This window comes from Brachybacterium rhamnosum, from assembly GCF_039526185.1.
GTDB lineage: Bacteria > Actinomycetota > Actinomycetes > Actinomycetales > Dermabacteraceae > Brachybacterium > Brachybacterium rhamnosum.
On record NZ_BAAAIS010000003.1, the window covers coordinates 621,471 to 678,045 of the forward strand.

The 56,575-nt window shown below is 72.9% G+C and carries 49 protein-coding genes (2 of these 49 only partly in view); 11 read left to right on the forward strand and 38 right to left on the reverse strand.

Going from position 1 to position 56,575, the window contains the following annotated elements; translation table 11 throughout:
• The 4 genes in view from gatB to ABD080_RS12965 are tightly spaced (at most 46 nt apart) and all read right to left on the reverse strand, a layout consistent with a single transcriptional unit that may run on beyond the window.
• Positions 1–1,165, reverse strand: the 5' portion of a protein-coding gene (gatB, locus tag ABD080_RS12950; protein ID WP_137770517.1) for an Asp-tRNA(Asn)/Glu-tRNA(Gln) amidotransferase subunit GatB. The gene continues 350 nt to the left of window position 1, outside the view; 1,165 of the gene's 1,515 nt are visible here — the first part of the coding sequence; its start codon is at positions 1,163–1,165; its stop codon lies off the left edge, out of view.
• Positions 1,162–2,676, reverse strand: a complete 1,515-nt coding sequence (gatA, locus tag ABD080_RS12955; RefSeq protein ID WP_343905430.1) for an Asp-tRNA(Asn)/Glu-tRNA(Gln) amidotransferase subunit GatA — start codon at positions 2,674–2,676, stop codon at positions 1,162–1,164. The genes gatB and gatA overlap by 4 nt, the downstream gene beginning before the upstream one ends.
• Positions 2,677–2,678: 2 nt before the next feature.
• Complete coding sequence (gene gatC, locus ABD080_RS12960; protein WP_137770515.1) at positions 2,679–2,975, reverse strand: Asp-tRNA(Asn)/Glu-tRNA(Gln) amidotransferase subunit GatC; 297 nt, start codon at positions 2,973–2,975, stop codon at positions 2,679–2,681.
• A 46-nt stretch (positions 2,976–3,021) separates the two neighbouring features.
• Positions 3,022–3,849, reverse strand: coding sequence for a GNAT family N-acetyltransferase (locus ABD080_RS12965; protein ID WP_343905433.1), 828 nt, complete (start codon positions 3,847–3,849; stop codon positions 3,022–3,024).
• A 91-nt stretch (positions 3,850–3,940) separates the two neighbouring features.
• On the opposite strand from ABD080_RS12965, the gene ABD080_RS12970 reads away from it, so the two are divergent.
• Positions 3,941–4,195, forward strand: a complete 255-nt coding sequence (locus tag ABD080_RS12970) for a hypothetical protein (protein ID WP_137770513.1) — start codon at positions 3,941–3,943, stop codon at positions 4,193–4,195.
• A gap of 125 nt (positions 4,196–4,320) precedes the next feature.
• Positions 4,321–6,537: a RecQ family ATP-dependent DNA helicase gene (locus ABD080_RS12975; protein WP_343905436.1), complete on the forward strand. Its 2,217-nt coding sequence runs from the start codon at positions 4,321–4,323 to the stop codon at positions 6,535–6,537.
• Between the two features lie 13 nt (positions 6,538–6,550).
• Here the strand turns inward: ABD080_RS12975 and ABD080_RS12980 are convergent, their stop codons facing one another.
• The 3 genes from ABD080_RS12980 to ABD080_RS12990 all read right to left on the reverse strand — a co-directional run bounded on the left by ABD080_RS12980 (position 6,551) and on the right by ABD080_RS12990 (position 11,392).
• Positions 6,551–7,723, reverse strand: coding sequence for a hypothetical protein (locus ABD080_RS12980; RefSeq protein ID WP_343905438.1), 1,173 nt, complete (start codon positions 7,721–7,723; stop codon positions 6,551–6,553).
• A 121-nt stretch (positions 7,724–7,844) separates the two neighbouring features.
• On the reverse strand, positions 7,845–8,795 hold the full coding sequence (locus ABD080_RS12985; protein ID WP_343905440.1) for a dihydrodipicolinate synthase family protein: 951 nt from the start codon (positions 8,793–8,795) through the stop codon (positions 7,845–7,847).
• Positions 8,792–11,392, reverse strand: a complete 2,601-nt coding sequence (locus ABD080_RS12990) for an NAD-dependent DNA ligase LigA (RefSeq protein ID WP_377827315.1) — start codon at positions 11,390–11,392, stop codon at positions 8,792–8,794. Before ABD080_RS12990 ends, ABD080_RS12985 begins: the two co-directional genes overlap by 4 nt.
• Positions 11,393–11,469: 77 nt before the next feature.
• Between ABD080_RS12990 and ABD080_RS12995 the strand changes: the two genes are divergently transcribed.
• Complete coding sequence (locus ABD080_RS12995) at positions 11,470–12,333, forward strand: hypothetical protein (protein ID WP_343905442.1); 864 nt, start codon at positions 11,470–11,472, stop codon at positions 12,331–12,333.
• Between the two features lie 28 nt (positions 12,334–12,361).
• Here the strand turns inward: ABD080_RS12995 and ABD080_RS13000 are convergent, their stop codons facing one another.
• The 9 genes from ABD080_RS13000 to ABD080_RS13040 all read right to left on the reverse strand — a co-directional run bounded on the left by ABD080_RS13000 (position 12,362) and on the right by ABD080_RS13040 (position 21,461).
• Positions 12,362–13,495 (reverse strand): hypothetical protein, encoded by a 1,134-nt coding sequence (locus ABD080_RS13000; RefSeq protein WP_343905444.1) that lies wholly within the window; start codon positions 13,493–13,495, stop codon positions 12,362–12,364.
• Complete coding sequence (gene mnmA, locus ABD080_RS13005) at positions 13,492–14,583, reverse strand: tRNA 2-thiouridine(34) synthase MnmA (RefSeq protein WP_264451563.1); 1,092 nt, start codon at positions 14,581–14,583, stop codon at positions 13,492–13,494. Before mnmA ends, ABD080_RS13000 begins: the two co-directional genes overlap by 4 nt.
• 93 nt (positions 14,584–14,676) lie before the next feature.
• Positions 14,677–15,903, reverse strand: a complete 1,227-nt coding sequence (locus ABD080_RS13010) for a cysteine desulfurase family protein (protein ID WP_343905446.1) — start codon at positions 15,901–15,903, stop codon at positions 14,677–14,679.
• Complete coding sequence (locus ABD080_RS13015) at positions 15,897–16,877, reverse strand: hypothetical protein (RefSeq protein WP_240811080.1); 981 nt, start codon at positions 16,875–16,877, stop codon at positions 15,897–15,899. Before ABD080_RS13015 ends, ABD080_RS13010 begins: the two co-directional genes overlap by 7 nt.
• A complete protein-coding gene (locus tag ABD080_RS13020; RefSeq protein ID WP_343905449.1) occupies positions 16,874–17,878 on the reverse strand; it encodes a vWA domain-containing protein in 1,005 nt (334 codons plus the stop codon). Before ABD080_RS13020 ends, ABD080_RS13015 begins: the two co-directional genes overlap by 4 nt.
• Complete coding sequence (locus tag ABD080_RS13025; RefSeq protein ID WP_343905451.1) at positions 17,875–18,897, reverse strand: vWA domain-containing protein; 1,023 nt, start codon at positions 18,895–18,897, stop codon at positions 17,875–17,877. Before ABD080_RS13025 ends, ABD080_RS13020 begins: the two co-directional genes overlap by 4 nt.
• Positions 18,888–19,400 (reverse strand): hypothetical protein, encoded by a 513-nt coding sequence (locus ABD080_RS13030; RefSeq protein ID WP_343905453.1) that lies wholly within the window; start codon positions 19,398–19,400, stop codon positions 18,888–18,890. The genes ABD080_RS13025 and ABD080_RS13030 overlap by 10 nt, the downstream gene beginning before the upstream one ends.
• Positions 19,387–20,283 (reverse strand): DUF58 domain-containing protein, encoded by an 897-nt coding sequence (locus ABD080_RS13035; RefSeq protein WP_137770503.1) that lies wholly within the window; start codon positions 20,281–20,283, stop codon positions 19,387–19,389. The genes ABD080_RS13030 and ABD080_RS13035 overlap by 14 nt, the downstream gene beginning before the upstream one ends.
• A gap of 35 nt (positions 20,284–20,318) precedes the next feature.
• Positions 20,319–21,461 carry an AAA family ATPase gene (locus ABD080_RS13040; RefSeq protein WP_137770502.1) on the reverse strand — a complete coding sequence of 381 codons (1,143 nt, stop codon included), beginning with the start codon at positions 21,459–21,461 and terminating at the stop codon, positions 20,319–20,321.
• Between the two features lie 231 nt (positions 21,462–21,692).
• Here ABD080_RS13040 and glgX point away from each other — a divergent pair, with 231 nt between their 5' ends.
• The 3 genes from glgX to glgB all read left to right on the forward strand — a co-directional run bounded on the left by glgX (position 21,693) and on the right by glgB (position 28,381).
• Positions 21,693–23,915, forward strand: coding sequence for a glycogen debranching protein GlgX (gene glgX / locus ABD080_RS13045; RefSeq protein WP_343905455.1), 2,223 nt, complete (start codon positions 21,693–21,695; stop codon positions 23,913–23,915).
• A 187-nt stretch (positions 23,916–24,102) separates the two neighbouring features.
• On the forward strand, positions 24,103–26,139 hold the full coding sequence (locus ABD080_RS13050; protein WP_343906103.1) for an alpha-1,4-glucan--maltose-1-phosphate maltosyltransferase: 2,037 nt from the start codon (positions 24,103–24,105) through the stop codon (positions 26,137–26,139).
• Positions 26,129–28,381: a 1,4-alpha-glucan branching protein GlgB gene (gene glgB, locus ABD080_RS13055; RefSeq protein WP_343905457.1), complete on the forward strand. Its 2,253-nt coding sequence runs from the start codon at positions 26,129–26,131 to the stop codon at positions 28,379–28,381. Before ABD080_RS13050 ends, glgB begins: the two co-directional genes overlap by 11 nt.
• Before the next feature lie 100 nt (positions 28,382–28,481).
• Here the strand turns inward: glgB and ABD080_RS13060 are convergent, their stop codons facing one another.
• The 3 genes from ABD080_RS13060 to ABD080_RS13070 all read right to left on the reverse strand — a co-directional run bounded on the left by ABD080_RS13060 (position 28,482) and on the right by ABD080_RS13070 (position 31,524).
• Positions 28,482–29,384 (reverse strand): co-chaperone YbbN, encoded by a 903-nt coding sequence (locus ABD080_RS13060; protein ID WP_137770500.1) that lies wholly within the window; start codon positions 29,382–29,384, stop codon positions 28,482–28,484.
• Positions 29,385–29,569: 185 nt separating this feature from the next.
• Positions 29,570–30,622 carry a DUF8094 domain-containing protein gene (locus ABD080_RS13065; protein WP_343905459.1) on the reverse strand — a complete coding sequence of 351 codons (1,053 nt, stop codon included), beginning with the start codon at positions 30,620–30,622 and terminating at the stop codon, positions 29,570–29,572.
• Positions 30,619–31,524: a hypothetical protein gene (locus tag ABD080_RS13070; RefSeq protein WP_343905461.1), complete on the reverse strand. Its 906-nt coding sequence runs from the start codon at positions 31,522–31,524 to the stop codon at positions 30,619–30,621. The genes ABD080_RS13065 and ABD080_RS13070 overlap by 4 nt, the downstream gene beginning before the upstream one ends.
• Before the next feature lie 137 nt (positions 31,525–31,661).
• Between ABD080_RS13070 and nucS the strand changes: the two genes are divergently transcribed.
• Positions 31,662–32,369, forward strand: coding sequence for an endonuclease NucS (gene nucS / locus ABD080_RS13075; RefSeq protein ID WP_343905463.1), 708 nt, complete (start codon positions 31,662–31,664; stop codon positions 32,367–32,369).
• A 79-nt stretch (positions 32,370–32,448) separates the two neighbouring features.
• Complete coding sequence (locus ABD080_RS13080) at positions 32,449–33,681, forward strand: N-acetylglucosamine-6-phosphate deacetylase (protein WP_137770497.1); 1,233 nt, start codon at positions 32,449–32,451, stop codon at positions 33,679–33,681.
• Positions 33,682–33,708: 27 nt separating this feature from the next.
• On the opposite strand, the gene ABD080_RS13085 is transcribed toward ABD080_RS13080, so the two are convergent.
• From ABD080_RS13085 to ABD080_RS13165, 17 genes are all read right to left on the reverse strand, one after another.
• Positions 33,709–34,176 (reverse strand): DUF2550 family protein, encoded by a 468-nt coding sequence (locus ABD080_RS13085; RefSeq protein ID WP_137770496.1) that lies wholly within the window; start codon positions 34,174–34,176, stop codon positions 33,709–33,711.
• A gap of 16 nt (positions 34,177–34,192) precedes the next feature.
• Positions 34,193–34,468 carry a F0F1 ATP synthase subunit epsilon gene (locus ABD080_RS13090; RefSeq protein WP_137770495.1) on the reverse strand — a complete coding sequence of 92 codons (276 nt, stop codon included), beginning with the start codon at positions 34,466–34,468 and terminating at the stop codon, positions 34,193–34,195.
• Complete coding sequence (gene atpD, locus ABD080_RS13095) at positions 34,465–35,937, reverse strand: F0F1 ATP synthase subunit beta (protein WP_168198074.1); 1,473 nt, start codon at positions 35,935–35,937, stop codon at positions 34,465–34,467. The genes ABD080_RS13090 and atpD overlap by 4 nt, the downstream gene beginning before the upstream one ends.
• A 51-nt stretch (positions 35,938–35,988) precedes the next feature.
• On the reverse strand, positions 35,989–36,909 hold the full coding sequence (locus ABD080_RS13100; RefSeq protein ID WP_343905468.1) for a F0F1 ATP synthase subunit gamma: 921 nt from the start codon (positions 36,907–36,909) through the stop codon (positions 35,989–35,991).
• Positions 36,910–36,981: 72 nt separating this feature from the next.
• Entirely contained in the window at positions 36,982–38,607 is a 1,626-nt protein-coding gene (atpA, locus tag ABD080_RS13105; RefSeq protein ID WP_137770492.1) for a F0F1 ATP synthase subunit alpha, read from the reverse strand.
• A 75-nt stretch (positions 38,608–38,682) separates the two neighbouring features.
• Positions 38,683–39,498, reverse strand: a complete 816-nt coding sequence (locus ABD080_RS13110) for a F0F1 ATP synthase subunit delta (protein WP_343905470.1) — start codon at positions 39,496–39,498, stop codon at positions 38,683–38,685.
• A 9-nt stretch (positions 39,499–39,507) separates the two neighbouring features.
• Positions 39,508–40,047 (reverse strand): F0F1 ATP synthase subunit B, encoded by a 540-nt coding sequence (locus ABD080_RS13115; protein ID WP_137770490.1) that lies wholly within the window; start codon positions 40,045–40,047, stop codon positions 39,508–39,510.
• Between the two features lie 10 nt (positions 40,048–40,057).
• Positions 40,058–40,285, reverse strand: a complete 228-nt coding sequence (gene atpE, locus ABD080_RS13120; RefSeq protein ID WP_137770489.1) for an ATP synthase F0 subunit C — start codon at positions 40,283–40,285, stop codon at positions 40,058–40,060.
• 71 nt (positions 40,286–40,356) lie between these two features.
• Positions 40,357–41,040 (reverse strand): F0F1 ATP synthase subunit A, encoded by a 684-nt coding sequence (atpB, locus tag ABD080_RS13125; protein WP_240811075.1) that lies wholly within the window; start codon positions 41,038–41,040, stop codon positions 40,357–40,359.
• A 452-nt stretch (positions 41,041–41,492) separates the two neighbouring features.
• Positions 41,493–41,978, reverse strand: coding sequence for a Cg1360 family ATP-synthase-associated protein (locus ABD080_RS13130; protein WP_343905473.1), 486 nt, complete (start codon positions 41,976–41,978; stop codon positions 41,493–41,495).
• A complete protein-coding gene (locus tag ABD080_RS13135) occupies positions 41,965–43,131 on the reverse strand; it encodes a glycosyltransferase family 4 protein (protein WP_343905475.1) in 1,167 nt (388 codons plus the stop codon). The genes ABD080_RS13130 and ABD080_RS13135 overlap by 14 nt, the downstream gene beginning before the upstream one ends.
• A complete protein-coding gene (locus ABD080_RS13140; RefSeq protein ID WP_343905477.1) occupies positions 43,128–44,153 on the reverse strand; it encodes an L-threonylcarbamoyladenylate synthase in 1,026 nt (341 codons plus the stop codon). Before ABD080_RS13140 ends, ABD080_RS13135 begins: the two co-directional genes overlap by 4 nt.
• A gap of 12 nt (positions 44,154–44,165) precedes the next feature.
• Positions 44,166–45,086: a peptide chain release factor N(5)-glutamine methyltransferase gene (gene prmC / locus ABD080_RS13145; protein WP_343905479.1), complete on the reverse strand. Its 921-nt coding sequence runs from the start codon at positions 45,084–45,086 to the stop codon at positions 44,166–44,168.
• Positions 45,083–46,201, reverse strand: coding sequence for a peptide chain release factor 1 (gene prfA / locus ABD080_RS13150; protein WP_343905481.1), 1,119 nt, complete (start codon positions 46,199–46,201; stop codon positions 45,083–45,085). Before prfA ends, prmC begins: the two co-directional genes overlap by 4 nt.
• 237 nt (positions 46,202–46,438) lie before the next feature.
• Entirely contained in the window at positions 46,439–46,651 is a 213-nt protein-coding gene (gene rpmE, locus ABD080_RS13155) for a 50S ribosomal protein L31 (RefSeq protein WP_137770482.1), read from the reverse strand.
• 162 nt (positions 46,652–46,813) lie between these two features.
• Positions 46,814–47,800, reverse strand: a complete 987-nt coding sequence (locus ABD080_RS13160) for a LacI family DNA-binding transcriptional regulator (protein ID WP_343905483.1) — start codon at positions 47,798–47,800, stop codon at positions 46,814–46,816.
• Positions 47,801–47,813: 13 nt separating this feature from the next.
• On the reverse strand, positions 47,814–49,814 hold the full coding sequence (locus ABD080_RS13165) for an aldo/keto reductase (RefSeq protein ID WP_343905485.1): 2,001 nt from the start codon (positions 49,812–49,814) through the stop codon (positions 47,814–47,816).
• 256 nt (positions 49,815–50,070) lie between these two features.
• Between ABD080_RS13165 and ABD080_RS13170 the strand changes: the two genes are divergently transcribed.
• From ABD080_RS13170 to ABD080_RS13180, 3 genes are read left to right on the forward strand one after another with little or no spacing between them, the layout of a single operon-like run.
• Positions 50,071–51,357 carry an ABC transporter substrate-binding protein gene (locus ABD080_RS13170; protein ID WP_343905487.1) on the forward strand — a complete coding sequence of 429 codons (1,287 nt, stop codon included), beginning with the start codon at positions 50,071–50,073 and terminating at the stop codon, positions 51,355–51,357.
• A complete protein-coding gene (locus ABD080_RS13175) occupies positions 51,354–52,349 on the forward strand; it encodes a carbohydrate ABC transporter permease (RefSeq protein WP_343905489.1) in 996 nt (331 codons plus the stop codon). Before ABD080_RS13170 ends, ABD080_RS13175 begins: the two co-directional genes overlap by 4 nt.
• Positions 52,346–53,251 carry a carbohydrate ABC transporter permease gene (locus ABD080_RS13180; RefSeq protein WP_343905491.1) on the forward strand — a complete coding sequence of 302 codons (906 nt, stop codon included), beginning with the start codon at positions 52,346–52,348 and terminating at the stop codon, positions 53,249–53,251. Before ABD080_RS13175 ends, ABD080_RS13180 begins: the two co-directional genes overlap by 4 nt.
• Before the next feature lie 103 nt (positions 53,252–53,354).
• On the opposite strand, the gene rho is transcribed toward ABD080_RS13180, so the two are convergent.
• Positions 53,355–55,430, reverse strand: coding sequence for a transcription termination factor Rho (rho, locus tag ABD080_RS13185; RefSeq protein WP_343905493.1), 2,076 nt, complete (start codon positions 55,428–55,430; stop codon positions 53,355–53,357).
• 344 nt (positions 55,431–55,774) lie between these two features.
• A protein-coding gene (gene thrB, locus ABD080_RS13190) for a homoserine kinase (RefSeq protein WP_137770475.1) crosses the window boundary here: on the reverse strand, positions 55,775–56,575 show its 3' portion. Its footprint extends 126 nt past the window's final position; 801 of the gene's 927 nt are visible here — the last part of the coding sequence; its start codon lies beyond the right edge, outside the window — the gene reads right to left on this strand; its stop codon occupies positions 55,775–55,777.

Here is a 56,575-nt window from a genome sequence, read left to right on the forward strand (position 1 = left end):
CCTCGAGCTCGACCTCCTGCTCGCGGGCCACCCGGGCCAGCTCGCCCATCCACCACTTGCGGGCGGACTGCGCGGAGGCGCCCGCGGCGACGGTCTGCTCGATGAGGTCGAGCGCGCCGGCGTTCTGCACGTCCCGCATCTCGAGGTCGCTGAAGCCCCACTCGCCGAGCAGGCGGCGACGGCGCGCGGCCGGCAGCTCCGGCAGCGCGTTGCGGATCTCCTCGACCCACTCGCGGCTCGGCGCGACGGGGACGAGGTCCGGCTCCGGGAAGTAGCGGTAGTCCTCGGCGTCGGACTTCACGCGGCCCGAGGAGGTCGAGCCGGTGTCCTCGTGGAAGTGCCGGGTCTCCTGGATGACCGTGCCGCCCGCGTCGAGGATGCCCGCCTGGCGGGAGATCTCGAAGTGCACGGTGCGGTCGATCGCCCGGAACGAGTTGACGTTCTTGGTCTCGGTGCGGGTGCCGAGCGGGGACTCGGGCGTGGGCCGCAGGGAGACGTTGACGTCCGCACGCACGTTGCCGCGCTCCATGCGGGCCTCGGAGACGTCGAGGGTCCGGAAGATGTCCCGCAGGGTGCGCACGTAGGCGGCGGCGACCTCGGGGGCCCGCTTGCCGGTGCCCTCGATGGGACGCGTGACGATCTCGACGAGCGGCACGCCGGCACGGTTGTAGTCGACGAGGGAGTGCGTGGCGCCCTGGATGCGACCGGTCGCGCCGCCCACGTGGGTGTTCTTGCCGGCGTCCTCCTCCATGTGCGCGCGCTCGATCTCGACGCGCACGATCTCCCCGTCCTCCAGCTCGACGTCGACCCAGCCGTCGAAGGCGATGGGCTCGTCGTACTGCGAGGTCTGGAAGTTCTTCGTGAGGTCCGGGTAGAAGTACTGCTTCCGGGCGAAGCGGCAGGTCTCCGCGATCGAGCAGTTCAGCGCGAGGCCGATCCGGATCGCGTACTCGACGGCCGTGCCGTTGACGACCGGCAGCGAGCCGGGCAGCCCGAGGGAGACCGGGGTGATCGCCGTGTTGGGCTCCGCGGCGAAGATGTTCGGCGCACCGTCGAACATCTTGGTGGCGGTGCCGAGCTCCACGTGGACCTCGATGCCGAGCACCGGGTCGTAGCGGTCCGTCGCGTCGTCGTAGTCGACCAGCTCGGTCGTGGTGGTGGTCATCGGTCCGCACCTCCGGCGAGATCGGGGGCCCGGTCCAGCAGCGGACCGCCCCAGGAGTCCTCGAGCAGCGCCTCGAGAGCGCCGCCCACCTGGTAGAGACGCTCGTCCCCGCGGGCGGGGGCGAGGAACTGGATGCCGGCGGGCAGGCCGTCCTCGGCGAGGCCGCTGGGCAGCGAGATGCCGGGGACGCCCGCGAGGTTCGCCGGGATCGTGGCGATGTCGTTGGCGTACATCGCCAGCGGGTCGTCGACCTTCTCGCCGAGGCGGAAGGCGACCGTGGGCGCGGTGGGCGAGGCGAGCACGTCGACCTTCTCGAAGGCGGACGCGAAGTCCCGCTGCACGAGCGTGCGGACCTTCTGGGCGCTGCCGTAGTAGGCGTCGTAGTAGCCCGCGGAGAGCGCGTAGGTGCCCAGCAGGATGCGTCGCTTGACCTCGTCGCCGAAGCCCTGGCCGCGGGTCGCCTTCATGACGGACTCGGCCGTCGGGCTCTCCTCCGGGACCACCCGCAGGCCGAAGCGCATGCCGTCGAACTTCGCGAGGTTCGAAGACGCCTCCGACGGCATGATCAGGTAATAAGCGCCGAGCGTGTAGCCGAAGTTCGGGCAGGAGACGCGCACGATCTCCGCGCCGGCCTGCTCGAGCAGGCTGAGCGACTCGGTGAAGCGGGCGCTGACCTCGGGGGCGAAGGCCTCGCCCTCGAGCTGCTCGATCACGCCGATCCGCAGGCCCTTGACGTCCTTGCGGCCGGCCGCGGCGGCGTAGGCGCCGACGGGGTCGGTGAGCGAGGTCGAGTCGCGGGCGTCGTGCCCGGCGATGAGCTCGTGCAGCAGCGCTGCGTCGGCCACCGTGCGGGTGACGGGGCCGGCCTGGTCCAGGGAGCTCGCCATGGCGATGAGGCCGTAGCGGGAGACGGAGCCGTAGGTGGGCTTGACGCCCACGGTGCCGGTGACGGAGGCGGGCTGGCGGATCGAGCCGCCCGTGTCCGTGCCGATCGCGAGCGGGGCCTCGAAGGCGCCCACCGCCGCGGCGCTGCCGCCGCCCGAGCCTCCCGGGATCCGCTCGCGGTCCCACGGGTTGCGGGTCAGGCCGAAGGCGCTGTTCTCCGTGGAGGAGCCCATGGCGAACTCGTCCATGTTGGTCTTGCCGAGGATCGGCAGGCCGGCGGCGCGGAGCTTCTCGACGAGGGTCGCGTCGTACGGCGGGACCCAGCCCTCGAGGATCTTCGAGGCGGCCGTGGTGGGGATGCCCTCGGTGACGACGACGTCCTTGACGGCGACGGGCACGCCCGCGAGCGGGTGCAGCTCCTCCCCCGCGGCACGGCGGGTGTCGACGTCACGGGCGGTGGTCAGGGCCTCGTCGCGGCTCACGTGGAGGAAGGCGTGCAGGTCGCCGTCCACGGCGTCGATGCGGTCCAGGTGGGCGGCGGTGAGCTCGGCGGAGGAGATCTCCCCGGCGGCGAGCGCGGCGGCCTGCGAGGCCGCGGAGGTGCGCAGGATGTCGGTGCTGGTCATGGTCACTCCTCCCCCAGGATCTGCGGCACGGCGAAACGGCCGTCCTCCGCCTGGGGCGCGGCGGCGAGGGCCTGCTCCTGCGTGAGGGTGTCCGTGACGACGTCCTCGCGGTACACGTTCGTCATGGGGATGGGGTGGCTGGTTGCGGGGACGTCGGCCGTGGCGACCTCGGACACGGAGGCGACAGCGTCCATGATGGCGTCGAACTCGCCGGACAGGCGGTCGACCTCCTCATCGGTGAGCTGGATCCGTGCGAGGTCGGCGAGGCGTGCGACGTCGTCTCGTCCGATCGAAGGCATGGGGACAGTCTAGGCCGCGACGCCCGCGCAGCCGGACGGTCGCCGTTCAGGCGCGGCGGAGGTAGTGGTACTCGCCGCCCGCGTGGAAACAGGCGCCCCGGTAGAGGGCGCGGGCGGCGGCGTTGCGCTCCTCGACCTCGAGCAGGGCGTGGCCGGCGCCCTGGACGGCCGCGAGCGCGAGCAGGGAGCCGACGACGGCGCGGCCCAGCCCGTGGCGGCGGTGGGCGGGGTCCACGGCGATCGCGTCGAGCACCGCGACGGTGCGTCGGCCCTGGGTGACGAGGGCGGCGCGGCCGACGGCGGCGTCCGCCGCGCCATCGGCCGAGGGCAGGGAGACGTAGACGGCGGGCGTGCCGGCCATGAGGTCGCGCGTGGTCTCCCGGGCGCCCTCCTCGGGCCGCGGGGAGAGGCGCCAGGAGGCGGCGAGCCAGTCCTCGTCCGGGGCGCCCACGAGGATCCGGGCGCCGGGGTGCGGCGCGGTCCCGGCGGCTGGGAGCTCGCGCTGCTGGACGAGCGTGTGCCCCTCGGGGACGTAGCCGCGGGCCAGGAGCAGCTCCCACAGCGGGCCGTGCTCGAGGCGCGGAGCCGTGAACAGGCGGAAGGTGGGGGTCTGCCCGGCGGCCTCGGCGAGGCCCTCGAGCCGCTCGACGGCGGCGGCGAGAGCGGCGGGCTCCGCGGGCGGGTCGATCGGCACGATGCTGTTCGCACGGCGGGTGACCCCGCGCGAGCGCAGCAGCGCGAAGCCGTCCACGTCGAGGCGGGCGAGCGCGCGCCAGCCGCCCAGCAGGGACTCCACGAGGGCGGAGCCGTCGATGTCGGAATACGAGGAGGACGCAGAGGACCGGGAGGTGGGGCGGCGGGAGCGCTTCGGCATGATCACGACCCTACGCGGCGCCCGCCGACTAGACTCACCGTCCAGCCTGCGCAGCGACGCGCGGGACCGCCCGATGCCGAAGGTGGAGGACATGTCCGTCGATCCCCATGTGGACTACCACTCGCACGACCCGAAGGACGAGGAGCCGCTCTCCGACAACCCCGCGATCCGGGAGGCGCAGCTGCACGAGCGGCGCATGCGCCGGGCGCTGGCCTCGAAGGAGGACCCGATGCACGACGACGAGTCCACCGTCGAGCGGATGCGCCGCCAGGCCGCGGAGGACGAGGAGGCCGAGCGCACGCGCGAGGAGACCGAGCGGGACGCGGGCCCCGGCTACGACATCTGAGAGGACCGTCCCGGCCGACGGACGGCCGCCCGCGCCGGTGAACAGCCGTTCCTCCCCACACCGCCGGCGTCCACCGAGGGGTCCTGCCGCCGCCGCACGTCGGGGAGGACCGGCACACTGGGGGCATGTCTGCACCGTCCTCCCCCGCCGTCCGCGATGACCATGACGCTCTGCACGAGGAGGCCCTCGCGGGGCTGAGGGCGCTCACCGGCCGGGAGGACGCCCGGTTCCATGAGGGGCAGTTCGAGGCGATCGAGGCGCTCGTCGCGGAGCACCGGCGGGTGCTCGTCGTCCAGCGCACCGGCTGGGGGAAGTCCGCCGTCTACTTCCTCGCCGCGCTGCTGCAGCGCCACCGGGGGGCCGGTCCGGCGCTGATCATCTCCCCGCTCATCGCGCTCATGCGGGACCAGGTCGCCGCGGCCCGCCGCGCCGGGGTGCGCGCCGAGGCGATCAGCTCCGCGAACCCCACCGAGTGGCGTGACATCGAGGAGGGCCTCGCGGCCGACGCGATCGACGTCCTGCTGGTCTCCCCCGAGCGCCTGGTCAACCCGCGCTTCCGCGAGGAGCAGCTGCCGCGCCTGGTGGACCGCTGCGGGCTGCTCGTGATCGACGAGGCCCACTGCATCTCCGACTGGGGGCACGACTTCCGGCCCGACTACCGCCGGTTGCGGGATCTCGTCACCGAGCTCGGCGGGCACGTGCCCGTCCTCGCCACGACCGCCACCGCGAACTCCCGCGTGGTCGCCGACGTCGCCGAGCAGCTCGGCACCGGCGAGACGGGCGCGGAGGTGCTCACCCTGCGCGGCTCCCTCACCCGCGAGTCGCTGCGGCTCGGCTCGCTGAGCCTGGAGGACGACCGTCAGCGGCTGGACTACCTGGTGCGCCACCTGGACTCCTTCGAGGGCTCCGGGATCATCTACGCGCTGACCGTCTCCGCCGCGGAGGATCTCGCCTCCCTGCTGGACCGGCCGGGGCGGCGCGTGCGCGCCTACACCGGGCGCACCGACCCCGAGGAGCGGGCCGAGCTCGAGCAGGCGCTCAAGGACAACGAGGTCAAGGCGCTCGCCGCGACGAGCGCGCTGGGGATGGGCTTCGACAAGCCGGACCTCGGCTTCGTGATCCATCTCGGGGCGCCCTCCTCCCCCGTCGCCTACTACCAGCAGGTGGGCCGCGCGGGGCGCGCGACCGACCGGGCGGACGTGCTCCTGTTGCCAGGCCGGGAGGACCGCGCGATCTGGGAGTACTTCGCGACCTCCTCGATGCCCTCGCAGGAGAGCGCCTCGCAGGTGCTCACCGCCCTCGCGGAGTCCGGGGCGCCGCTGAGCACCCCGGCGCTCGAGGCGCGGGTGGACGTGCGCCGCAGCGCGCTCGAGCTGCTGCTCAAGGTGCTCGCCGTCGACGGCGCGGTGCAGAACGTCAAGGGCGGCTGGATCGCGACCGGGGCACCCTGGCACTACGACGCCGAGCGCTACGCGACCGTGGCCCGCGCGCGCCGGGAGGAGCAGCAGGCCATGCTCGAGTACGAGCGCCTCGCGGGCGGCCCCGAGCAGTGCCGGATGGTGTTCCTCGCCCGGCAGCTCGACGACGCGACCGCAGAGCCCTGCGGCCGCTGCGACGTATGCGCCGGGCCGTGGTTCCCCACCCCCGACGCCCCGGCCTCCGGTGCCGACGGCTCCGAGGGTGCCGAGGGCGCCGATGCGCGCGTCGCGGCCCTGCTCGACCGGGTCGGGGTGCCGGTCGAGCCGCGGGCGAGCTGGCCCTCGGGCCTGGACCGTCTGCTGGGGGCGGGCGCCCCCAAGGGACGCATCCCGGAGGGCGAGCGCGCCGCGGAGGGGCGGGTCATCGCCCGCATGTCCGACCTCGGCTGGGCGGTCCCGCTGCGGGAGCTCCTGCGCACGGACGAGGACGGCCGCCCCGTGGACGACGTCGTGCCCGAGCGGATCGGCTCCCGGATCGTCGAGGTGCTGAAGGACTGGGACTGGGCGCAGCGGCCCGCGGCGGTCGTCGCCGTCCCCTCGAGCACGCGGCCCCGGCTGGTGGGCTCGCTCGCCGCGGGGATCGCAGGGATCGGCCGGCTCGAGGACCTCGGCGCCCTCGATTTCGCCGCGGGCGCCGGCCCGCTGCGGGGCGGCGGGAACAGCGCCTTCCGCGTCGCGGACCTGTGGGAGCGCTTCACCGTGGGCGAGCAGCTGCAGGCCCGGCTCGAGCAGCTCGACGGCGCACCGGTCCTGCTGGTCGACGACGTGATCGACACCCGCTGGACCATGGCGGTCGCGGCGCGCCTGCTGCGCCGTGCGGGCTCCGGGCCCGTGCTGCCGCTCGCGCTCGCGCAGCAGGCGTGAGCTCCGCGGAAGGTCAGCTGTAGCCGCTCTGCTCCACGGCGAACACCGCACGGAACCCCTCGCCCTCGGTGAGGGACCACAGGAGGTCGGGGCCGTCCGCGTCCTCCCAGTAGCTCAGCGACTGTCCCCAGGAGACCCAGGGATAGGTGGTGAGCGCTCCCTCGCCGGGCCAGTGGGAGAGGGTCTTCCGGCGGGAGCTGTTGAACCACCAGCGCCCGTTGTGGGAGCCGACGCCGTTGAGGTTGTGCAGCGGCACCTCGAGCGCCTCGCTCGCGGTCGTGGACCGGGCGAAGGTGGGGCCGCCCTGCTGGAAGCCGAAGCGAACGGCACGGGTGGTGCCCGTGGGGTAGTCGTCGCAGTCCTCGCAGCGGTACTCGGTCATGACGATCGACCGGGTCACGCGGTCCAGCGAGATCGTCGACCACACGAGCGGCGCGGTGCCCGCGTCCACCTCCGAGGAGATCGTCCCGACCTGCGGCAGGGCGTAGGCGTAGTTGTGCGCGTAGAAGGTCCCGCCCACGCGACCGATCTGGTCCTTCGTGCCGCCGGTGTCGGTGGTGAGGATCCTGCTCATGTCGAACACCCGCATCCCGCCGGGCTTCGCCGCGGAGTCCGCGACGTAGAGCAGGTCCCCGTACCAGGCGATCCCGCCGGCGTGGATCTCCACGTCGCGGAAGCTGGGCTCCTCCGCGGTCCCGGTCGGCTCGACGAGCAGGATCCGCCGATAGGCGTCGGGATGGTCCGCGTCCCAGTCGATGAGGTTGATGCGGCTGGACTTCGGGGACTTGTTGTAGAAGCTGACGGCGATCACCTGGCGCCCGTCGTAGCGACCGTTCCCCGCGGTGCCCACCGCGTCGCGGCTCGTGGCGATCCCCTGCGGGAAGGCATCGGGGTCGTTCTCGTCGCTCGTGGCGAAGCGGAACCCGTGGACCTGCGTGTCGATCACCGTGGCGGGAGTGCGCTCGTGGTTGGCGTGGTCCATCACCTCGCTGACGCTCGCCCGACCGGCCTGCTCCAGCAGCGCCTCGACCCGTGCGGTGAAGGACGTGTAGTCGGCGGTCAGGCGGAAGGCGGACGGATCCACCGTCGCGGGCGCCGGGGCGGCCTGGGCGGGAGCGATCGCCGCCCCGGTCGCGGCGACGGACCCGAGCAGACCGGCTCCGCGCAGCAGCGCGCGTCGGTCCACTCCGGGGCCGGAGGACGGCGGATGAGGGGCCGTGGACCGGCCGGGACGGTGTGCGGGACGTGGGGCGCTCACGGGTGAGCAGCCTTCCTGTCGGGTGCGATGTGCGTTACACACCGTTCCATCAGCCGTGGGCGATGTCGAGACCGTCGGCCCTCTCGTCCCCGGACGCCGCGAGCGCGGCGAGCTCGTCGGCCACCCTGGCGCGGCCCGCGGCGTCGAGACCGCGCAGCGGGCGTGGGAGGGGATCCTCCCCGACCAGCCCGCGCTGCACGGCGATCTCCGCGATCACGCGCACGCTCCCGCCGTGCTCCGCGAACAGGGAGAAGAATCCGTCCAGGTGGGCCGCGAGGGCGCGCGCCTCCTCGTCCCGGCCCGCCTCGTGCGCGCGGACGATCGCCATGGTCTGCTCGGGCAGCACCCCGCCGAGCGCGGAGAACCACAGGTCGCAGCCCGCCTCGAGGCCCACCGCGCCGACGGCGTCGCCGGAGACGCCCACCCGCACGTGCTCCGGGACCGCGGAGCGCACCTGGGCGACCCGCTCGCGCGCCGCGGGGAGCGCCGCGGGAACCGGCGGGATCTTGATCCCCGCGACGGCCGGCAGCGCCGCGACCTCGGCGTGGAGCTCCGGGGTGAAGGTCACGTGTGTGGTGCCGGGGTTGTCGTAGACCACGAGCGGGACGGACAGCTCCGCGGCGACGTCGGAGAACAGCCCCACCACCTCGGGATCGGCGAGCGGGTGGTAGCTGACGGGAGCGAGGAGCACGCCGCCCGCCCCGGCGGTCTGGGCGTCCTCGGCGAGCGCGAGCACGTCCGCCGTGGCGAGGGCGCCGATCCCGGCGAGGACCGGCACGCCCTCGGAGGCGGCGACGGCGACCTCGATCGCGCGGCGTCGCACGTCCCGGGGCAGGTACGGGTACACCCCCGTCGAGCCGAGCACGCCGATCGACGCGGGGCCCGCCTCGACGATGCTTCGCACGAGGGCGGTGAGGGCATGCTCGTCGAGGGCGCCGTCCCGCAGCGGGGTGAGCGGGAAGGCGCTGAGCCCCCGCAGCCAGGTCGCCTCCGCGCTCATGCCTGCTCCGCCTCGGCCCCGTCGGCGTCGCCGGACTCCGCCTGCTCGGGCTCGGGCAGCCCGGCAGGCCCCTGCTCGAGCAGGATCGTGAAGCCGGCCTCGTCCAGGATCCGCAGGCCCAGGTCCCGGGCCTTGGTCTCCTTGGAGCCGGCGTTCTCCCCCACCACCACGAAGTCGGTCTTCTTCGAGACGGAGCCGGAGGCCTTGCCGCCGCGGGAGATGATCGCCTCCTTCGCGCCGTCGCGGGAGTAGCCCTCGAGGCCGCCGGTGACGACGACGGTGAGTCCCTCGAGGGTCTTCACGAAGCCCTCCTCGACGTCGTCCGCCATGCGCACGCCGGACGCGGCCCAGGCATCGACGATCTCCCCGTGCCAGTCCACGGCGAACCACTCGCGCAGGCTCTCGGCGATGATGCCGCCCACGCCGTCGGTCTCCGTGAGCGCCTCGAGATCCGCCGCACGGATCGCGTCCATCGTGCCGTAGGCGGTCGCGAGGGAGCGGGCCGCGGCAGGGCCCACGTGGCGGATGGACAGGGCGACGAGCACACGCCACAGCGGCTGCTCCTTCGCCTTGGCGAGCTCGTCCATGAGCTTCTGGGTGTTCGCCCCGGGCGCCGCGGGCTTGGTGAGTGTCCACTCGCCGCGGGACTTGTAGTACCGCCACTGGGGGCGGGACCAGAAGGCGGGCACGAGCTGCCAGTCCCCCGTCGGCTCCCCGTTCCGCCGCAGGGGCTGCCAGACGGCGACCTCCTCCAGCTGCTCGGGGGTGAGGTCGAAGAGGTTCGCCCCGGTCGTGACGACGGGCTGCTGCGGGGCGGGCAGCATACCGGCGGTCTCCTCGGTGATGCGGAGCATGGGGACGCCGTCGTTGCCCTGCGTCTCCTTGCCGCCCCGGACCGTCACGAAGACCGGGGAGTCGAACTCCTCCTCGCGACGCAGCGGCAGGTAGATCGCGTGCCCGGCGCGCAGGGCGGCGAGGGCCTCCTCGCGCCGTCCCTCCGGGTCGGTGAGCGCGATCGCGCTCTCCTCGCCGAGGGTCTCGATGTCGAAGCCGCCGCGGGAGGCGGCGTGCTCGACGCGGCCCGTCACCTGGGCGGGGCAGTCGCGCGTGTTGGGGCAGCGCCAGTCCTTGTCGCCCTCCTTCTCGGGGCGGATCTCCGTGCCGCAGGAGGGACAGCGCTCGGGCATGACGAAAGGCGTCTCGGAGCCGTCGCGCAGGGCGTCCACCGGGCCCAGGATCTCGGGGATCACGTCGCCGGCCTTGCGCAGCACGACCATGTCCCCGATGAGCACGCCCTTGCGCTCGACCTCGAACTGGTTGTGCAGCGTCGCCTTCTCGACCGTGGACCCGGCGACCTGCACGGGCTCCATGACGCCGAAGGGGGTGACCCGGCCGGTGCGGCCCACCTGCACCTGGATGTCGATGAGGCGGGTGGTGACCTCCTCCGGCGGGTACTTGAAGGCGATCGCCCAGCGCGGGGCGCGGGAGGTGGAGCCCAGGCGACGCTGCTGCGCGAAGTGGTCGACCTTCACGACGATGCCGTCGATCTCGTGCTCGACGTCGTGGCGGTGCTCGCCGTGGTGCTCGACGTAGGCGACGACCTCGTCGATCGAGGTGACGACGTCCTTGTAGCGGCTCGTGGGCAGGCCCCAGGAGGCGAGGAGGTCGTAGATCTCGCTCTGGGAGCCGACGGGCGGATCGGGCCAGGCGCCGAGGCCGTGGACGGTGAGCCTCAGCGCCCCGAGGCGCGCCTCCCCCGCCTCGCGCTCGAGGCCCTCCTTCTTCTCGAGCTGCTGGCGCAGGCCGCCCGCGGCGGTGTTGCGGGGGTTCGCGAAGGTCGGGAAGCGACGGGTCGCGGCGAGCTGCTCGCGCTCCTCGTCGAAGGGCCGGGAGGTGGCCAGGCGGGACTCCCAGCGGGTGCGGGACTCGGCGACGGCGCGCTCGCGCAGCTCGACCTGGAGATCGTTGAGTCGGGCGAAGGCGGCGGTGGGCATGAAGACCTCCCCGCGCACCTCGACCAGGGCGGGGTGGCCCTCGCCCTCGAGGCGGCGCGGGATCCCCTCGATGCGCAGGGCGTTGGTCGTGATGTCCTCGCCGGTGCGGCCGTCGCCGCGGGTGGCGGCGGTGACGAGCTCGCCGTGCTCGTAGCGGAGGTTGATCGCGAGGCCGTCGATCTTGAGCTCCGTCAGCCAGCGCACCTCGCCGCCGATCTCCTCCACGGCGTGGGCGCACCAGTCCCGCAGCTCCTGCACGGAGAACACGTTGTCCAGGCTCTGCATGCGCTCGGCGTGGTCGATCGTCGCGAGGCCGGTGGCGGCCCGCCCGCCGACCGTCCGTGTGGGCGAGTCCTCCTTCGCGAGCTGAGGGTTCTCCTCCTCGAGCGCGCGCAGCTCCTTCTCGAGGGCGTCGTACTCGCCGTCGGTGAGGGTGGGGGCGTCGTGCTCGTAGTACTCCGCGCGCGCCTGCTCGATGCGGGCGGTCAGCTCCGCGATGCGCTCCTGCGCGTCGCGGGTCCGGGCGTCATGACCGCCGTCCTCGGGGTCGCGGGGGTCGAGCTCGGCATCGGTGCGGGGGTTCTCGTGCGTCACGCCCGTCATTGTCCTCCATGGCCCCGACGACCCTCCACCCACCCCGCTCCCCCTCGATCCCCCGTTCGCGTCGATAGGGTGCCGGGATGGAGCTGATGGAGGACGTGAGGGCCGGTGACTGGCTGCTGGCCCGCGCCGGCGGCTGGGCGCAGGTGGACGGCGTGGCCGGCACCGGCTTCGAGGCCTATGCCCGCATCCTGCACCCGGTCCCGGCGTGGCGGGTCGATCCGGCCGACACCGATTCCTGGGGGATCCCGACGACGGTCGAGGAGGGCCGTTGGCGCTGGGCGGACGTCGCCGCCCGCACGGGCGCGACCATGCATCCGCTGGTCCAGTGGCGCTCCCTGACCGGCGGCGAGCAGGATCCGGAGCTGCCCGGGGACTGGAGCGTGCAGTCCCCCGAGCAGGGGCTGTTGGACACCGACCTGCTCGCGGCGCTCACCGAGCATCTCGCCCCGGCGACCTCGACCCCGCAGCAGCTCGTCGCCGGTCTCTGGACGGGGCACGGCGAGCTGCACCACGGCGGCGTGCGCTTTGTCGCGCTGGTCACCGACGGGGAGGCCGACGAGCAGCCCGACACCGCCCCGGTCACGGAGCACGCGGTGCCCCGCGACGTCCGCGCGCGGGCGCTGTCCGGTCCCTTCCTCGACTGGCCGGGTCGGGAGATGCTCCTGTTCTCCACCTCCGCGCGCGAGCTCGCCGACCCGTCCTGGCCGCGCACCGCGAGGTGGGGATGGTCCGAGGAGTGGGGTGCCGGGATGACCCCACAGCTGCTGTGGCCCGCGGGCCACGAGTGGGCGCTCGCCTCGGAGATCGACTGGGACTCGACGATCGTCGCGGGATCCGCGGAGCTCGTGGCGGCGATCCTCGCCGATCCCCGGCTCGAGGCGTTCCCCGTCGGCCCCGAGGACGCGCTCACCGAGGACAGCGACCTCGTCAACGGCTCCTGAACCGGCGCGTCGCCGGCCCTCGCGCCGGTCAGTCCGCGACGCGCTCCGCCCAGGCGGGGGCGGCGCGCAGCAGGGCGACGAGCGCGTCCTCATCCAGCAGGTCCTCGATGGCGGGAGCCGTGGAGGGATCCGTGCGTCCCTCGTGGACGCGGTGGGAGGCGCCCGTGTGGGCGATGAGGGTGAACCCGGCGGCGTCGGACTCCGCGTAGCCCAGCTCGTGCCAGATCCGCAGCACCGCCCCGAGCTCACGCTCCATGCCGCCGGCGGGGCGCGGGTCCACGACGAGCTCGAGCGCCACGCCCGCCTCGTGCGCGTTCGCGATCTCCTCCCAGAGCGCCCGCCCGGCCCCCGCGAGGGCGGGGAGGCGGCGCGGGGCGAGAGCGAGCCGACGGGCGCCCGCGGTGCGGGCCTCCGCGATCAGCCGTGCGTCGGCGCCCACCCCGAGCGTCACCTGCGCGGGATCGAGCCCCGCGCCCGTGCGCAGGGCCTCGAGCAGGCTCTGCCAGAGCATGGCCACACGCGCCGGCGGCACCGGGTCGTAGTGGCGGCGCCCCGAGGGGGTGGGGATCGAACCGGCGACCACGGCCGCGACGGCGTCCTCCCGCACGAGCAGGTGCGGCGCGGCGCCGGGGACCCGCTCGCGCAGGGCGTGCAGGTGCTCCGCGAGCCCCTCGGCGAGCAGCAGCGGCAGGTCCCGCACGGCGCCCGTGTCCGAGAGCGTCCGCTCCCCGGTCGCGACGAAGGTCGAGGCGGCGAGGGTCGCCGGCCCCAGCACGGTGCTCTGCAGCGGTCCCTCGTAGCCGAGCAGGGCGATGCGGGCCGCGTCGAGCATCCGACCGCGCAGGTCCGTCGCATGCGCCCAGGCCCGGCCGAGGCCCGGACCGATCCGCCAGCCGTAGGGGGCGAGGTCCCCCGTGATGCCGGAGAGCAGCGAGAGCGTCGCAGGGAGCAGGTGGTCGGTGGGGTCCGAGCCGAGGGCGGCGGGCAGCGCGAGCCGGGTCGCGATCTGCGCATCGAGGTCGTCGCCGAGCAGGGCGCGCAGGCGCATCAGCGCGGCGAGCGGCGGATCCGCCGGCAGGTCCAGCCGCTCGATGCGGGAGGCATCGGGGGCGCGGAAGGTGCCGTCACCAGCGAGGGTGACGAGGGTCGGGGCGGGGCTCATGCGGTGCGGCGCTCCAGGGTCGCGGCGGCGAGCACGCGGTCGCCGTCGTAGAGGACGAGGGTCTGGCCGGCGGCGACACCGCGCACCGGCTGCTCGAGGTGCACCCGCAGCAGCGGGTCGCCCTCGGACGGGATCGAGGAGACCTGCGCGGGCACGGCCTCGCCGTGGGCGCGGATCTGCGCGGAGACCGCACGGCCCGGCTCGAGCTCCTCGAAGGTGACGAGGTCCGTCGCCTCGAGCTCCGTGGTGGAGAGCAGCTCGGAGGCACCGATGACGACACGACGGGAGGCGGGGTCGACGTCGACGACGTAGCGGGGCCGGCCGTCCTCCGCGGGGCGCTCCACGCCGAGACCCTTGCGCTGGCCGACGGTGAAGCCGTGGGTCCCGCGGTGGTGGCCGAGCACGGCGCCCTCGGTGTCGACGACCTCGCCGGGGGCCTCGCCGAGGCTCCGCTCGAGGAAGCCGCGGGTGTCGCCGTCGGGGATGAAGCAGATGTCGTAGCTGTCCGGCTTCGTGGAGACGCCGAGCCGGCGCTCGCGGGCCTCGGCGCGCACGGCCGCCTTGTCCTCCATCTCCCCGAGCGGGAACAGGGAGCGGGCCGCGGCCTCCGGGCCCATCACGGCGAGCACGTAGGACTGGTCCTTGCGGGCGTCCCGCGAACGATGCAGCGAGGCGGCGCCGCCCGGGCCCTCGGCGCGCACGGAGGCGTAGTGGCCGGTGCAGACGGCGTCGAAGCCCAGCAGGGTGGCCCGCTCGAGGAGGGAGGCGAACTTGATGCGCTCGTTGCAGCGCACGCACGGGTTCGGGGTGCGGCCGGCGGCGTACTCGGCGAGGAAGTCCTCGACGACGAGGTCGTGGAAGTCCGCGGAGAGGTCCCACACGTAGAAGGGGATGCCGATCCGCTCCGCCGCGCGGCGGGCGTCCTCCGCGTCCTCGACCGTGCAGCAGCCGCGCGATCCGGTGCGCCGCGCCTCGCGCGAGGTCGACAGGGCCATGTGCACGCCCACCACCTCGTGGCCGGCCTCGGCGGCGCGGGCCGCCGCCACGGCGGAGTCCACCCCGCCGCTCATCGCCGCGAGCACCTTCATCCCGCGCACCTCCTCCGTGTCCCGGGCGAGTCTACGGAGCCGTGCCCCGCTCCCCCGCACCGCGGAGGCGTGAGATGCGTCCAGCGTCCCGGCTCAGCGGGCGAGGGCCCCCACGGCCCGTGCGCGCCGCAGCGACTCCGGCAGCGCCGCGAGCAGCAGGTCGACGTCCTCCGCGGTGCTCGTCCACCCCAGCGAGAGCCGGAGCGCCCCGCGCGAGCGGGCCGCGTCCATGCCCATCGCCGCGAGGACGGGGCTGTGCTGGGTGACACCTGCGGAGCACGCGGACCCCGCGGAGCTGTCCACCCCGCGCTCGTCGAGCAGGAACAGCAGCGCGTCCGAGTCCGCCCCGGGGAAGACCACGTGCACGATGTGCCCGGACTGCGGGGAGTCCTCGGGGAGGGTGAAGCGGGCCTCCGGGTCGATCCGGGCGATCCCCTCCCGCATCCGCGCCGCGAGCTCCCGCAGGCGGCCCGCCTGCTCGGCCCGCTCCGCGAGCACCTCCCGCAGCGCCGCGGCGAAGGCCGCCGCGTGCGGCCCGTCGAGCGTGCCCGAGCGCACGCCGCGCTGCTGGCCGCCGCCGGTCGAGAGCGCGGCGAAGGGCACCTCGGGCCGGGCGACGAGCACGCCGACCCCCACCGGGGCGCCGATCTTGTGCCCGGTCAGCGACATGAGGTCGAGGTCCTCGAGGGCGGGGAGGTCGACGTGGCCGAGCGCCTGCACGGCGTCGGTGTGCACGAGGGTGCCGTGGCGACGGGCCGCGGCGGCGAGGGCGGCGACGTCCTGCCGCGCCCCGGTCTCGTTGTTCACGAGCGCCGCGCTGAGGACGCCGACGGCGCCGTCGGCGAGCACCTGCTCGACCGCCCCGGCGTCCAGCAGCCCCGCGGCGTCCACGGCGAGCTCGCGCGCCTCGATCGTCGGGGCGAGGGAGCGCGCGGTCGCGAGCACAGCGGGGTGGTCGGTCGCGCAGACGGCGACCGCGGTGCGGGCGGGGTCCTGCGCGAGCACGCCGAGCGGGGCGGCCCGCAGAGCGAGGTTGTCCGCCTCGGTGCCCCCGGAGGTCATGATCAGCCAGCTGCGCGGCACCCCGAGCAGCTCGCCGATCTCCTCGAGGGCGTCGTCGAGCACCGTCCGGGCGGCACGGCCCGAGGCGTGCATCGCGGAGGGGTTGCCGCGCACGGCCGCCGCGCGCAGGTACGCCTCGGCCGCGGCCGGCCGCAGGACCGTCGTCGCCGCATGGTCGAGGTAGGCGCGACGCGGCGCGCTCTCCTCAGGATCGGGCACAGCGGGATCGGGCGCGGCGGGATCGAGGGCGCTCACCATGGCTGAGACGGGTCCTCGTCGGTGCCGCCCTCGGTCTCCTCGCCCTCGCCGCCCTGGGCGTCGCGGTTGCGCTGCTCGAGCTCGTCGCCCTTGTCCGGGTCCTCCGTGGGGCCCTCGGTCGTGGCCTCCTCGGTGGGGCCGTCGCCCTCGGGGTCCTCGTGCTTCGGGGTGCCGGGGTCCATCGGCTCACCGCCCCCGGGGTCGGTGCTCTCGGAGCCGTCCTCACCGCGCGCGTCGGGGTCCTTGCCGGCCTGCTCGTCCGCCTCGCGACGCTTCTCCTTGATGCGCTCGCCGTTCTCGCCGGTGGTGCCCTCGTCCTCGTTCCCGGTGCCGCCGCCTCCGCCGCCGCCCTGGCCCTCGCCCTCACCCTCGCCGCCTCCGCCGCCGCCCGCGCACGGGGCGAGCAGCTCCTCGGCCTCGTACAGACGATCCGCCTTCTGGGTGGGATCGGTGAGCTCGTCGGCCTGGTTCTCGATGGAGATCGCGAGATTGTTGAGGATCTTGCACTGGGCGTGGGCCGGCTGGTTGAGGTCCGTGCCCGCCTCCCACGCGGAGAGCGAGGCCCGCAGCTCCTCCTCGGCCTCCGCGTCCTTCCCCTGCCGCAGCAGGTCCGTGCCCTTGGTCAGGTGCGGGAGGTAGGGCTCGAAGCGGTTGACCACCCAGACCGGCGCGAGGCGCTCGATCGCGCCCTCGTAGTCGCCGTCGCCGTACGCGGACTGGTGGTACGCCTGCGTGATCGGCATCGACACGAACTTCACCGCGAGCAGGGACAGGAAGAGGATCGGCAGCGCGAGCACCGCGAAGACGATGATCCGGGTGCGGCGCAGCCGGCGCCGGTTCAGCCCGAAGTCCGCCGGGCGGCCTCCCGCGTCCTGGTGCAGCGGGTCCCCCTCAGGCCGTCCGGACGGGCCCGACGACGGGGCCGACGGGGTCGCCGGGGTCGACGAGGGCTGATCCTGCACGGGTGCGCTCATCGCGAGGCTCCTTCGAGGTCGTGCCGGTCGAGCTTGCGGGGCAGGCGATAGGTCATCTCGCCGAGCTCCCAGATCATCAGGGCGGCGAGAGGGATCGCCGCGATCCAGTACCAGTCGCGGAAGTTCGTCGTCTCGCGGGTGGACTCGATCGGCACCGGGCGCAGCGTCACGCCGTCCATGGTGCCCTCGATCGGCTCGTCCGGCGAGGTCCGGTGCAGATAGGGCACGCCCATCTGCCCGGCGATCGTCTGCAGCTGCTTCTCGTCGATCTTCGACAGGCCCTGCTGGCCCGAGCCGTCGGTGATGTAGTCCCCGTCGTGGGCCCCGCCCTGCGCCCTCATCGGCCCGCCCTCGGCGGTGCCGTAGCCGAGCACGCCGCCGCCGTCCACGAATCCGGCGACGGCGGAGTACGGCTGGGTCTCCTTGCCGTCGGTGTTCTCCCCGTCGGAGAGCACGTAGACGAGCACCGAGGAGTCCGGGTCCTCCCGCTGGGTCTCGGTGACCGCGGTGGTCAGCGCCTGCAGCGGCCGGTCCACGTTCGAGCCCTGCGAGTAGTCGGTGGGCTCGGTGGTGAGCGTGTCGATCCAGGCCTTCGCGGCGCCCGCGTCGGTCGTCAGCGGCAGCTGCTGGGTCGCGGTCGAGTCGAAGGCGATGATCGAGTAGCGCGCCCCCTCGGTCATGCCCATGATCCGGGTCATGTCGGCCTTGACGCCCTCGAGCCGCGGCTGGTCGCCGTCGGCCCCGTAGTCCTCGGCGTTCATCGATCCGGTGCGATCCACGACGAAGAACACGTTCGCGTCCATGCGCTGGGTCTGGCGGTCGTCGAGCGGCGTCACGGGGCGCAGGGCGACGACGAGCAGCAGCAGGACCATCAGGCAGCGCCGCAGCCAGGCCGTGCGCTGGCGCGGCCGCCGCACCAGCAGCACCACGCACAGCACGAGCATCGCGCCGAAAAGCGGGACCGCGGCCCACGGCGTGAGCAGGGGCTCGAGGCGGATCATCGCGACCTCCATCCGAGCGCGAGGACGGCCATCAGCGCGAGCAGCGTGAGCACGAACATCGGCCCGGGGTGGTCGCTGCGCACGAGCACCGGCTCCGCCCCCATCTCCTGGGCCTGGCTCTTCTGGATCTGCTGGATGATCGTCGGGATCGCCTGCGGGTCCGAGGACTGGTAGAGCTTCCCGTCATGGGACTCCGTCGCGCTGCGGAGCTCCTCGAGGCACTCGGGACCGCATTCGTAGGCGCCCGGGTAGAAGGTGAACAGCGAGATGTCCCGCGAGGTGACGGCGTCCGCCGCCTCGTCGAGCGTGAAGATCGACTCGCCGTTGACCTCGTTGTCCGTCGCGAAGATGATCGAGCGCGAGCGGTCCTCCTCCGCCTGGTCGAACAGCTGGGCGCACGAGGCGAGGCCGTCGGGCACGATCGAGGCCTGGTCCGCGACGCCGCGGGTCCCGTCGACGAAGTCGACGTACTGGCGCACCTTGTCCTCGGAGTAGTCGCGCTGGCGCAGGCGGTAGCCGAACTCGTCGAAGTCGATCGCCTCGGAGCCCTCGCGCAGCTGCTTCTCGATGAGGTCGTAGTCGTTGGTGAGCGGGAAGACCGTGCGGCTGGTCGAGTTGAAGATCGACAGCGCCACCCGCTCCCCGTCGAAGGAGTCCACGAGCTCAGCGAAGGTCGCGAGGATCTGGGTGTCGTACTCGTACATCGACCCGGAGACGTCCAGGCACAGCACGATGTCCCGCGAGGCGAAGGACGGCGTCTCCACGCGCTCGGAGGCCACCCGCCCGGAGAGCACCGAGGAGGAGAGCACACCGATCACGGTGACGCCGACGAGCGCCACCCGGAGCACGCCGGCGACCCGCTGGGCGCGCGTGAAGCTCGGGATGCGGTCCATGAATCGGCTGTTCGCGACCACCACCGGGGAGCGCCGCATCGCCCGGCGGTTCCAGAACGTGATCGCCCAGACCGCGATCGCGGCGAGCAGGAGCAGGAGGGTCACCCACCACAGGGTCATGACCATCGGCGCACCACCTCCCGGGCGCGGCGCACGGAGTCGCGCAGGGCGGTGTCCGAGGCGGCGGCGAAGTCCGGCTCGTAGAGCGCGGCGATCAGCTCGCCCACCTCGCGGGTGCGGGGGTCGGCGCGGAGCGTGCCGACATCCTGGCTCGTGACGTCGTGCCCCGTGGTGCGCCGCACGAAGCGGCGCATGATCGCGGTGAGCTCCTGGTGGCCCTCGCGGGTGTCGAGCTCCCCCGCCTCGTGGCGGTCGGCGAGGTCGTTGACCGCGCGCAGGAACTCCGCCTTCAGGGTGTCGACGTCCGTGGGCCGGGCCCGGTAGGCGATGCGCCGCTCGATGCCGCGGGTGATGCGCAGCGTGCCCACGATCAGCGCGGCCACGACGATCACGCACAGCGCCGCGAGGATCAGCCAGGCGACGGAGTACTGCGGCGGGTCGATGATCTCCGGCGGGGCGGGCTCGGCGAGCACGGTGCCCGCGGCGAGCAGGGGCTCAGGCACGGGCATGGCGGTACTCCCGGGAGCGGAGCATGGCGATCATGTCCTCGACGACGGTGGACTCCCCCTCGGTGATCACGTGCGTGAGGTGGAGGCGGTCGAGCATCTCGGTGATGCCCTCCTCACGGGCGCGGCGATAGTTCTCCACGTCCCGGCGCACGCGCTTCGAGGTGCGGGCGAGAGAGGTCAGGTCCCGCGGGTCCTCGATGTCCACCACGTCGTTCTCGAGCGCCTCCGCCTGCAGCGGGTCCGCGTCCCGGATCCGCACCACGAGCACGTCGTGGCGGGTCGTGAGACGGCGCAGCGAGGCGAAGTCCTCGACGGAGGGGTGCGCCTCGTCGGTGATGATCGTCATGAGGGTGGAGCGGCTGGTCACGCGGAAGGCGCGCTCGAGCAGCCAGGCGCTGTCCGGCGCCGGGGAGCTCGCCGTGGTGCCCTGCTGGATCGAGCGCAGCAGCAGCTCGAGATGTCCGTCGCTCGAGCGCGCGGGCAGCTGCATCGGCGAGCGCTCGGAGCCGCCGACGAGCCCCACGAGGTCACCGCTGCGCTGGGCGAGGAAGCAGATGAAGCCCGCGGCCATCACGGCGGCGTCGCGCTTGGAGGTGCCGTCCGCCGCGGTCGCGGACATGGCGGAGGAGGTGTCCGCGACGATCGAGAGGTGACGCACGCGCTCCTCGTTGAACTGGCGGATGAGGGGCTCGCCGGAGCGGGCCGTCGCCTTCCAGTCGATGTCGGAGATCTTGTCCCCGGGCTGGTAGTACTTCAGGTCGTCGAAGTCCTCGCCGCTGCCCTTGAACAGGGACCGGCCGCGGCCCTGGATCAGTCCCCGGGCGCGGTGGGAGGTGTGCAGGTCCACCCGGGCCTTGACCCGGGTGATCAGCGAGGTCGCCATGGCGTGACCTCCTTCCGCGTGCTCGTCGGCACCGATCAGGGCATCGGCACGGCGTGGAAGACCGCGTCGATGATCTGCTCGGGCTTGATGCCGCCGGCGAGGGCGTCGAAGGTCAGCACGAGGCGGTGGCGCAGCACGCCGTAGCGCATGGCGCGGACGTCGTCCGGGGTGACGTAGTCGCGGCCGTGGAGCAGGGCGTGCGCCTGGCCCACCCGCATCAGCGCGAGGGAGCCGCGGGGGCTCGCGCCCACCCGCACGGACTGCGTGAGGTTCGGGACGGGGCGGGGGCCGGAGCCGCGCGTGGTGAAGACGAGGTCGATGATGTAGCGCTTGACGGCCGGGTCGACGTGGACCTGGTCGACCTTCTCCTGGAGGAAGCGGATGTCCTCGAGGGAGACGGTGCCCACGCTCTCGCGGGGCCCGGTGAGGCTGCCCGCCGTCGAGCGGTCGAGGATCTCGTGCTCCTCGCCGGGACGCGGGTAGGTGAGCACCTCCTTCATGAGGAAGCGGTCCATCTGCGCCTCGGGGAGGACGTACGTGCCCTCCTCCTCGATCGGGTTCTGGGTCGCGAGCACCATGAACGGCTCGGGCAGGCGGTGGATCTCGCCGCCGATGGAGGTCTGCCGCTCCTGCATCGCCTCGAGCATCGCGGACTGCGTCTTCGCGCTCGAGCGGTTCACCTCGTCGAGCAGCACGACGTTCGCGTGCACGGGGCCCAGCTGGGTCGTGAAGGTGCTCGTGCCGTAGTTGAAGATCTGCGTGCCGATGATGTCGTTCGGCATGAGGTCGGGCGTGCACTGGATACGCGAGAAGGACCCCGAGATCGCGGAGGCGAGCGCCGAGGCGGCGGTCGTCTTGGCGAGGCCGGGCACGGACTCGAGCAGCACGTGGCCGCCCGCGGCGAGCGCGGTGAGCAGGGTCAGACGGAGGTTCTCCTGGCCCACGACGCGGGAGCCGAAGACCCGCGAGATGGTGCGCACGATCTCCGCGCTGCGCTCCATGTCACCCGGGGCGATCGCGGCGCCGCCCGGAGCGGCGAAGTCGCCGCTGCGGCGGGGACGACCGGTCGCCTGCGCGCCGGGCTGCGCGGGGGCGGGATGCCCGGACGCCTGGACCTGGGGTGACGGCTGGGGCGCGGCGCCGCGCGCGGCGGGCTGCGGGATGGGTGGCTGTGTCATGTGCTGCGTGTCCCCCGTCGGAGCGGCGTGCGCCTAGCGGTCTGCGGTCGTGGACGGACCGTGAGGTCCGCTGCGGTGCGGGTCCCGGCTCCCCCGGGCCGCGCCGGCGCCCGGCCCTCCCCGGAGCGGAGCGCGGGGCACCGGGCCGATCCTAGCCGCTGTGGTCCAGGTCGCGTCGCCGCGGCTCAGGCGCGGGGACGGCGGCCGGCCCCCGGGTGGGAGAATGCGCGGGTGCAGGCAGACCGATTCGACCGCGCGACCCCGCCGCTCGCGCCCACCTCCCCCGGGCTCGTCGTCGACGAGCTGGGTCGCGGGACCTTCGCCGTCGCCGCCCCCCGCGCGACCGCGGTGGACCTGTGCGTGCGCTCCTCCGGGGCGGAGCGGCGCCAGCGCCTGCGGCACTTCGACGGCGGCCTGCGCTGGGACCACGTGACCGGCATGCTGCCCGGCACCCAGTACGGCCTGAGGGTCGAGGGACCCTGGGACCCCGGCGCCGGGCTCTTTGGGAACCCGCGCCAGCTGCTGCTGGACCCCACGGCCCGCGGCATCTCGCACGCCTCGCCGCTGCTGAGCTCCTTCTTCCCCTTCGAGGTGGACTCGATGCTGGAGGCCGTCGGCCCCGCCGCCGAGCCCAGCCCCGTGGACTCGGGCCCCGAGGCCGTGTGGTCCGTCGTCGTGCGGGACGACTTCGACTGGCAGGACGACCTGCGCCCGCTCGTGGACTGGGACGCGACCGTGCTCTACGAGCTCCACGTCAAGGGCTTCACCCGCCTCCACCCGGCGCTGCCGGCCCCGCTGCGCGGCACCTACGCGGGGCTCGGCCATCCCGCGATCACCGGCTACCTGCGCGAGCTCGGGGTCACCTCCGTCGAGCTGCTGCCGATCCACGCGGCGATGGACGAGCCGCACCTGACCCGCCTGGGCCTCACGAACTACTGGGGCTACTCCTCGCTCTCCTTCTTCGCGCCCGAGCCCTCGCTCGCGACCGCCGCCGCCCAGCGCGCCGGCGCGCAGGCGGTGCTCGACGAGGTGCGGACCATGATCCGCAGCCTCCACGCGGCAGGGCTCGAGGTCATCCTCGACGTCGTCTACAACCACACCGCGGAGGGCGGGGCGGAGGGCCCCTCGCTGTCCCTGCGGGGACTGGACAATCTCGCCTACTACGCGATGGACCACGGCTCCTTCCAGGACGTCACGGGCACCGGCGGCACCCTCGACGCGACCTCCGTGCACGTCGTGGACCTCGTGCTGGGCTCCCTGCGGTACTGGGTCCAGGAGATGCACGTGGACGGCTTCCGCTTCGACCTCGCCGCGACGCTCGGCCGGGACGCGGGCGGCTTCCGCCCCGATCATCCGCTGCTGCGCGCGATCGTCACCGACCCGGTGCTGCGCGGGGTGAAGCTCATCGCCGAGCCCTGGGACGTGGGCACCGGCGGCTGGCAGACGGGCGGCTTCCCGCCGCCCTTCGCCGAGTGGAACGACGCCTTCCGCGACGACGTGCGCTCCTTCTGGCTCTCCGACCGCGCCCACCGGGAGCGCTCCGGCGACCGGGCGGTCGGCGGGGTCCGGAATCTCGCGACCCGGCTCGCGGGATCGAGCGACCTCTTCACCGGCGGCGACCCCGAGCACCTGCCGCCCGGGCGCAGCCTCCGCTCCCCCTGGGCGTCCGTGAACTACGTGAGCGCCCACGACGGCTTCACCCTCCACGACCTCACGGCCTACGAGGAGAAGCACAACGAGGCCAACGGCGAGGAGAACCGGGACGGCACCGGGAACAACCGCTCCTGGAACCACGGCGTCGAGGGCGAGCCCGAGGACGGCGCCGCGCGGGAGTCCCTGCGCCGGGAGCGGCTGCGCACCCAGCGGGCGCTGCTCGCGACCCTGATCCTCGCCTCCGGCACCCCGATGATGACCGCCGGAGACGAGATCGCCCGCACCCAGCGCGGCAACAACAACGCCTACTGCCAGGACAACGAGATCTCGTGGCTGAGCTGGGACGTCGACGAGCTCGCCCGCGTCCAGCGGGAGGCCGTGCGACGGCTCCTGCAGCTGCGGGCGGCCCACCCCTCGCTGCGCACCCCTCACTTCCTCCAGCCCGCTCACGCCGAGGCCCTGGACCCGGGGCAGGTCGCCTGGTTCCGCGCCGACGGCGAGGGCATGACCCATGCCGACTGGATGGACCCCACCCGGCACCTGCTCGCCATGCTCCGGCCCGGGATCCCGGGCGAGCCCGGCACCGGGGAGGCGACCGAGCACCTGCTGATCGTCGTCTCCGCGGAGTCCGAGCCGGTGCCGCTGCACCTCCCCGGCGCGCCCTGGCCGCAGGGGGTCGCCCGAGTGCTCTTCGACAGCGATCTCGAGGACATGTCCTCCCTCCCCTCCGCTCCCCTGGCCCCGGGCTCCCGCCTGATCGCCCCCGGGAGCGTCCTCGTGGTCGGGATCGTGGAGCCCTGACCCCGGCGGGACGGCTAGGGTGAGCACCGTCACCGCGCCCGGGTGCGGGCGCGCGTCCGCGCAGTCAGGAGAGCTCGTGTCATCTTCGTCGTCCCCCCTGGACCGGACCCCGGCGACCACCGCTCCCACCGGGAGCGGGAGCCGCCCGCTGCAGCACGCCGCACCGTCCACCACCGCCGCCCCGGCCGTGGCAGCCACGGCGCCGGACCCGCTGGACGCCGGCGTCGGCCGGATCCCGATCATGGGCGTCACCCCCGTGGTCGACGGCGGTCGGTTCCCCGCCTCGTGCGTCGTCGGCGAGAGCGTCCGGATCACGGCGAACGCCTTCCGCGAGGGCCACGACGCGATGGGCGTGCAGGTGGTGCTCACGGACCCGCAGGGCGCCGAGACCGTGCGCCGCCTGCGCTCGACGAACCCCGGCCTGGACCTGTGGGAGACGCGCGTGGGCCCGGACTCCGCGGGTCACTGGTCCTTCCGGATCGAGGCCTTCTCCTCGCCGTACGACACCTGGGCCCACGTGGCGGAGGTGAAGATCCCCGCCGGCATCGACGAGCCGCTCGTGTGCGCCGAGGGCGTCGCCGTGCTGCGCGCCGCCCTCGCCGAGATCGCCGACGGCACCCGCCCCGCCGCTGACCGCCCCCTGCTCGAGGCCGCGATCGCGAGCCTCCAGGACTCCTCCCTCTCCCCCGCCGCGCGGGTGGCCCCGGCGCTCGCCGCGGACCTCCGCGGGGTGCTCGACGTGCGCCCGCTGCGCGAGGGGGTCACCGTCTCCGGCCCCCACGCGCTCGTCGTGCACCGCCCCCGCGCCCTGTTCGGCTCCTGGTACGAGATGTTCCCCCGCTCCGAGGGCGCGCGCTTCGACCCGGAGAGCGGCTGGGTCTCCGGCACGCTGCGCACCGCGGCCGACTCCCTGGACCGCGTCGCCGCGATGGGCTTCGACGTCGCCTACCTGACCCCGATCCACCCGATCGGCACCGCCTTCCGCAAGGGCCGCAACAACTCGCTGGACCCGCGGCCGGGCGATCCCGGCTCCCCCTACGCGATCGGCGCCGCGGAGGGCGGCCACGACGCGATCCACCCGGACCTCGGCACCATGGAGGACTTCGACGCCTTCGTCGCCCGTGCGAAGGAGCTCGACCTCGAGGTCGCCCTCGACGTGGCCCTGCAGTGCTCGCCGGACCATCCCTGGGTCACCGAGCACCCCGAGTGGTTCGTCGTGCGGCCGGACGGCTCGATCGCCTACGCCGAGAACCCGCCGAAGAAGTACCAGGACATCTACCCGCTGAGCTTCGACACGGACTACGAGGGCCTGTACGCGGCGATCCGCGACGTGCTCGAGCTCTGGGTCGAGCACGGCGTGACCCTGTTCCGGGTGGACAACCCGCACACGAAGCCCGTGCGCTTCTGGGAGCAGCTGCTCGCGGAGTTCGACGAGAAGCACCCCGAGGTCGTCTTCCTCGCCGAGGCGTTCACCCGCCCCACGATGATGCACACCCTGGGCAAGGTCGGCTTCCACCAGAGCTACACCTACTTCACCTGGCGCCACACCCCCGCCGAGCTCCAGGAGTACCTCGAGGAGCTCGTCGAGGCGGCCCCCTACATGCGCCCCAGCTTCTGGCCGACGACCCACGACATCCTCACCCCGTTCATGAGCTCCGGGGGCCGGGCGGCCTTCGCGCTGCGGGCGATCCTCGCCGCGACCCTCGTGCCCACCTGGGGCATCTACTCCGGCTACGAGCTCGTCGAGGACGTCCCCCGCCCGGGCGCGGAGGAGCAGATCGACAACGAGAAGTACGAGTACCGGCCGCGCGACTTCGCCGGGGCGCTCGCCCAGGGCACGAGCCTCGAGCCGCTGCTGGGCGACCTCAACCGGATCCGTCGCGAGCACCCGGCCCTGCAGACCCTCACCACGATCCGCTTCCACGAGGCGGAGGACGCGGACGTCGTCGTGTTCTCCAAGCACCTGCCGGCCGACGAGTCCCCCACCGGGCAGGCGGACACGGTGCTCGTCGCCTCGCTCACCGTGCACGACCGGGGCGCCTGGACCCGCCTCTCCCTGGACCTCGGCGCCCTCGACGTCGGCGCGTCCTTCGAGGTCGAGGACCTGCTCACCGGGGAGCGCTTCACCTGGGGCGAGGACCCCTTCGTCATCCTCGACCCGCACGACCGCCCCGCGCACGTGCTGCGCATCGTCCGACCCGAGGAGGACCCCCATGTCCGATGACGCGACCCCCGTCGTCCCCGCAGGCGCCGGACCCGCCGGTGACCGGACGACACCCGACGCCGGCCCCTCCCGGCTGCAGCTCGCGGTCCACGAGCTCGGCGCGGCGGCGACCGGCTCGTACCACGACCCGCATTCCGTGCTCGGGGCCCAGCCCTACGAGGGCGCCGTCACCGTCCGCGCCCTCAAGCCGCTCGCGCACGCGGTCGAGGTGGTGCTCGAGGACGGCACCTCCGTCCCCATGGAGCACGAGTACGACGGCATCTGGGTCGCGGTCGTCGACCGCCCCGAGATCGAGCGCTACCGTCTGCGCGTGACCTGGGCCGCCGGGGAGCCCGCGGTCGAGGTCGAGGACCCGTACCGCTTCCTGCCCACCCTCGGCGAGCTCGACCTGCACCTCATCCGGGAGGGCCGCCACGAGGAGCTGTGGCGCGCGCTCGGCGCGCACGTGCGCACCGTCGACGGCGTGCCGGGCACCTCCTTCGCGGTCTGGGCCCCCGGGGCAAGGGCCGTGCAGGTCATCGGCGCGTTCTCCGGCTGGGACGGCCGACAGACCGCCCTGCGCTCCCTCGGCGCCTCCGGCGTGTGGGAGATCTTCCTGCCCGGGATCGGCGCGGGAGAGGTCTACAAGTTCCGGATCCTCGGCGCCGACGGCACCTGGCGGGACAAGGCGGACCCGATGGCCCGCCGCGCCGAGGTCCCGCCCGCGACCGGCTCGATCGTCGCCGAGAGCGACTACGAGTGGACGGACGACGCCTGGCTCGCCCGGCGTGCGCAGCAGCAGCCCGTGAGCTCCCGCATGTCGATCTACGAGCTGCACCTGCCGAGCTGGCGACCGGGCCTCGGCTACACCGAGCTCGCGACGGAGCTCGTGGACTACGTGGTCGAGATGGGCTTCACGCACGTGGAGTTCATGCCGCTCGCCGAGCACCCCTTCGGCGGCTCCTGGGGATACCAGGTGACCGGCTACTACGCCCCCACCTCGCGGCTGGGCTCCCCGGACGAGCTGCGCGCGCTGATCGACGCCCTGCACGCGGCGGGGATCGGCGTGATCATGGACTGGGTGCCCGCCCACTTCCCCAAGGACGAGTGGGCCCTGGGCCGCTTCGACGGCACGCCCCTGTACGAGCACGCGGACCCGCGGCGCGGCGAGCACCCCGACTGGGGCACCTACGTGTTCGACGTGGGACGCCACGAGGTGCGCAACTTCCTCGTCGCCAACGCCTGCTACTGGCTCGAGGAGTTCCACGTCGACGGCCTGCGCGTGGACGCCGTCGCCTCGATGCTCTACCTGGACTACTCCCGCGAGGAGGGCCAGTGGGTGCCCAACGTCCACGGCGGGAGGGAGGACCTCGAGGCGATCGCCTTCCTCCAGGAGGCCAACGCGACCGCCTACAAGCGGGCCCCGGGCATCGTCATGATCGCCGAGGAGTCCACCTCGTTCCCCGGGGTCACGCGCCCCACGGACGCCGGCGGACTGGGCTTCGGCTTCAAGTGGAACATGGGCTGGATGCACGACACCCTCGAGTACCTCGGCGAGGACCCGGTGCACCGTCAGCACCACCACGGCGAGCTGACCTTCTCGATGGTCTACCAGTACTCCGAGAACTTCGTGCTGCCGATCTCCCACGACGAGGTCGTCCACGGCAAGGGCTCGCTGCTGCGCAAGGCGCCCGGCGACGACTGGCAGCAGGCCGCCTCGCTGCGCGTCTACCTGGCCCTGCAGTGGACCCATCCTGGCAAGCAGCTGCTGTTCATGGGCAGCGAGTTCGCCCAGGGCACCGAGTGGTCGGAGCAGGACGGCCTGCCCTGGTGGCTCGTCGAGTACCCGCTGCACCGCGGCGTCCAGCAGCTCGTGAAGGACCTCAACGCGCTGCAGGCGGAGCTCCCGGCCCTCCACGAGCTGGACCAGGACCCCGCGGGCTTCGAGTGGCTGATCGGGGACGACGCGGGCCACAACCTCGTGGCGTTCGTGCGCCGCGACGGCGCCGGGGACCCGGTCGTCGTGGTGCTGAGCTTCTCCCCCGAGCCGTGGCTGGACCTGCGGGTCCCGCTGCCCGAGGGCGGCACCTGGCTCGAGGTCCTCAACTCCGACGCGACCGTCTACGGCGGCAGCGGCGTGGGCAACCTCGGCCGCGTCCACGCCGAGACGGTGGCGGCGCACGGCCGGGAGCACTCCGTGCGGCTCGCGGTCCCGCCGCTCGGCGCCGTGGTCCTCGTGCCCGCACGGCTCCGCGAGGGCTGAGCGCGCCGCCTCCGATGCACGAGGGCCTGCCCGATCCGCGGATCGGGCAGGCCCTCGTGCGTGACCCGGCCGCCCGCGAGGGGCGGGCGGGACGGTGCGCTCAGTAGAGCAGGTTCGCGAGGCGGCGGCGCGCCGGCCCCACCCGCGGGTCCTCGGCTCCGGCGACCTCGAACAGCTCGAGCAGCCGGGCGCGCACGGCGTCCTTCGTCTCCTGGTCGGCGCCGCGCAGGAGGTCGAGCAGGCGCCCGAAGGCGTCGTCGACGTGGCCGCCGAGCATGTCGAGGTCCGCGACGAGCAGCTGCGCGTCGAGATCGGCGGGAGCCTCGGCGGCGGCGGTGCGGGCGGCCGCGGGATCGGCCTGCTGGGTGCGACGCATGAGCTCGACGGTGGCGCGTCCGGCCTTCGCCTCGTCGTCCGCCGGGCTCTGCTGGAGGCGGCGGTCGTAGGCGTCGACGGCGGCGTCGAGGTCCCCGCGCTCGATCGCGGCGTAGGCCTCGGCGATCAGCGGGTCCAGGGGCTCCTCCGCCGGGGCGTCGGCCGCGTCGTCGGCGCCGGCCGCGGCGCCGGAGACGTCCATGCCCTGCTGCTGGGCGAGCTGGACGACCTGGTCGAGCAGCGGGCCGATCTCCTCCGCGCCGAGCACGGAGTCCACGATCGGCTGGAGCTGACCCTGCAGGAGCAGGAGGAGCGTGGGCAGCTGCTGCACGCGGAGGGCGCCCGCGACGCGGGGCTGGGTGTCGGCGTCGACGACCGCGAGGCGCACGGCGCCGCCGCGCGCGGTCACGCCGTCGCGGAGCGACTGCAGGAAGGCCTCGCCCTCGGGGACGCGGGAGCTCGTGACGAGCAGCAGCGTCGCGACCTGCTGGGAGTCGGCGATGAGCTGCTCGAGCCCCTGCTCGGTGACCGCGACCTCGTAGGGACCGGCGGTGCCGGATGCGCCGACCGCGTCCCCCGCGGGCTGCTTGAGCTGGGCGAGATCGATGATGCCGTAGGGATCGGACACGGAGGAGCTCCTTCGACGGGGGCGGAAACCCCCTCAGTCTACGAAGCCCGCGGCCGCCGGCCGCTCGTGTTCGCCAGCGGCTGTGCGCCGCGCCCCGGGAGCGTCCCCGGGCGGGAGCGCACCGGGACGACAGCGCCCCGGACCCGCCATGGCGGGGTCCCGGGGCGCGTCACGGGGAGGGCCGGTCAGGAGCCGCTCGTGCCCGTCGCCGTCTGGGTCGCGCCGATGGGCTGGACCTGGGCGTCGGAGTCCTTCGCGGGGATGTACACGGCGACCTGGGTGCCGAACTCGCGGATGAACTCCTTGGTGAACTCCTTGGTGCCGATCACCGTCGTGTACTTGTTGTCCTCGGCGTAGCGGACGGTCGCGCCGTCCTTGATCGCCACCTTGCGCACGGACGTGAGGGTCGCGAGCACGATGGCGCCGCCGTCCGCGGTGCGCAGACCGGCGAACTCGTCCTCGACGACCGTGAACACCTCCTTGATGGTGGCCACCTCGTCCTTCTCGACGCCCGCGTTGAGCTCCTTGCGCTCCGTCTGGATGCGCTTGTGGGTCTCGGTCTGGAACGGGTTCTCGGCGAGCTTGTCGTCCTTGTCGGCGGCGTCGCCGTCGGAGAGCACCTTCGCGTAGAGCGCGAGGGCGTCCTTCGGGGTCATCAGCAGGTCGTCGCTGTCCGGGGTGACCGGAGCGGAGCCCACGACATCCGCGGGGACCTCCGGCATCTCGACGCCGCTCGCCTGCTGCGCCCAGCCCCAGGTGGTGTACGGGGAGCGGGCATCAGCCTGCTGGAGCGCCATGAACATCGGCACGCCGTCCTTCGCGGAGCTCGCGACCAGCGCGATCGCGGTGCGCGGGAACTCGGCGTCCGTCGAGGTCATGGGGACCATGAGCGACTCGCCGGGAGCGGTGAGGTCCTCCGCCCACTGGTCGTCCTTCTCGATGAGGCCGTACATCGCCTTGCGGAACGCGGCGACGGAGCCGACGACGCGGGGTGCCAGCTTGCCCGCGTCCCGGGCCTTGTCCGCCGCGGCGACGGCAGCGCTGATCTCGGTGACGACGGTCGTGAGCTGGCCCTCGGTGGTGTTGGGGGTGGGCTCGGCGAGGGTGGGGCCGGCCTCGGCGGCGGGCGGGGCCTCGGGGGTCTCGGCGCACGCGGCGAGGAGGCCGGCGAGGGCGAGACCGCCTCCACCGAGCACGAGACGACGCCGGGCGACGGTGCGGGGGCGGGGGCTGGTCATCGGTCCTCCTCGGGGGACTCGGCGCGGCGCTGGTCCTCGTCGACCACGGACCAGAGGTCGGCGTCGTCGGCGGAGGCCGGGGCCTCCGGGGCGGTGGTGGCGGTGGGAGGGGTCCGGTCGGAGGCCGCGGTGGCGGCGCCGGCAGCGCTCGACGAGGTGGGCGCGAGCGGGGCGCCGCCGTCCTCCGCGCGCGGCAGCTCCTCGGTGGGATCGACGGCGGCGACAGGCTCCTCGCCCTCCGCGCTCCCGTCCGCATCCTCGATCTCCTCGTCGCGGCGGCGGCCGCCGCCCAGGGAGACCACGAGCAGCACGAGGCCGATCACGGCGATCGCGGCGCCGCCGGCGTAGGCGAAGGGCACCCAGCGGTTCTCCGCCTCGACCGGCCAGGTGATGCTGACCTTCTCCGCGCCCGCGGACTTCCCGTCCGTGACCAGGAGGATCGGGCGGTACTCCTGCTCCTCGTCCCCGGTCTCCGCGGCCGCGAAGTCGGCGATGTCGATCGTCACGGGGCTCGGGGAGGTCTCCACCGTGCGCCACAGGTCCGAGCTGGTCGGGTCATCGATCTCGGTCGCGCCGTCCGCGCCCACGACCTCGGTGGTCAGCGTGGACCAGTCGCTCGCGCCCGTGATGCGGGTGTACTTCGTGCCGTCGAGGTAGGCGGTCACGTCGCCCTCGGGGGCGGTGATGACGGAGACGTCGGAGGCACCGGTCACCGTGACCGTGCCCTCCTTGCCGCCGATGTACAGCACTCCGGGATCGATGACGACGGCGGGGCCGGCGTCGGCGAGCTCCGCGGTCGCGGTGACCTCGGTCGCGGGAGCCCAGGTGGTCTCTCCGAGACGGCCCAGCACGAGACCGATCACTCCGATCAGGACCAGCAGGATGGCCAGCAGACGTTGCACGGTGGCAGCTCCTTCGAGTTTCACCGGGCACCGCCCGGGCAGGGGACCCGCCCACGATACGGGCGCTCACTCGACGGGACCACCCCCACGTGAGCACTCGCACCCGGCGCCGCTCCGCGATCGGCTAGCCTTACCGGGTGCGTCTCGTGGTTGCCCGTTGCTCCGTCGACTACACCGGTCGACTCACCGCCCATCTCCCGCTTGCCCCTCGGCTCCTGATCCTCAAGGCCGACGGCAGCGTGCTGGTGCATTCCGACGGCGGCAGCTACAAGCCGCTGAACTGGATGAGCCCGCCCGCGACCCTGCGCACCACCGAGCGCTCGGCCGCCGAGGCCGAGGCCGATCCGGAGGGCGCCTGGATCCAGCAGTGGGACGTGACCCACACCAAGACCGGCGACACCCTCCGCGTGCGGATCCACGAGCTGATCGAGGAGTCCGCCCACGAGCTCGGCGAGGACCCCGGTCTGCAGAAGGACGGCGTCGAGGCGCACCTCCAGGCGCTCCTGGCCGAGCACATCCACACCCTCGGCGAGGGCTGGAGCCTGGTGCGCCGCGAGTACGGCACCGCGATCGGCCCCGTGGACATCCTCGCCCGCGACGCGAAGGGACGCGCGGTCGCCGTCGAGATCAAGCGGCGCGGCGAGATCGACGGCGTCGAGCAGCTCACCCGCTACCTCGAGCTCCTCAACCGCGACCCCCTGCTCGCGCCCGTGCGCGGCATCTTCGCCGCCCAGATCATCAAGCCCCAGGCCCGCGTCCTCGCGCAGGACCGCGGCATCGAGTGCGTGACCCTCGACTACGACGCCCTGCGCGGCATGGACGACGCGGAGTCCCGCCTGTTCTGACGCGCACCCAGCAGTTCCCACCCCGCCCGGATTCCGGGACCCGTCCCGCCCCGGCCCTGTCCCACCGAGGAGTCCCGTCGTGAGCACCACCCCCTCTCCCGCCGTTCCCCACGGCGGCGACGCCGACCTCGCGGTGCGCGGCACGGCCGTGCTGCCCGGCGGGCTCGTGCCCGACGCCCTCGTCCTCGTCGCCGGCGGGACGATCCGCTGGTCCGGACCCGCGGCGTCCGCGCCGGAGCATCGCGCGACCCGCACGATCGAGCACGAGGGCCTGATCCTCCCCGGTCTCGTCGACCTCCACTGCCACGGCGGCGGCGGCGCGTCCTTCCCGGACTCCACCACCTCCGAGGAGATGCTCACCGCGGTCCACGAGCACCGGCGCCACGGGACCACCTCGCTCGTCGCCTCGCTCGTCACCGCCTCCGCGGACACGCTCCGCGCCCGCGTGCGCGACCTCGCCCTGCTCGCCGCGGCCGGGGAGATCGTGGGGATCCACTCCGAGGGCCCCTTCGTCTCGGTCGAGCGCCGCGGCGCCCAGAACGCGCAGCACATCGTCGACGGCGACCCGCACCTCGTCGCGGAGCTCGCGGAGCTGGGCGGGGGCGCCCTCGCGACGATGACGCTCGCCCCGGAGACCCCGGCCGCCGAGGCCGTCATCGACGCCCTCGCCGCCGCCGGCGCCGTCCCCTCCCTCGGGCACAGCGACGGCTCCAGCGCGGAGATGACGGCCGCGATCGCCCGCTCCACGCAGGCGCTGCGCCGTCACCGCGGCCGCAGCCCGCTGCCCACCGCGACGCACCTGTTCAACGGCATGCGCCCGGTGCACCACCGCGATCCGGGTCCTGCGCTCGCGGCGCTCGACGCGGGGGCCCGCGGCGAGATGGTCCTCGAGGTCATCGCCGACGGTGTCCACCTCGACGCACGGACCGTCGCCCATGTCCTCGCGATCGCCGCCCCGGACCACGTGGCCCTCGTGACCGATGCGATGGCCGCCGCCGGCATGGCGGACGGCACCTACACGCTCGGCGCACAGGAGGTCACGGTCGCCGGCGGCACCGCCACGCTCACCGACGGCGGGGCGATCGCCGGCGGCACGGCGCACCTGATCGACGTGGTGCGCTTCGCGGTGCAGGAGGCGGGCGTCGATCTCGCGGTCGCCGTGCGCGCCGCGAGCATCGTCCCGGCCCGGGTGCTGGGGCTCGAGGACTCGATCGGCTCTCTCGCCGCCGGCCGGAGCGCGGACCTGCTGCTCACGGATCGAGGTCTCCAGGTCACCGAGGTGCTGCGCCGCGGGGAGATCGTCACCGTCTGAGCCGGGGCGCGGCCCCGGGCCCGAGGGTCAGTCGGCGTCGCCGAGGACGAGGCCCGTCGGCGCCGCCTCGAGCCAGGACTGCAGCGCCGCGGCGGCGGGGGCGTCCATGAGCGCCTGCACGGTGCGGCCGCCCCGCAGGAAGAAGGCGACGAGCACGCGCTCGGGCGCCGGTCCTCCGGGTCCCGTCGGGCCCGAGGGCTCTACGAGCCGTTCCCGCTCGACCTCGAGGATGTCCCGGCGCGGGATCATCAGCTGCGGCCCGGGCAGCAGCGACAGGTCACGGAACCAGCGCAGGCGGTCGTTGCCCACCTGCAGCACGCCGTGCTGCCAGACCTCGCGGCGCCCCAGGAGGCTCCGCGCCATCTGGCACTGGACGGCGCCCGCGCGGTCGAGGACGACGGCGCGGCGCACGTTGAGCGCGAAGAGCACGACCAGCGCCAGAACGACGAGCATCCCGACCCCCACGAGGAGGATCGGGATGCTCGGATGATGCATCGGCGTCAGCGCCGGTTCAGCGCTCGGCCGGATCGCGGCGCGCCGCGCGGTCGACAGCGATGGTGACGACGTCGGCGTCCACGGAGACGAACCCGCCCGCGACCTCGCGCTCGGTGACCTGGCCGGACTCGTCGTGGATGCGCACCACACCGCGGTCGAGGATCGCGAGGGTCGGCTGCATGCGGGGCAGGATGCCCATCGAGCCGTCCGCCGCCGGCACCACGACCTGAGAGGCGCTGCCGGACCACACGGTCCGGTCCGAGGTGACGAAGGTGACCGCGAGGGAGCTCACTGGCCGAGCTCCTTCTGGATGTTGTGCCAGTTCTCGAGCACCATGTCGATGCCGCCGACGTTGAAGAACGCCTGCTCCGGGACGTGGTCGAACTCGCCGTCGCAGATGCCCTTGAACGACTCGATGGTGTCCTTGAGGGGCACGTCGGAGCCGTCCACGCCGGTGAACTGCTTGGCGAGGTGGGTGTTCTGCGAGAGGAACTGCTGGATGCGCCGTGCACGCGACACGGTGACCTTGTCCTCCTCGGAGAGCTCGTCGACGCCCAGCATCGCGATGATGTCCTGGAGCTCCTTGTTGCGCTGCAGGATCTGCTTCACGCGGACCGCGACGTCGTAGTGCTCCTGGCCCACGTAGCGCGGGTCGAGGATGCGCGAGGTCGAGGACAGCGGGTCGATCGCCGGGTACAGACCGCGCGAGGCGATCTCACGGGAGAGCTCCGTGGTCGCGTCCAGGTGGGCGAAGGTGGTCGCCGGCGCCGGGTCGGTGTAGTCGTCCGCCGGCACGTAGATCGCCTGCATCGAGGTGATCGAGTGGCCGCGGGTCGAGGTGATGCGCTCCTGGAGCACACCCATCTCGTCCGCCAGGTTGGGCTGGTAGCCCACGGCGGAGGGCATGCGGCCCAGCAGCGTGGAGACCTCGGAGCCCGCCTGGGTGAAGCGGAAGATGTTGTCGATGAACAGCAGGACGTCCTGCTGCTGCACGTCGCGGAAGTACTCGGCCATCGTGAGGCCGGTCAGCGCGATGCGGAGGCGCGTGCCCGGCGGCTCGTCCATCTGGCCGAAGACCAGGGCGGTCTTCTCGATGACGCCGGACTCCGTCATCTCCTCGATGAGGTCCCAGCCCTCACGGGTGCGCTCGCCCACGCCGGCGAACACGGAGACGCCGTCGTGGTTGTTGGCCACGCGGTAGATCATCTCCTGGATGAGCACCGTCTTGCCCACGCCCGCGCCGCCGAACAGGCCGATCTTGCCGCCCTGCACGTACGGGGTGAGGAGGTCGATCGACTTGATGCCGGTCTCGAACATGGTCGTCTTCGACTCGAGCTGGTCGAAGTTCGGCGCCTTGCGGTGGATGGGCCAGCGCTCGCTGACCTGAACCTCGGAGGCGGGCTTGTTCAGCGGGGTGCCGGTCACGTCGAAGACGGTGCCCAGGGTCGCGTCGCCCACGGGGACGGAGATCGGGGCGCCGGTGTCGGTGACCGCCTGGCCGCGGACGAGGCCGTCGGTCGGCTTCAGGGCCACGGCGCGGACCATGCCGTCGCCGAGGTGCTGAGCCGTCTCGAGGGTCAGGGTCGAGGGCTCGAGGCCCGCGCCCTGGACCGAGATCTCGGTGGTCAGCGCGTTGTACAGCTCGGGGATGTCCCCGGGCGGGAACTCGATGTCGACGACCGCGCCGGTGACACGGGCAACCCGGCCCGTGCCCTTCTGCGCGGGCGCCGCGGTGGCGTCAGTGGTGTCGGTGATGCTCATCTGCATTCTCTCCAAATGGTTCGGGCCGGCGCTCGGTGCGCTCGAGGCGGCTCAGCGTTCCTTGCGACCGGATCCCGAGAGGGCGTCGGCGCCGCCGACGATCTCCGTGATCTCCTGGGTGATCTCCGCCTGACGGGCCGAGTTGGCCAGGCGGGTGAACTTCTTGACCTGGGTCTCCGCGTTGTCCGTCGCCGTCTTCATCGCCCGCTGCGTGGCCGCGTGCTCCGAGGCCATCGACTGCAGCAGGATGTTGACGAGCTTGGACTCGAGGTACCGCGGCATGAGCTCGTCCATGACCTGCTCGGCGTCCGGGGTGAACTCGTACAGCGGGTACGTGGGGCGGGCGGTGCCGTGATCCTCGTCCGCGTCGACGACCTCGATCGGGACCAGACGGGTGGCGCGGGCGACCTGCTGGAAGCGGGTCTTGAACCGCGTGCCGACCAGGTACAGCTCGTCGAGGTGGGTCTCCGGGTCCTCGCTGAGGAGGTCCGCGGTGACCCGCTGGGCGATCTCGTGGCCGAGCTCGGGGAGCTCACCCTCGTGGTACGGGGCCCAGGCCTCGTGCGGCGGGCGGTTGCGGAAGCGGTAGTAGGTCTCGCCCTTGCGGCCGACGACGTACAGGACGGGGGTCTTGCCCTCCTCCTGCAGCGCGTTCGCGAGCTCCTCCGCAGCGCGGATGACGTTGTGCGAGTACGAGCCGGTCATGCCGCGGTCCGCGGTGATCAGCACGATCCCGGCGCGCCCGTTCGAGGAGCGCTCCTGGTCCAGGAACGGGTGGGCGACGTCCCCGGAATGGGTCGCCACCGCGCCGATGGCCCGGGTGATCGCGTCGGCGTACGGGGTCGTGGCCAGCACGCGGGCATGCGCCTTGGCGATGCGCGAGGCGGCCACCATCTCCTTGGCCTTGAAGATCTTCTTCATGCCCTGGGCGGAGCCGATCCGCTTCTTGTACTCCCTCTGCTGGGCTCCCATGTCTCTCCTTCGCGGGAAGCGCCGTGCGGGTGGTCCGGGCCGCCCGCCCCGAGGGGCGGGCGGCGAGCCGGATCATCCGCGGACGATGCGCTCCTGGTCGATGTCCTCGTCGGAGGCGCTGGTGTGGACGTCGCTCACCGCGGAGCCCTGACCCTTGCCGGCCAGGTAGTCCTTCTTCACCTGGTCGAGGATCGTGGAGAGCTCCTGCTCGGTCGCGTCGGAGAACTTCTTCGAGGTGCGGATGTCCTCGAGCACGGAGCCGTTGTGGCGGAGGTGCTCGAGCAGCTGCGCCTCGAACTCGCGGACGTCCTCGACCTCGATGTCGTCGAACTTGCCGGTGGTGCCGGCCCAGATCGAGACGACCTGCTCCTCGTCCGGGAACGGTGAGGACTGCGCCTGCTTGAGGAGCTCCATGAGGCGGGCACCGCGGTTGAGCTGCTGCTTGGACGCGGCGTCGAGGTCGGAGGCGAACATCGCGAAGGCCTCGAGGTCGCGGTACTGGGCGAGCGAGATCTTCAGCGTGCCGGAGACCGACTTCATCGCCTTCGTCTGCGCCGAGCCGCCCACGCGGGAGACCGAGATGCCGACGTCGACCGCCGGGCGCTGGTTCGCGTTGAACAGGTCCGACTGCAGGAAGCACTGGCCGTCGGTGATCGAGATGACGTTGGTCGGGATGTACGCCGAGACGTCGTTGGCCTTGGTCTCGATGATCGGCAGACCGGTCATCGAGCCGCCGCCCATCTCGTCGGACAGCTTCGCGCAGCGCTCGAGGAGGCGGGAGTGCAGGTAGAAGACGTCACCCGGGTAGGCCTCTCGACCCGGCGGGCGGCGCAGCAGCAGCGACACGGCGCGGTAGGCCTCGGCCTGCTTGGACAGGTCGTCGAAGACGATGAGGACGTGCTTGCCCTCGTACATCCACTGCTGGCCGATGGCCGAGCCGGTGTAGGGGGCGATGTACTTGAAGCCGGCCGGGTCCGAGGCGGGGGCGGCGACGATCGTCGTGTACTCGAGAGCGCCGGCCTCCTCGAGGGTGCCGCGGACCGACGCGATGGTCGAGCCCTTCTGGCCGACGGCGACGTAGATGCAGCGGACCTGCTTCTCCGGGTCGCCGCTCTCCCAGTTCTTCTTCTGGTTGAGGATCGTGTCGAGCGCGACCGTGGTCTTGCCGGTCTGGCGGTCGCCGATAATCAGCTGGCGCTGGCCGCGGCCGATCGGGGTCATCGCGTCGATCGCCTTGAGGCCGGTCTGCATCGGCTCCTTGACGCTCTTGCGCTGCATGACGCCGGGCGCCTGCAGCTCGAGGGCGCGGCGGCCGGAGGTCTCGATGGCGCCGAGGCCGTCGATGGGCTGGCCCATCGGGTCGACGACGCGACCGAGGTAGCCCTCGCCCACGGGCACGGAGAGGACCTCGCCGGTGCGGCGGACCGTCTGGCCCTCCTCGATCCCGGTGAACTCGCCGAGGATCACGCAGCCGACCTCGCTGAGGTCGAGGTTCAGCGCGAGGCCGAGGGTGCCGTCCTCGAAGCGCACCAGCTCGTTGGCCATGATGTTGGGCAGGCCGGCGACGCGGGCGATGCCGTCGGCCGACTCGGTGACGCGGCCGATCTCCTCGCGGTCGGGAGTGCCGGCCTGGTAGGTGGACACCGCGGTGTCCAGGGCGTTCCGGATGTCCTCCGGGCGGATCGTGAGCTCAGCCATCGCGGTGCTTCGCTTCCTCTTCTCCCCCAAGCGGGGGCTGTGGTCTCGGGTGGGGTTCGCCTCGGGGAGGGGCCGTCAGGCCACCAGGCGGGTGCGCGCCTGGGCGAGGCGCGCGAGGACGGTCGCGTCGTAGAGGTCGTCGCCGACCTCGATGCGCAGACCGCCGACGACGTCCTCGTCCAGCTCGGTGTTGATCTGGACCTCGCGGCCGTAGATGCCGGCGAGGATCGAGCCCAGACGGTCCAGCTGCTCGGGCGCCAGCGGGCGGGCGCTCGCGACGACCGCCAGCAGCCGGCGGCGACGCGCCGAGGCGATCTCCGCGAAGGCGAGCAGGCGACGGGCGGGCTTGAGGTCGCTGCGACGCTCCACGCCGCGGGCGGCGAGGGCGACGGTCAGCGGGTGGGCACGGCCCTCGAGCAGGCGGGTGATGATGCCCTCCCGTCGGCCCGGGGTCCCCCGGGCGTCGTCGAGGGCTCCACTGAGCTCGCCGCTGTCCTCGATGAGGCGCGAGACCTGGAAGAGCTCCTCCTCGACCGCACCGAGGGCGTCCTCGCGGGAGGCCTGCTCCAGGAGGGCCTCCACGCCGAGCTGCTCGAGGGCGTCCAGGACGTCCTCCTGCTCGGACCAGCGGCGGCGGACGACCTCGAGCGTGAGCTCGAGGGCGACGGGGCCGACCTTCCCCTCGAAGAGCGAGCAGACCACGGACTCCTTGACCTCGGCCGGACGGCCGCCGTCGCTGAGGGTCCGCACCAGCTGGTTGCTGGAGTCGATCGCGTCGGCGATCCCGAACAGATCCGCGGCGACCGTCCCCAGGACGACGTCGTCGCCCCGGAGCAGCTGCTCGAATCGCTGGGTCACCTCACGCAGGGAGGTGGAGGAGGTTCCTCGCATCTGGTGTCCTTATCGGGTCGCGGTCGGGGACGACTCGAGGTCGTCCAGGAACCGGTCGATCACTCGGCGGGAGCGCTCGTCGTCGGAGAGGGACTCCCCCACGATCTTCGAGGCGAGGTCGCTCGCGAGCGTCCCGACCTCTCCGCGCAGCTGGGCGGCGGCGCTCGTGCGCTCCGCGTTCAGCTGCTGGCGCCCGGCGGTGAGGAGCCGCTCGTTCTCGGAGCCGGCCTGGGCCTTGGCCTCCTCGATGATGCGGGCGCCGTCCTGGCGGGCGCGGTCGCGGATCGCGGACGCCTCCTGACGGGCCTCGGCGAGGGCCTGCTCCTGATCGGCCTTCAGCTGGTCGGCCTGGTGCTGGACCTCCTCGGCCTTCTTGAGGCCGCCCTCGATCTTCTCCGCACGCTCCTCGAGCACGGCGTTGAGCCGCGGGAGGATGAACTTCATGAAGACCAGGGCGAAGATGACGAGGAAGATCAGCGTCCAGACGATCTCCTGGGGCTGGGGCACCAGCAGGCGCCAGCCCGGCACACTCTCTTCAGCCTGAATCATCAGCGGGTCCTCAGAAGATGAAGCCGGTGACGATGGCGAGGAGCGTCAGGATCTCGGTGAACGCGATACCGATGAACATCGTGGTCTGGAGCTGACCGCGGAGCTCGGGCTGGCGAGCCATGGCCTCGGCGGTCTTGCCGACGATGATGCCGATGCCGATGCCCGGTCCGATCGCGGCGAGACCGTAGCCCACGGTCGCGATGTTGCCCTCGAGAGCGGCGATGAGCGAGGTGTCCACAGGGGGTTCCTTTCGTTGTGCCGACCGATCGGACGGCAGCGGTGTGGGGGTGGAGCAGGGGGTGGGGGCGATCAGTGCTCGTCCGAGGTCGCCATCTGGATGTACACCGCGGTGAGCATCGTGAAGATGAAGGCCTGGAGGGCGGCGACGAAGATCTCGAAGCCGTAGATCCCGATCGCGAGCGCGCCGGAGAACGGGGCGAGCGCGATGAGCGCGGAGCCGGAGAAGAGCAGGGCCTGGGTCATGCCGATGAAGACCACCATCATGATGTGCCCGGCGACCATGTTCGCGAGCAGTCGGATGGTCAGCGACGCCCAGCGAATCAGGATGACCTGCAGGAACTCGATCGGCACGAGCAGGATGTAGATCGGCTTCGGGACGCCGGGGGGCATCGTCTCGTGCTTGAGGTAGCCGCCCAGGCCGTGCTTCTTCACGCCGAAGACGACGTAGGTCACGAAGGTCCAGAGGGCCAGAAGCAGCGGCATGCCGATCACGGAGGTGCCGGCGAGGTTGAGCCCCGGGATCACCCCGCCCAGGTTCATCGCGAAGATGAAGAAGAACATCGTGATGAGCATCGGGGCGAAGCGCTTGCCCTCGCGCAGACCCAGCGTGTTCTGGATGATCGAGTTGTTGACGAACTCGATGAGGATCTCGACGATGCTCTGCGCCTTGCCCGGCACGAGCTTGGCGCGGGAGGCGATGATCGCGAGCACGATGAGGGTCACGGCCAGGATGATCAGGCGGACCAGCTGCACGCGGTTGAACTCGAACCAGGTCCCCTCGAAGAGGATCGCGTCCGGGAAGAACTCCCCGATCGTCGGGACGTGGAAGAACGAATCACCCTCGGCGAGGACGTGGGCGGTGTCGGAGGTGTTCAGCGCGAGCTCCCGTGGTCAGGTGTGGCATCCGGAGGTTCGCGGCGGGATTCCGGGCCGTCCCGCGGCGCGGGGGCCCGGGCGCGTCCGGCCCGGATGGTCGTGCGGTGTCCCTGCACCCGCGGACCTCGGCCCGGGGTGTCTCACGGCCTCTCCACCGCGGACCTCGACCCGGGGAACGGGCGTGGCCTCTGCGGTGGCACCGTCGCCGTCGGTTCCGGCACTTCGCCTCGCGTGGAGATCCGCTCAGGGCTTCCCTGCGGCGAGGGAGGAGGGTGCCGTCACCAGCGTCGGCTCAGGCCGCGTGAAGACGATGTGAGCATATCAGAGCGTCACTGCTCACCGGGGTCGCGCGGGGTCGTCGGGGCGACCTCCAGACGAGGTCTTCCTCGCATCATGCCGACGGCCTCCGTGACCGCCGAGACGATCGCTCCCGCGAGCAGCGCGAGCCCCAGCCAGGGGCGGGACAGCCACTCCGCGTCCCTGAGCAGGAGCAGCGCGATGATCAGCACGAACATCTTCACCATCCAGCTCCCCATGAGCACCATCGCCCACGCCGTGGCGTCGAGCCGCCGGGCCGCGAGGGCGCTGCCCACTGTGGGCAGGGTCACCACGAGCGCGAGGGTCGATCCGACGAGCGCGCCGGCCACCGCGCCGTCCTTCCCGACGCCGAGCGCGACCAGGATCACGACGAGGTCGATGACGACGCCGGCCGCGACGGCGAGCAGCAGCGCGCGCAGCAGCATCCGCTCGTTGCGGGCGCGGGCGGTGCGGATGCCGTCGGCCTGGTCGGGGCGGGGGGTCTCAGCGGGGGGCATGGTGGTCCTCGAGATCGGGGGCGGGGCCGGCGGCGGGGCCGGGATCGGATCGTGCGGCGCGCCGGCGGCGCAGGCGGGTGAGCGGGTCGAGCGTGACGAGCACGGCGACGAGGAGTCCCAGCACCCAGGCCACGACGACGGTGCGCAGCGGCAGCACGAGCGGGAGCAGCAGGCCCACCGAGACCAGCACGGTCCAGACGTACATGATGAGCACCGCGCTGCGCTTGGAGTGGCCCAGCCGCAGCAGGCGGTGGTGGAGATGGGACTTGTCGGCGTGGAACGGGGAGCGCCCCGAGCCGATGCGACGCACCACCGCCATCGCGAAGTCCAGGAACGGGATGATCATGACGCCGATCGGCAACAGGATCGGCAGGAACTGCCCGAAGAAGTCCGCGCCGGAGAGCGCCGCGGGGTCCACCTGCCCGGTCACGGCGATGGTGGAGGCGGCGAGCAGCAGCCCCAGCAGCATCGAGCCGGAGTCCCCCATGAAGATCCGGGCGCGATGGAGGTTGTGCGGCAGGAAGCCCAGGCAGGCGCCGATCATCGCGGCGGTGACGAGCGCGGCGAGGGAGGAGTAGTCCGTCGCGGAGTTGTCCCTGGTGAGCAGGTAGGCGTAGAGGAAGAAGGCGGTGCCGCCGATCGCCATGACGCCCGCCGCGAGCCCGTCGAGCCCGTCGACGAAGTTCACGGCGTTCATGCACACGATGACGACGAGCACGGTGAGGATGATCGAGGTGTGGCTCGAGAGCAGGGTGACGCCGCCGATGGGGAGGGACACGAGCTGCACGCCCTGCCAGGCCATGAGCAGCGCGGCGAGCGCCTGACCGGCGAGCTTCGTCCACCAGTCGAGGTCCCACTTGTCGTCCGCCGCGCCGAGCGCGCAGACGAGGCTCGCCGCGCCGAGGATCGCCCACGGCTGGTGGGAGTCCTCGTAGACGGGGGCGAGGAACGGGATCCTCGACCCCACGAGCATCGCCACCGCGACCCCGGCGAACATGGCGACCCCACCCAGCCTCGGCGTCACGGCGTCGTGCACGTCCCGCTCGCGGACGGCGGTCATCGCCCCGAGCCGGCGCGCGGCCAGGCGGACCGCGGGTGTGGTCAGGTAGGCGACCGCCGCCGAGATCAGGAGGACGAAGAGGTAGATCCTCACCCGGCGGGGTTCTCCTGCCGCGGGGTGCCGGCGGCCCCGTCGGCGGCGTCGGCGGCGTCGGCGGCATCGGAGTCGACCGCCCCCTCGCTCGCGGCACCCTCGTCGACCTGCGGGCTCGGCGTGGTGATCTCCGACTCCGCGGGCAGGTCGAGGCCTCCGGCGGCCGGGGCGACGGCGGCCGAGGACGCGGGCTCGTCGGCCGACGGGGACACGGCCCCTCCCTCGGCGACGGGAGCGGAGTCGCCGACGGTCCCGGCCTCGGTCCCGCCGTCGGCCGCCGCGCCGGAACCGGTCGCTGTCTCCGTGCCCTCGGCCGGTGCCGCCTCGTCGCCGGACGCCGGATCCTCGGCCGGATCGGACTCCGGGTCCTGCTCGGGCTCCGGGGCGGCGAAGACGTCGCCGACGAGGTCCACGATCTGCTCGCGGGTGATGGTGCCCTCACGCAGGATCACGGCCGGGGTGACGGTCGCGTCCACGATCGTCGAGCTCGTGCCGATGCGCGCCTGGCCGCCGTCGAGGTAGACCTCCACCGCGTCGCCGAGCTGGGTCGCGGCGTCGAGGACCGTCAGGGCAGCGGGCTTCCCGTGCCGGTTCGCGCTCGAGACGGCGAGCGGTCCCGTGCGTCGCAGCAGCTCGAGGGCGGTCTCGTCATCGGGCATGCGCAGCGCGACCGTGCCCCGGGTCTCCCCGAGGTCCCAGGTCAGCGAGGGCTGCGCCGAGAGGATGAGGGTGAGCGCCCCGGGCCAGAACTCCTCGGTGAGGCGCTCCGCCCACTCGGGGACGTCGACCGCGAGGGCCATGAGCACGGCGTGGTCGCCCACGAGCACCGGCGGCGGCGTGTCGCGGCCGCGGCCCTTCGCGTCCAGCAGCGCCTGCACGGCGTCCGGGGTGAAGGCGTCCGCGCCGATGCCGTAGACGGTGTCCGTGGGCAGGACGATCAGCCTGCCGTCGCGGACGGCCGCGACGGCCGCCTCCAGGGAGTCGTCGCGGTTCTCGGGGTTCTGGGTGTCGTGCACGCTCACCGGGTCAGTCTCTCACTTCCCCGCCTGGGAGCACCGTTGCGCCACCAGGAAGCGGTCACGGCCCGTGAGGTCCTGCGCGGTGCGGATCGCGGTGAAGCCGCCGTGGCGGGCGGCGAGCTCCCGGGCGGCGGGGCCCTGGACGTCCGCGTGCTCCATGACGAGCACACCCCCGGGGCGCAGCAGGGCGTGCGCCCAGCGGAGCACATGGGCGGGGAGGGCGAGGCCGTCCGCTCCCCCGCCGTAGAGGGCGCGCTCGGGATCGTGGTCACGCACCTCCGGCTCGCGCGGCACGGCGCCCGGCGGGACGTAGGGCGGGTTCGAGAGCACCGCGTCCACCCCGCCCGCACCGTCGACGGCGTCGGCCCCGGCGAGCTCGCGCAGCGCGGCGGCGGCCGGGTCGTCGACGTCGACGGAGAGGTCCAGCTGCAGCACCCGGCCACGGCCCGGGCCGGCGGCGTCGATGTTCTCCGTCGCGAGCGCCACCGCGGCGGGATCCACGTCCACGGCCGTCGCGGTCGCCCGGGGCATCTCGTCGAGGACGGCCGCGGCGAGTGCCCCGCTGCCCGTGCAGAGGTCCACGACGCGCGACGGGACCCCGCCGAGCTCCTGCGTCATGAGGTCCACGGCGAGCTCCGTCTCCGGGCGCGGGACGAAGACGCCCGGCCGCACCGTGAGCTCGAGCCGGCGGAAGGGCGCGCGGCCCAGGATGATCTGCAGGGGCTCGCGGGAGGCGCGCCGGGAGACCAGCTGCTCGAGCCGCTCCTCGAAATCGGCGGGCAGGTCGTCGAGGAGGACCAGCGGTCCCTCGTGGCGCGCCGCGGCGACGATCAGCGCGCGGGCGTCGACGCTCGGGGACGGCACCCCGGCGCGGCCCAGGGTCTCCGTGCTCGCGGCGAGGGCCGCCCGCAGCCGGGTGCGGTCCTCCCCGCTCATTCCGCGCCCTCCGCGCTCTCGGCGAGGCGGGCGGCGCGCTCGGCCTCGCGGGAGGAGCCGATCAGCGCGTCGAGGTCCCCGGCGAGCACCTGCGCGAGGTTCCCGGCCTTGTAGCCCGTGCGGTGGTCCGCGACGCGCGACTCGGGGAAGTTGTAGGTGCGGATGCGCTCGGAGCGGTCCACCGTGCGCACCTGCGAGCGGCGCGCGGCCGAGGCCTGGGCGTCCTGCTCCTGGCGGCGCACGTCGAGCAGCCGCGTGCGCAGGATCCGCAGCGCCTGCTCGCGGTTCTGCAGCTGGCTCTTCTGGTCCTGGCAGGAGACGACGATGCCCGAGGGGAGGTGCGTGATCCGCACGGCGGAGTCCGTCGTGTTGACGCTCTGCCCGCCGGGGCCGCTCGAGCGGAAGACGTCGATGCGCAGGTTCGCGGGCGCCATCTCCTCCGCGAGCAGCTCCGCCTCGTCGGTGGTGTCCGCCTCGGGGAGCACGAGCACGCCGACGGCGGAGGTGTGGATGCGGCCCGCGGACTCGGTGACGGGGACGCGCTGCACCCGGTGCACCCCGGCCTCGTGCTTGAGGTGCGCGTAGACGCCGTCCGCCGGGGCCGCAGCGGACCGGGCGCCGATCGCGACGGTCACGTCCCGCAGCCCGCCCAGATCGGAGGGCGAGGAGCTCATGACCTCGACGGTCCAGCCCTTCGACTCGGCGTAGGCGCGGTACATGCGCAGCATCTCCGCGGCGAACAGCGCCGACTCCTCGCCGCCCGCCCCGGCCTTGATCTCGAGCAGCACGTCGCGCCCGTCGTCGGGGTCACGGGGGGCGAGCAGCTCCTCGAGCTCCGCCTCGAGCTCCTCGGCGCGTGCGGCGAGGTGCTGCGCCTCGGCGGCGAACTCCGGGTCCTCCTCGGCGAGCTCCCGGGCGGTGGCCAGGTCCTCGAGGACGGCGTCACGGGCGTCCGCCGCGGTGACGATCTGGCGCACCTCGGCATAGCGGCGGCCCACGGAGCGTGCTCGTGAGGCGTCCTCGTGGAGGGAGGGATCACCCATCGCCTGCTCGAGGCGGGCGTGCTCACGGCGCAGGGCGTCGAGCCCCGCCCTCTGCGCGTCGGTGCTGCTCATCCTCGCTCCCCCTCTCTCCGGATCGGGCCTCGCGGCCCCGGACACGACGACGCCGGCGCCCGCCCCAGGGGCGGACGCCGGCGTCGGAGACCTGCCTCAGGCTGACCTGGCGCAGATCGACCGGTCGATCAGGCTGTGCTCTCTGCCTGATCTCCTACCGCTCGTACCTCGCAGTACGTCGATCAGGTGAAGCTTGCCCGCCTGATCTCCTACCGCTCGTACCTCGCAGTACGTCGATCAGGCCTTCTTCTTGCCGTAGCGGGCCTCGAAGCGGGCCACGCGGCCGCCGGTGTCGAGGATCTTCTGCTTGCCGGTGTAGAACGGGTGGCACTCGGAGCACACCTCGGCGCGCATCTCGCCGTCGGTCTTGGTGCTGCGGGTGGTGAACGTGTTGCCACAGGTGCAGGTCACCGTGGTCTCCACGTATGCGGGGTGGATGTCAGCCTTCATGAGAGTCTCCTTCGTCCGGGTCGCTGGGTCGTCGCCCGGCGGGCGCCGTGAACCAGAACCGACGCACCATCCTGCCATGAGCGCACCCACCTGCGCGAGAGCGTGCGATGCGGCGTGGGCAACATCGCAGGCCCCGCGCGCCGGCGCCCTCCCCCGCCGCGCTCAGGCGGAGCCGCGTCGGATGAGCCGGTAGGGCAGCTCGCGCCGGGACCGCTCGCCCAGCAGCGGCAGCGCCCCCGAGAACATGCCGTCCACGAGGTCCACCGCCTCGCGGGCCATGGCCTCGAGGTCCACGCCGAGGCTCGTCAGCTCCGGGGTGACGAGCGTGCCGATCCCGAGGCCGTCGATGCCCATGACACGCACCTGCTCGGGGACGGCGACGCCGCGCGACCGCAGCTCCTTGAGCGCCGCGAGGGCGTGCGCGTCGTTCCATCCGATGAGGAGGTCCGGGGACCCGGCCATCGCAGCGTCGACCTGCGCCCGGACCCCGTCCGCCACCATCGGCACGACCTCGAGCACCTCGAGCACCCCGCCGAGCCCCGCCCGCACGCGGCGCGCGCGATCGGAGGGGCCGGTGAGCTCGTTGTCCAGGAGGGCGGCGCGGCGCACCCCCTGGGAGCGCAGGTGCCCGGCGAGCTCCTCGAGCGCGGGATCCAGCGTGAAGAGCACGCCCGGACGATCACCCGCGCGCGGCCCATCGAGCTGGAGGATCGGCATCCGCTCCGGGACGGCGTCCCCCGTGCGCTGCGGCAGGCCGTAGCCCACGAGCGCGTCGACACGGCGTGCGAGGTCGCGTCCCACCTCCTCCGGGTCCTCGGCGCCGCCGGTCTCGGCGACGAGCACGGTCCAGCCGCGCTCGGAGGCGGCGCGGATCATCGCGCGGGCCACCTCCGGGAAGAAGGCGTTGGCGAGGTCGTCCACGAGCAGGCCGAGCGTGGGCGGTCCCGCGCTCACCAGACCCCGGCCGAACCGCGAGGGGCGGTAGTGGAGCTCCTCGGCGGCCGCGAGCACGCGCTCACGGGTGCTCGCGGAGATCCCCGGCATGTCGTTGATGGCCCGAGAGACCGTCTGCCGGGAGACCCCGGCGCGCGCCGCGACGTCGATGATCGTCGCCCGGCGCGCGCCGGGGCTGCTGTCCTGCTGCGTCATGCGCGGGAGTCTGTCACGCCGGCCGGTCGGAGCGCAGGTCCAGCCATGCCGTCTGCTCGGGGGTGAGCGAGATCGACAGGCCCGTCATCGAGGAGCGCATCTCCTCGATCGAGCGGGGCCCGAACAGCGGGAAGGTGGGGAAGGGCTGCGCGAGCACGTAGGCGAGGGCGACCGCGGTGGTCGGCACGCCGAGCTCGGCGGCGAGGGACCCGGCGCGGTCGAGGCGCTCGAAGTTCTCGTCGGAGTAGTAGCAGCGCACGAGCTCCGCGTCGGAGAGGTCGTCCTTGCGGGCGCGCCCCGTGAAGAACCCGCGGGCCTGCGAGGACCACGGGAACAACGGGATCCTCCGCTCCTCGAGCCAGGCCTTGGACGCCGGGTCGGTCGCGTGCACGCAGCCGGCCCACGGCACGTCGAGCGCCTCGGCGAGACCGAAGTGGTTGCTCAGGAGGCTGAAGCCCTGCTTGCCGTTCGCGGCGGCGTAGGCGTTGGCCTCGTCGACGCGCTCGGGGGTCCAGTTCGAGCCGCCGAAGGCGCGGATGCGACCGGCGCGCACGTGCTCGTCGAGCACGTCGACGAACTCCCCGACGGGGATGTCGAGGTTGTCGCGGTGCATCATGTAGAGATCCGCGTAGTCCGTCTGCTGGCGCTCGAGTGACTCGCCGAGCTGGCGGGTGATCGACTCGGGATCGCAGTGCGGGGTGTGGGCGCCCTTCATGATCACCACGACGTCCTCGCGGACCCCGCGGTTGGCGACCCACTGGCCCAGGAGCACCTCGTGGTGCCCGCCGCCGTAGATGTACGCGGAGTCGAAGGTCGTGCCGCCCTCCTCGAAGAAGGCGTCGAAGAGCGCGGAGGCGTGGGCGAGGTCGCCCTGGTTGTCGCAGCCCATGACGAGGCGGGACACCTTCTTGCCGACCCCGGGGATCTCCCCGTAGGGCATCGCGGCCCCGTCGCGCACGCGCAGCGGGTCACCGGAGACGGTGGGGATCGCGGCGGTGTCCGCCTCGAAGGGGTAGCGCAGGCCCAGCTGTGCGCGCCAGGCGTCCAGCGACTTCGCCTGGGCGTGGCTGAAGGCGAGCGTGAGCTCGGGGACCTCGCTCTGCCCGGCGGCGACGGCGCGGGCGAGGGCGTCGGCCTCGAGCGCGTAGGCGTGAGCGGGCTCGATCTCGATCTCGCGGCCCTCCTCCCCCACCACGTCGACCCGGATGACCTGCCGATCGGTGAGCGCCCACGGGTCCTCGAGGCGCAGCACGCCGCGCGTGCCGGTGATCGTCGCGGACTGCGGGTCCGCCAGGCGCACACCGGTGCGGAGCGAGGCGGTGGTGCCGGAGGGGAAGACGAGCTCGGCGGTGGCCCACTCGTCGACGCCCGTCGGGCCGAGGGTGCCGGAGCCGGTGAGCGAGCTGGGCTCCACGGCGAGGGTCCCGGCAGCGGCGCCGGCCACGAGGCGGGCGAGGGAGAGCGGGTAGCAGCCCACGTCGAGGATGCCGCCGCCGGCGACGTCGGTCCCGAAAAGGCGGCCCTCGCGGCGACCGGTGTCGAAGGAGAAGGAGGCGTCCACGTGGGTGATCTCGCCGAGCTCGCCGGAGGCGACGATCTCGAGGACGCGCAGGGTCTGCGGGTGGAAGCGGTACATGAAGCCCTCGAGGAGGACCTTCCCGCTGCGGCGCGCGGCGTCGGTGATCGCCATGACGGTGCCGGAGTTGGGGGCGAGCGGCTTCTCGCACAGCACGTGCTTGCCGGCGCGGAGCGCGGCGATCGCGAGCTGGGCGTGGCCGGTGTGCACGGTCGAGACGTAGACGGCGTCGATCGCGTCGGAGGCGAGGACCTCGTCGTAGTCGCCGATGACGGCGTCGGCGCCCAGGTCGAACTCCTCCGCGAAGGCGCGGGCACGGCCGGCGTCGCGGCTGCCGACGCCGGCGAGCTCGCCGAGCTCGCTGTGCGGGAGATGGGTGGCGAAGCGGCGGGCGATCGAGCCCGGGCCGAGAACGGCCCAGCGCAGACGGGTGCTCATGGAGACCTCACTGTCTTTCGGAGTCGGGGCGTGAACGTTCACGCCTTGCACGACGCTACACGCCATGCGCCGGCGGGGCAACGCGCTTCCCACCATGGCCCCGCCTCACAGGGCAGCTCTCGCTCACCACGACTCCCCCGGGGCGGCCGACACCCGTCGATCCGCGACGTGATGCTTGACACACGGCCTCCCCGGTGCCACTGTCCTCCCAGCCGTGAACGCTCACGGCGCAGGACCTCAAGGACGAGGAGCACCCATGACACCACCCACACGACGACGGCTGCTGCAGGCCGCAGGACTCGCGGGCCTCGGCGCCGCAGGCCTCTCCGCCTGCGGCTCGAACGCGTCGATCTCGGACGACCCCCACGAGCTCGTGCTCTGGTACTGGAACCGCTCGGCGAGCCCCGAGCTGCTCGAGGAGGCCGCGACCTCCATCCCCGGATCGGACTCCCACGTGCGGGCGGACGTCATCGGCACCACCTTCGACACGAAGCTGCGCACGAGCCTCGCCGGTGGCGCCTACATCCCGGACATCACGTACATCAACTCCAACAACGCCCTCTACTTCCGCAACGAGGACCAGTTCCTCGACATGGCCGAGCTCGGGGCCGACGAGGTCAAGGACGACTACTACCCCTGGAAGTGGGACCTCGGCACCACCCCGGAGGGACGCTTCTGCTTCTTCCCGCTCGACATCGGTCCCACCGGCTTCTTCTACCGCCAGGACGTCTTCGAGGAGGCCGGACTCCCCACCTCCCCGGACGAGGTCTCCGCCGCGGTCACCACCTGGGAGGACTGGATCGCGCTCGGCACCGAGCTGCTCGGTGCGACGAAGGCGAGGCTCGTGAACACCGGCCGCCACGTCTACGACCAGTTCCTCAACGCGAGCCCCGAGCGCTACCTCGACGAGGACGATGCCCCGCTCTACCTCGAGGACGGCTCGGCCGTGCGCGAGGCCTGGACGACGGCCGTCGCCGCGATCGAGGCCGGCATCACCGCCGGCATCCCCGACGCCCGCGGCCCCGACCAGAACGCCGCCTGGTCCAACGGGTCCACCGCCGGCCACATCAACGCCGCCTGGTGGGCGCAGATCCTCCAGGAGTCCGCCCCGGACACCGCCGGTCTGTGGCGCCTCGCCGAGCAGCCCGTGCGCCCCGGCAACTCCGGCGGCTCCTTCGCCGCGATCCCCCGCACCTGCAAGGACCCCGAGGCCGCCATGGCCTTCATCCGCTGGATCAACACCCCCGAGAACCAGGCCCGCGCCTACGAGGACGTCCAGCTCTTCCCCTCCTGCCCCGCCTCCTTCGACTCCCTGAGCTACTCCGGGGACTTCTTCGGCGACCAGGATCCGCTCGCCTTCTTCTCGAAGGCCGCGGAGTCCGTGCCCAGCTCCTTCATCTCCACCTGGGAGTCCCTCGTCTCCGGGAGCTTCGCCCTCGAGCTCGACAACGTCGAGTCCTCCGGCAAGGACCCCGACGCCGCATGGGACGACGCCGTCGCCGCGGCGAAGAAGGTCCTCACCAAGAGAGGAGTGCTCTCATGAGCGCCACCACGCCCATCGCCCCCTCCGCCGCCGGAGCCCGTCGCACCGACGCGGCCGTCCCCCGCAGCCACGAGAAGGGCTGGCGCGCCCTGCGCGCCCACTGGCCCCAGTACCTCGCGATCAGCCCCTTCTACGTGCTGTTCCTGGTCTTCGGCCTGTTCCCGATCCTCTTCTCCATCGTCCTGTCCTTCACGAACTGGGACGGCATGGGGAAGATCGAGTTCGCGGGGCTCGCCCAGTACGCCTACCTGATCCAGGACAGCCGCTTCTGGAACGCCGTGGGGAACACCTTCATCATCTGGTTCCTCTCCACGGTGCCGATGCTCGCGCTCGCGCTCGGGATCGCGTTCCTGCTCCACCAGAACATCCGCCTGCGCGGCATCTACCGCGTCGCGTTCTTCCTCCCGAACGTCACCTCCATGGTCGCCATGGCGATCGTGTTCGGCTCGGTCTTCTCCGACTCCTTCGGTCTCGTGAACTCCGCGCTCACGGCGATCGGCGCGGAATCGATCCCGTGGCTCTCGAGCAGCTGGGGCATCAAGGTGACGATCGCCGTCATGGTGATCTGGCGCTTCACCGGCTACAACGCGATCATCTACCTCGCCGGCCTGCAGTCGATCCCCACGGACCTCTACGACGCCGCGAAGATGGACGGCGCCTCGACCTGGCAGATCTTCACCCGGGTCACCGTGCCGATGCTGCGACCGGTCATCCTCTTCACCGTCATCACCTCGACCGTGGGCGGCCTGAGCCTGTTCACGGAGCCGCAGGTGCTGCTCGGCAACGAGGGCGGCGTGGGCGAGGCCGGCATGACGATCGTGCTCTACCAGTACAACCAGGCCTTCACCCAGTTCGACTTCGGCTACGGCTCCGCGATCGCGTGGGCCCTGTTCGTCATGGCCTCGATCTTCGCGATCATCAACTGGCGCCTGCTCAGCGAGCGTGACCGCACGCCGCGCGCCGCCCGCCGCTCGAAGGGAGCGCGCTCATGACCACCGCCGACCCCACCCGCACCGCCGCGGGCCCCGCCCCCGCCGCGCGCCGCACCGCGGGCGACCGCCGCGCGATCCTCGCGGACCGCGTCGAGAAGGTGCTCACCCACGTGCTGATCCTCGTGGGCGTGCTGCTGTCCGTCTTCCCGTTCTACTGGCTCGCGGTCATGTCGACCTCGACGACCGGGGAGATCTTCGGCTACCCGCCCCGGCTGTGGCCCAGCGACTCGCTCGTGAAGAACCTGCAGAACCTGTTCTCGAGCGTCGACATCCTCGGCGCCCTGCTGAACACGATCATCGTCTCGACGCTGTGCGCCGTGCTCGTGATGTTCTTCGACTCGCTCGCCGCCTTCGCGTTCGCGAAGTACGACTTCCCGGGCCGCAACGTGCTGTTCGTGCTCATGCTCGCGACGTTCCTCATCCCGGGCAGCCTCTCGCTCGTGCCGAGCTTCATGCTCATGTCCTCGATCGGCTGGGTGGGCACGCTGCAGGCGCTCATCGTGCCGGGCGCCGCGAACGCCTTCGGCATCTTCCTGCTGCGTCAGATGGCGGCGGGGTCGATCCCCCACGAGCTCGTCGAGTCTGCGCGCATCGACGGGGCCGGGTTCTTCACCACGTACTGGCGGATCGGCGTGCCGATGATGCGCGGCGGTCTCGCGTTCCTCGGGATCTTCACCTTCATCACCGCCTGGAACGACTACGTGTGGCCGCTCATCGTGCTCGTGAACCCGGGCAGGCAGACCCTGCAGACCGCCCTGCAGAACCTCAACTCCCTCTACCTGACCGACTACGGGATGGTGATGGCGGGAGCGCTCGTCAGCGTGCTCCCGCTGATCGGTGTGTTCATCATCGGATCGCGGCACTTCATCGCGAACATCGCCGCGGGCGCCCTCAAGGGCTGAGGGACCGGGGACCGGATCCCCTCACCCCGGCAGAACGGCCGACGGGCCGTCCCGGACCACCTAGCGGTGGTGCGGGACGGCCCGTCGGCTGTGCGGGGCGAGGTCAGTCTGCGGCGCGCTGGCCGACGCTCGGCGTGTTCTTCTGGACCGTCATGAGGAACTCGGTGTTGGACTGGGTCTTCTTGACCCGCTCCAGGAGCAGCTCGAGCGCCTGCTGCTGCTCGAGGGAGCCGAGCACACGGCGGAGCTTCCACATGATCGCGAGCTCCTCCTTGCCCATGAGCTCCTCCTCGCGGCGGGTGCCGGAGCCGTTGACGTCCACGGCCGGGAAGATGCGCTTGTCCGCGAGGTGGCGGGACAGCCGCAGCTCCATGTTGCCGGTGCCCTTGAACTCCTCGAAGATCACCTCGTCCATCTTCGAGCCCGTCTCGACGAGCGCCGAGGCGAGGATGGTCAGCGAGCCGCCGTTCTCGATGTTGCGCGCCGCGCCGAAGAACCGCTTGGGCGGGTAGAGCGCCGAGGCGTCGACACCGCCGGAGAGGATGCGGCCCGAGGCGGGCGCCGCGAGGTTGTAGGCGCGCGACAGGCGGGTGAGGGAGTCCAGCAGCACGACGACGTCGCGGCCCATCTCCACGAGGCGCTTCGCCCGCTCGATGGCGAGCTCGGCGACGATCGTGTGGTCCGAGGCGGGGCGGTCGAAGGTCGAGGCGATGACCTCACCCTTGACCGTGCGCTGCATGTCGGTGACCTCCTCGGGGCGCTCGTCGACGAGCACCACCATGAGGTGGACCTCCGGGTTGTTCTGGGTGATCGCGTTCGCGATCTGCTGCATGATGATCGTCTTGCCGGCCTTCGGCGGCGCGACGATGAGGCCGCGCTGGCCCTTGCCGATCGGCGAGACGAGATCGATGATCCGCGGGGCGACGGAGGTGCCCGTGGTCTCCAGGCGCAGCCGGGAGTCCGGGTAGAGCGGGGTGAGCTTGCCGAAGTCCACGCGCTGGCGGGCCCGCTCGGGGGTCATGCCGTTGATCGCGTCGACCTGGACGAGCGAGGAGTAGTTGCCCTTGCCCTGGTTGCCGCCCTTGCCGCGGCGGTTGCGGCCGCCGGAGTACTGCTGCTCGACGTGCTGCTGCTCCTCGCCGTCGCGGGGGGCCTTGACGAGACCGGTGAGCGCATCGCCCTTGCGCAGGCCGTACTTGCGCACCTGGTTGATGCTCACGTGCACGTCGCTCGGACCGGGGAGGTAGCCGGTGGTGCGCACGTAGGCGTTGTTGTCACGGATGTCGAGGATGCCGGCCACGGAGACGAGCTCCTCGCCATCGCGCACCTGGTCGTCCTGGCGGTCGTCGCCGCGCTGACCGCCCTGGTTGCCCTGGCTTCCCTGGTTGCCGTAGCCGCCCTGGTCGTTCTGGCCGCGGCCGCGACGCTTGCGGTCGCGCGAGCGGGTGCGGCTGCGGCCGCGGGAACGGCGGTCGTCGTCGTCCTGGCCGCCGCGGTCGCGGTCGTCGGACTCGCCGGAGCGGTCCGGGAGCTCGATGTCCTCGACGCGCGCAGGGCGGTCGCCGCGCTGCTGGCCACGGTCGCCGCGGTCCTGACGATCGTTGCGGTCGCCCCGGTCGTTTCGATCCTGACGGTCGCCCCGGTCCTGACGATCGTTGCGGTCCTGACGGTCACCGCGGTCCTGGCGGTCGCCACGGTCCTGACGCTCACCGCGCGAGCCGGAGCGGTCTCCGCGACCGGAGGGGGCGGACTCGCCGGAGGGCGCATCGGCGGGGGCCGACGTCGACTCCGCGGACTGCGCGCCGCGGTCCTGGTTCTCACCGCCGGAGCGGCCGCCGCGGGAGCGACGACCCTCGCGGGCACCCTGCTCCTCACGACGCTCGCCGCCCTCGGGCAGGCGGATCGCGAGCTCGGGCGCCGACTGCTGGGAGGCGCCGCGCTCCTCACGGGCGGGTCGCTCCTCGCGCGGGGCGCGCTGCTCGCGCGGCGCGGACTGCTGCGCCGCGGCCTCGGTGGTCGCCGCGGGCACACGGCCCGTGCGGAGGTCCTCGACGAGCTCGCCCTTGCGGAGGCGGCCGGCGCCGCGGATACCGCGCTCGGCGGCGAGAGCTCGCAGCTCGGGGAGCTTCTTCGCGGCGAGATCCGAGGATCCGCCTGCGGTGGGGGTGGTGTCGTTCACCCGATGTCCTTCCTCGTCGGACCGTCGTGCGGTCCCGTGTGGATCAGCATGGGCCGAGGCCCGGGGCTGGGGCGTGCGCCGGCAGAGGGGCCGGGACTCGGCGGGCAGGTGCCTGATCAGCGGTGCGGGGCATCGGGGACCGGCCTGCGGGATGGTTCTGGGGGTGCGCCGGCGCCGGAGCGCAGGGGTGCGCGCGAAGATGCGATGCGCGAGATCCTGCGGGGCACGGGGCAGGCGGTGCAGTCAGGAAACTGAACTCTCAGTGAGCTGACGGGAGCATCGGAGACGTCGGGTACGGGGTGTGGTGCCAGCCCGCCCGCGGTCTTCGCCGCCTGGACGCGCGGTCAATCTACCACACAGCGGGCGCCGTCCTCGCGCAGCGGCACGGCCGCGATGCGCCAGGCGGCGGTCTCGGCGACCACGCGCCGCACGAGCTGCGCGACCTCCGCGCGGTCACCGCGCAGCACGAGCAGCGAGGGGCCGGCCCCGGAGATCACCGCGGGATGCCCCTCCTGGCGCAGCACCCGAAGCAGCTCGACGCTCTCCGGCATGCCGGGCGCCCGCTGCTCCTGGTGCAGACGGTCCTCGGTCGCCGTGAGCAGCAGCGACGGATCCGTGGCCAGGGCATGCACGAGCAGCGCCGCGCGCGAGGCGTTGAAGGCCGCGTCGCCGTGCGGGACCTCCTCGGGCAGCAGGCCGCGGGCCTGGTGCGTCGCGAGGGTGGTGCGGGGAAGCAGCACGAGCGGTCGCAGCGCCTCCCTGTGCAGCGCCAGGTTCACGGCGCGGGCCCGCTCCTCGCCGCGCGAGGCCTCCGTCCAGGAGAGCACCGCCCCGCCGAGCAGCGCGGGCGCGGCGTTGTCGGGATGGCCCTCGAAGGCGGTCGCGAGCTGGAGCACCGCGTCGTCGTCGAGCGCCGCGGGATCCGCGAGCAGCCCGCGGGCGAGCAGCAGGCCCGCGACCGTCGCCGCGGCGCTCGAGCCGAGGCCGCGGCCGTGCGGGATGCGGTTGCGGGTGCGCAGGCGCACGCCCACCTGCGGGGCGCCCGCATGGTCGAGACCGCGTCGTAGGGCGCGCACCACCAGGTGCTCCTCCCCCGTCGGCACGGAGCCGGCGCCCTCGCCCTCGGCGAGGACCTCCACGCCGCC

What these genes read in the sequence shown, in the direction of transcription:
- ABD080_RS13175 (WP_343905489.1), top strand. Translation starts at nt 51,354, where the DNA reads ATGAGCGCCACCACGCCCATCGCCCCCTCCGCCGCCGGAGCCCGTCGC.
- prfA (WP_343905481.1), bottom strand. Translation starts at nt 46,201, where the DNA reads ATGAGCAGCACCGACGCGCAGAGGGCGGGGCTCGACGCCCTGCGCCGT.
- ABD080_RS13010 (WP_343905446.1), bottom strand. Translation starts at nt 15,903, where the DNA reads ATGGTGAGCGCCCTCGATCCCGCCGCGCCCGATCCCGCTGTGCCCGAT.
- rpmE (WP_137770482.1), bottom strand. Translation starts at nt 46,651, where the DNA reads ATGAAGGCTGACATCCACCCCGCATACGTGGAGACCACGGTGACCTGC.
- ABD080_RS13085 (WP_137770496.1), bottom strand. Translation starts at nt 34,176, where the DNA reads ATGCATCATCCGAGCATCCCGATCCTCCTCGTGGGGGTCGGGATGCTC.
- ABD080_RS13180 (WP_343905491.1), top strand. Translation starts at nt 52,346, where the DNA reads ATGACCACCGCCGACCCCACCCGCACCGCCGCGGGCCCCGCCCCCGCC.
- ABD080_RS13015 (WP_240811080.1), bottom strand. Translation starts at nt 16,877, where the DNA reads ATGAGCGCACCCGTGCAGGATCAGCCCTCGTCGACCCCGGCGACCCCG.
- ABD080_RS13115 (WP_137770490.1), bottom strand. Translation starts at nt 40,047, where the DNA reads ATGATTCAGGCTGAAGAGAGTGTGCCGGGCTGGCGCCTGCTGGTGCCC.
- gatA (WP_343905430.1), bottom strand. Translation starts at nt 2,676, where the DNA reads ATGACCAGCACCGACATCCTGCGCACCTCCGCGGCCTCGCAGGCCGCC.
- ABD080_RS12965 (WP_343905433.1), bottom strand. Translation starts at nt 3,849, where the DNA reads ATGCCGAAGCGCTCCCGCCGCCCCACCTCCCGGTCCTCTGCGTCCTCC.
- gatC (WP_137770515.1), bottom strand. Translation starts at nt 2,975, where the DNA reads ATGCCTTCGATCGGACGAGACGACGTCGCACGCCTCGCCGACCTCGCA.
- ABD080_RS13065 (WP_343905459.1), bottom strand. Translation starts at nt 30,622, where the DNA reads ATGACCAGCCCCCGCCCCCGCACCGTCGCCCGGCGTCGTCTCGTGCTC.
- ABD080_RS12990 (WP_377827315.1), bottom strand. Translation starts at nt 11,392, where the DNA reads ATGACGGGCGTGACGCACGAGAACCCCCGCACCGATGCCGAGCTCGAC.
- ABD080_RS13160 (WP_343905483.1), bottom strand. Translation starts at nt 47,800, where the DNA reads ATGACGCAGCAGGACAGCAGCCCCGGCGCGCGCCGGGCGACGATCATC.
- atpD (WP_168198074.1), bottom strand. Translation starts at nt 35,937, where the DNA reads ATGAGCATCACCGACACCACTGACGCCACCGCGGCGCCCGCGCAGAAG.
- ABD080_RS12975 (WP_343905436.1), top strand. Translation starts at nt 4,321, where the DNA reads ATGTCTGCACCGTCCTCCCCCGCCGTCCGCGATGACCATGACGCTCTG.
- ABD080_RS13110 (WP_343905470.1), bottom strand. Translation starts at nt 39,498, where the DNA reads ATGCGAGGAACCTCCTCCACCTCCCTGCGTGAGGTGACCCAGCGATTC.
- ABD080_RS13100 (WP_343905468.1), bottom strand. Translation starts at nt 36,909, where the DNA reads ATGGGAGCCCAGCAGAGGGAGTACAAGAAGCGGATCGGCTCCGCCCAG.
- ABD080_RS13035 (WP_137770503.1), bottom strand. Translation starts at nt 20,283, where the DNA reads ATGGCGACCTCGCTGATCACCCGGGTCAAGGCCCGGGTGGACCTGCAC.
- ABD080_RS12995 (WP_343905442.1), top strand. Translation starts at nt 11,470, where the DNA reads ATGGAGCTGATGGAGGACGTGAGGGCCGGTGACTGGCTGCTGGCCCGC.
- ABD080_RS13030 (WP_343905453.1), bottom strand. Translation starts at nt 19,400, where the DNA reads ATGCCCGTGCCTGAGCCCCTGCTCGCCGCGGGCACCGTGCTCGCCGAG.
- ABD080_RS12985 (WP_343905440.1), bottom strand. Translation starts at nt 8,795, where the DNA reads ATGAGCGCGGAGGCGACCTGGCTGCGGGGGCTCAGCGCCTTCCCGCTC.
- ABD080_RS13025 (WP_343905451.1), bottom strand. Translation starts at nt 18,897, where the DNA reads ATGGTCATGACCCTGTGGTGGGTGACCCTCCTGCTCCTGCTCGCCGCG.
- ABD080_RS13170 (WP_343905487.1), top strand. Translation starts at nt 50,071, where the DNA reads ATGACACCACCCACACGACGACGGCTGCTGCAGGCCGCAGGACTCGCG.
- prmC (WP_343905479.1), bottom strand. Translation starts at nt 45,086, where the DNA reads ATGAGCGGGGAGGACCGCACCCGGCTGCGGGCGGCCCTCGCCGCGAGC.
- mnmA (WP_264451563.1), bottom strand. Translation starts at nt 14,583, where the DNA reads ATGAAGGTGCTCGCGGCGATGAGCGGCGGGGTGGACTCCGCCGTGGCG.
- ABD080_RS12970 (WP_137770513.1), top strand. Translation starts at nt 3,941, where the DNA reads ATGTCCGTCGATCCCCATGTGGACTACCACTCGCACGACCCGAAGGAC.
- atpA (WP_137770492.1), bottom strand. Translation starts at nt 38,607, where the DNA reads ATGGCTGAGCTCACGATCCGCCCGGAGGACATCCGGAACGCCCTGGAC.
- ABD080_RS13165 (WP_343905485.1), bottom strand. Translation starts at nt 49,814, where the DNA reads ATGAGCACCCGTCTGCGCTGGGCCGTTCTCGGCCCGGGCTCGATCGCC.
- ABD080_RS13130 (WP_343905473.1), bottom strand. Translation starts at nt 41,978, where the DNA reads ATGCCCCCCGCTGAGACCCCCCGCCCCGACCAGGCCGACGGCATCCGC.
- ABD080_RS13020 (WP_343905449.1), bottom strand. Translation starts at nt 17,878, where the DNA reads ATGATCCGCCTCGAGCCCCTGCTCACGCCGTGGGCCGCGGTCCCGCTT.
- glgB (WP_343905457.1), top strand. Translation starts at nt 26,129, where the DNA reads ATGTCCGATGACGCGACCCCCGTCGTCCCCGCAGGCGCCGGACCCGCC.
- ABD080_RS13000 (WP_343905444.1), bottom strand. Translation starts at nt 13,495, where the DNA reads ATGAGCCCCGCCCCGACCCTCGTCACCCTCGCTGGTGACGGCACCTTC.
- ABD080_RS13040 (WP_137770502.1), bottom strand. Translation starts at nt 21,461, where the DNA reads ATGACACAGCCACCCATCCCGCAGCCCGCCGCGCGCGGCGCCGCGCCC.